Raw genomic sequence first — 57671 nt, 5'->3', positions numbered from 1 at the left:
AACGACTGGAAGGCCGAGCCGATGCTCGGTTGCGCGTCCAGCGACGAAGCTGCCGCACCGGTGCTGAACCCGTCCGACCACCGTGACGTGGTCGGCCACGTGCAGGAAGCCACCGTCGAGGACGCCGACAACGCCATCCAGTGCGCACTCAACGCCGCACCGATCTGGCAGGCCACCCCGCCGGCCGAGCGTGCCGCGATCCTGGAACGTGCCGCCGACCTGATGGAAGGCGAGATCCAGCCGCTGATGGGCCTGCTGGCCCGCGAAGCCGGCAAGACCTACGCCAACGCCATCGCCGAGGTGCGCGAAGCGGTCGACTTCCTGCGCTACTACGCGGTGCAGGCACGCAACGACTTCAGCAACGACGCCCACCGCCCGCTGGGCCCGGTGGTGTGCATCAGCCCGTGGAACTTCCCGCTGGCGATCTTCAGTGGCCAGGTGGCTGCAGCGCTCGCTGCCGGCAACCCGGTACTGGCCAAGCCTGCCGAGCAGACCCCGCTGGTGGCCGCCCAGGCCGTGCGCCTGCTGCTCGAGGCCGGCATCCCGCAAGGCGTGGTGCAACTGCTGCCGGGCCGTGGCGAGACCGTCGGTGCGCGCCTGGTAGGCGATGACCGGGTCAAGGGCGTGATGTTCACCGGTTCCACCGAAGTGGCGCGCCTGCTGCAACGCAACATTGCCGGCCGCCTGGACAGCCAGGGCCGTCCGATCCCGCTGATCGCCGAAACCGGTGGCCAGAACGCGATGATCGTCGACTCCTCGGCGCTGACCGAGCAGGTGGTCATCGACGTGGTCTCCTCGGCCTTCGACAGCGCCGGCCAGCGTTGCTCGGCCCTGCGCGTGCTGTGCCTGCAGGAAGACTCGGCCGACCGCGTGATCGAGATGCTCAAGGGCGCCATGGCCGAAAGCCGCCTGGGCAACCCGGAGCGCCTGAGCGTGGACATCGGCCCGGTGATCGACGCCGAGGCCAAGGCTGGCATCGAAAAACACATCCAGGGCATGCGCGACAAGGGTCGCAACGTGTATCAGGTGGCCATTGCCGACGGTGAAGAGATCAAGCGCGGCACCTTCGTGATGCCGACCCTGATCGAGCTGGAAAGCTTCGATGAACTGCAGCGTGAGATCTTCGGCCCCGTCCTGCACGTGGTGCGCTACAACCGCAAGCACCTCGACCAGCTGATCGAGCAGATCAATGCATCCGGCTACGGCCTGACCCTGGGCGTGCACACCCGCATCGACGAGACCATCGCCAAGGTGATCGACAACGTCCATGCCGGCAACGTCTACGTCAACCGCAACATCGTCGGCGCCGTGGTCGGCGTGCAGCCGTTCGGTGGTGAAGGCCTGTCGGGTACCGGCCCCAAGGCCGGTGGCCCGCTGTACCTGTACCGTTTGCTGTCCACGCGCCCGGCCGATGCCATCGAGCAGTCGTTCCAGCGCAGCGACGCCGGTACTGCCCCGGACGTGCGTCTGCGCGAGCAGTTGCTCAAGCCGCTGCAATCGCTCAAGGCGTGGGCCGGCAGCAACCAGCAGGCCGAACTGGCGCAGCTGTGCGAGCAGTTCGCGCAACAGTCGCAGAGCGGCGTCACCCGCCTGCTCAACGGCCCGACCGGCGAGCGCAACAGCTACACCATCCTGCCGCGCGAGCACGTGCTGTGCCTGGCCGAGTCGGAGGCTGATCTGCTGACTCAACTGGCAGCGGTACTGGCGGTGGGCAGCTCGGCAGTGTTCGTCGACGGCGAGCCGGGCAAGGCCTTGCGTGGGCGCTTGCCGAAGGATGTGCAGGCGCGCATCAAGCTGGTGAGCGACTGGGCCAAGGACGAGGTGGTGTTCGACGCGGTGCTGCATCACGGCCATTCGGACCAGCTGCGCGCAGTATGCGAGCAGGTGGCCAAGCGTGCCGGTGCGATCGTGGGTGTGCAAGGCTTGTCGTCGGGTGAAACCGCGATTGCGCTGGAGCGCCTGGTGATCGAGCGTGCGTTGAGCGTGAACACCGCCGCGGCGGGCGGCAATGCCAGCCTGATGACCATCGGCTAACCACCGAGGCGTTGCCAATCGCGGGTCAGGCCCGCCCCCACAGGATCGATGCAGATTCTTGTGTGGGCCGGCCTGGCCCGCGATTTTTTTTGCGGACACACACCTGACAACGGTTCTGACCCCTCATCACCCCCACCTATTAACCTGTCCACCTCCCGCCCGCATGCCTAGACTCGGCCCCATCCCCACCAAGGTATGGCCGCCATGTCCGACACCCTGCTCAGCGCCCGCAACCTGGCCTTCGAACTCTACGAAGTGCTCGACGCCGAGGCCCTCACCCAACGCCCACGCTTCGCCGAGCACAGCCGCGAAACCTTCGACGCCGCGCTGCACACCGCTCGCACCCTGGCCGAAAAATACTTCGCCCCGCACAACCGCAAGGGCGACGAGCACGAGCCACGCTTCGAGAACGGCCAGGCCATCCTGATCCCCGAGGTCAAACCTGCCGTCGACGCCTTCCTCGACGCCGGATTTCTCAACGCCAACCGCGACTTCGAGGCCGGCGGCATGCAGTTGCCCACCCTGCTCTCGCAAGCCTGCTTCGCCCACTTTCAGGCCGCCAACGCCGGCACCACTGCCTACCCGTTCCTGACCATGGGCGCCGCCAACCTGATCGAGAACTTCGGCACCGACGAGCAAAAGCGCCTGTTCCTGCAACCGATGATCGAGGGCCGCTTCTTCGGCACCATGGCCCTCACCGAACCCCACGCCGGCAGCTCGCTGGCCGATATCCGCACCCGCGCCGAACCCGCCGCCGACGGCAGCTTCCGCCTAAAGGGCAACAAGATCTTCATCTCCGGGGGCGATCACACGCTGTCCGAGAACATCGTGCACCTGGTGCTGGCCAAACTCCCCGACGCACCACCCGGGGTAAAGGGCATTTCGCTGTTCATCGTGCCCAAGTTCCTGGTCAACCCGGACGCCAGCCTGGGCCAGCGCAACGATGTGGTACTGGCCGGCCTGTTCCACAAGATGGGCTGGCGCGGCACCACCTCCACCGCACTCAACTTCGGCGACAACGGCCAGTGCGTCGGCTACCTGATCGGCCAGCCGCACCAGGGCCTGGCCTGCATGTTCCAGATGATGAACGAGGCGCGCATCGGCGTGGGCATGGGCGCGGTGATGCTCGGCTACGCCGGCTACCTGTACTCGCTGGACTACGCCCGCCAGCGCCCGCAAGGCCGCCTGCCCGACAACAAGAACCCCTCCACCGCCGCCGTGCCGATCATCCAGCACAGCGATGTGAAACGCATGCTGCTGACCCAGAAGGCCTACGTCGAAGGTGCCTTCGACCTGGGCCTGTACGCCGCCCGGCTGTTCGACGACAGCCATACCGCCGCCACCGAAGACGAGCGCCAGCAGGCCCAGCAACTGCTCGACCTGCTGACCCCGATCGTCAAGTCGTGGCCGTCCGAATTCTGCCTCAAGGCCAATGAGCTGGCGATCCAGATCCTCGGTGGACACGGCTACACCCGCGATTACCCGGTAGAGCAGTACTACCGCGACAACCGCCTGAACCCGATCCACGAAGGCACCCACGGCATCCAGTCACTCGACCTGCTCGGGCGCAAGCTGGCCCAGCACGGTGGCGCCGGCCTCAAGCAACTGGTACGCCTGATCGCCGGCACCTGCGCCCAGGCCCATGCCTACACCCGCCTGGACCCGTTGCGCGAGCCGCTGGAACAACTGCTCAGCCGCCTGCAGCACGTGACCCTGGGCCTGCTTGGCGAGTTGTCCACAGGCCAGGTCAACAGCGCCCTGGCCAACTCGGCGCTGTACCTCAAGGCCTTCGGTCACTGCGTGATCGGCTGGCGCTGGCTGGAGCAGGCGATTCGCGCCGAACAGGGCCTGGCCCGCGGCAACCCGGCCGATACCGGGTTCTATCGGGGCAAGTTGCAGGCCGCACGGTTTTTCCTCACCTGGGAAGTACCGGCCTGCCATAATGACCTCGCATTGCTCGAGGCCCGCGACGATACCTGCCCGGGCATGCACGAGGAGTGGTTCTGAGGGGGAACCACCGTCACCCGGAGGTTCGCGCATGTTCGATTTCACCGCGCCGCTGCGCCAGCGTTTCGCTGGCCTGAACAGCGGCGCCAAGTTTTTCTCCCTGCGCTATGTGCAGGAAGCCCACCAGCACCTGTCGGTGCGCAAGAACATCGCCGAACCACCCAGCCTGACCCGCGACCAGGGCGCGATGCTCACCGTGCGCGTCAACGGCGTGGAGGCCTACGCGGCCACCGCCGACCTGTCCCAGGCCGGCCTGCAACGCGCCCTCGACCAGGCCGAGGCGCTGGCCCGCCAGATCGCCCGCCACGCCCTGCTCGACCTGCGCGAGCAACCGGTGTCCAGCGCCCGCGCCGACTACTGCTCGCCCAACCTCAACAGCACCTTCCCGGCCCTGGCCGACTGCTATGAACTGCTGGCCCGCGAATCGGCCAGCGTGCCGGGCGATTCGCGCCTGGTGAACTGGCAGGCCAGCCTGGGCCTGAGCACGGTCGAGCAGATCTACCTCAACAGTGCCGGCGCCGAACTGCGCCAGGCGCAACGCTTCGTGTTCCCCGGCATGAGTGTCACCGCCTTCGACGGCAGCGACAGCCAGAGCCGCAGCCTGGGCCGCGAGAACTTCGGCCAGCAGGGCGGCGTGGATGTGATCGAGCGCTGCGGCCTGCTCGGTGCCGGGGCCCAGGTGGCCGACCAGGCCCTGCAACTGCTGCTGGCGCCCAATACCCCGAGCGGGGTACGCGACCTGCTGCTGATGCCCGACCAGATGATGCTGCAGATCCACGAGTCCATCGGCCACCCGCTGGAGATGGACCGCATCCTGGGCGACGAGCGCAACTACGCCGGCACCAGTTTCATCAAGGCCCAGGACTTCGGCCACCTGCAGTACGGCTCGGCACTGCTCAACGTGACCTTCGACCCGGCCATCCCCGAAGAGCTGGCCAGCTACGCGCACGATGACGACGGCACCCCGGCCCACAAGCAGTTCCTGATTCGCGAGGGTGTACTGGTGCGCCCGCTGGGAGGTGCGCTGTCACAGTTCCGCTCGGGCCTGGACGGCGTGGCCAACAGCCGCGCCTGCGGCTGGAACCGCGCACCGATCGACCGTATGGCCAACCTCAACATCGAGCCGGGCGACAAGTCCCTGGCGCAACTGATCGGCGGCATCGAGCACGGCATCCTGATGCGCACCAACCGCTCGTGGTCCATCGACGATGCGCGCAACAAGTTCCAGTTCGGCTGCGAATGGGGCCAGTTGATCGAGCACGGCGAACTCAAGGGCGTGGTCAAGAACCCCAACTACCGCGGTATTTCCGCCGGTTTCTGGCGCAACCTCAGCGCCGTGGGCGACGCCAGTACCTTCCAGGTGCTCGGCACGCCCAACTGCGGCAAGGGCGAACCCAACCAGGTGGTGCGCGTGGGCCATGCCTCGCCGGCCTGCGTGTTCAGCCAGATCGACGTATTCGGAGGAGACGCCTGATGGCTGCCAGCCCTTTGCACAACTTCCAGGACCTGGTCGCATGGCTGCGCGACAACGTGCGCGCCCCCGAACAGTTCACCCTGAGCTACAGCGCCGAGCAGTCGCAATTCATACGATTCAACCATGCCAGGGTGCGCCAGGCCGGCGACGTGCAACAGGCCGGTGCGAGCCTGAAGCTGATTGCCGACGGTCGCCAGGCCGACCTGCACCTGACCCTCAGCGGCGAGCCGGCGCTGGACCGCGAGCGCCTGCACCAGGCGCTGGCCGAGCTGCGCCAGATCCTGCCGCTGATCCCTGCCGACCCGTACCTGTTGCTCAACGATAGTGCCTGGCACAGCCATCAGGTACAGGACGGCCCGCTGCCGGATACCGCACGGGTGCTCGAGCAGATCGAACACGGCGCCGGCGCGCTGGACCTGGTGGGCATCTATGCCGCCGGGCCGATCAGTCGCGGCTTTGCCAGTTCGTTCGGCGCCTCTGGCTGGCATCAGGCCAACAGCTTCAATTTCGACTTCAGCCTGTTCCACGCCAACGGCCAGGCGGTGAAGGCCAACTACGCCGGGCAGGTGTGGGACAATGCCGCGTTCGCCCGGCGCCTGGCCCAGGCCCGCGAGCAGCTGGAGTACCTGGGTCGTCCACTCAAGACCCTCGCCCCCGGCCAGTACCGCGCCTACCTGGCACCGGCAGCGATGGACGAGATCATGGGCATGCTGTGCTGGGGCGGTTTTTCGGCGCAGGCCATCGCCAGCAAGGACAGCCCGCTGCAACGCCTGTATGCCGGCGATGCGGCATTGAGCCCGCTGGTGAACATCACCGAACAGGTCAGCGGCTCGCTGAGCCCGGCGTTCTCCGGCGAAGGCTACCCACGCAGCGACGTGCAGCTGGTGGACGCAGGGCAGGCGCGCGAACAGCTGACCAATGCGCGCAGCGCCGCCGAGTTCGAGCAGGTCGCCAATGGCGCCGAGGCCCACGAGTGGCCGAGCGCCTTGAGCCTGGCCGCCGGCGAGCTGGCGCTGGATGAGGTGCTCGCCAGGCTGGGTACGGGGCTGTACATCAGCAACCTGTGGTACCTGAACTACTCCGACCTGCCGGCGGCGCGCATGACCGGGCTGACGCGCTTTGCGACATTCTGGGTCGAGGACGGTCAGATCCAGGCGCCGGTCAGCACCATGCGCTTCGACGACAGCGTATACAGCCTGCTCGGCTCGCAGCTGGAGGCGCTCACGACCGAGCGCGAGCTGATCCTGTCGACCAGCACCTACGGACAGCGCCAGACCAGTTCGAGTCATTTGCCGGGGGCGCTGGTCAAACGCCTGACGCTGACATTGTGATGCCACCATCGCGGGTCAAGCCCGCTCCCACAGGGATCACCGCCGCCCCTGTGGGAGCTGCGGTTCGACGCTTCGACTTGCCCGCGAAGGGGCCCTCAAGGACATAGAGCATGCCCAACCGCACCCCGCTGGACCCCGTCACCGCCCGCTGGATTCCCTGGGTAGTGGCCATCGCCTTCTTCATGCAGTCGCTGGACGGCACCATCCTCAACACCGCGCTGCCGGCCATGGCCCGCGACCTGGCGGAAAACCCGCTGCGCATGCAGTCGGTGATCATCGCCTACATGCTCACCGTGGCCCTGCTGATCCCGGCCTCTGGCTGGATCGCCGACCGCTTCGGCACCAAGCGCATCTTCTTCAGCGCGATCCTGCTGTTCAGCATCGGCTCGCTGCTGTGTGCACTGTCCAACAGCCTCGGCATGCTGGTCGGCGCCCGCGTGATCCAGGGCCTGGGCGGCGCGCTGATGCTGCCGGTGGGGCGCCTGGTGGTGCTGCGCGCCTACCCGCGCACCGAACTGGTGCGCATCATGAGCTTCATCACCATCCCCGGCCTGCTCGGCCCGCTGCTGGGCCCGACCATGGGCGGCTGGCTGGTGGAGTACCTGAGCTGGCACTGGATCTTCCTGCTCAACCTGCCGGTCGGCGCGCTGGGCTGCTACGCGGTGTGGAAGTTCATCCCCGACCTGCGCGGCTCCGAGCGCACACGCTTCGACGGCGTGGGCTTTGTGCTGTTCGGCGCCGCGATGGTGCTGATCACCATCGCCATGGAGGGCCTGGGCGAGCTGCACCTGCCGCACCTGCGCGTGATGCTGCTGCTGTTCGCCGGCATGGCGTGCCTGGCCGCCTACTGGCTGCGCGCCGGCAGCATCGACAACCCGCTGTTCTCGCCCCGGCTGTTTCGCACCCGTACCTTCTCGGTGGGCATCCTCGGCAACCTGTTTGCCCGCCTGGGCAGCGGCGCACTGCCGTTTCTGGTGCCGCTGCTGCTGCAGGTGGCGCTGGGCTATTCGCCGTCCCAGGCCGGCATGAGCATGATCCCGCTGGCCGCCTCGGCGATGGTCGCCAAGTCCATCGCCCGGCCGCTGATCGAGCGCCTGGGCTACCGCACCATCCTCACCGGCAACACCCTGCTGCTGGGCGTGCTGCTGTGCAGCCTGGGGCTGGTCAACGAACACACCCCGTATGCCCTGCTGCTGGTGCAACTGGGGCTGCTGGGGGCGGTGAACTCGCTGCAGTTCACGGCGATGAACACCGTGACCCTGATCGACCTGGACGACGCCAGCGCCAGCAGCGGCAACAGCCTGCTGTCGGTGGTGGCGCAGCTCTCGCTGAGCCTGGGTGTGGCCTGCGCCGGCGCACTGCTGGGCGGCTTTACCGGCGCCGGCAGCGGCGATGGGGTGGAGACCACGCTGGGCGCGTTCCAGCTGACCTTCCTGACCATCGGCCTGATGTCGATGCTGGCGGCAGCGATCTTCATGCAGCTGTCCAGGGCGGACGGAAGGCGTGCCCGTCGTCCGGAACCGGAGATCGAGGCTTAGGGCTAATGGCCACGAGGCTGGTACACTGCGCGACATTTTGTTTTGCAGGCCCGCCTCGTGACCACCATTGCCACCGAATTTGCCACCTTGCCGCTGTCCGCCGCCATGCTGGCCAACCTGGACGCCCTCGGCTACGCCCAGATGACCCCGATCCAGGCCCAGAGCCTACCGGTGATCCTCAAGGGCATGGACCTGATCGCCCAGGCCAAGACCGGCAGCGGCAAGACTGCCGCGTTCGGCATCGGCCTGCTCAACCCGATCAACCCGCGCTACTTCGGCTGCCAGGCCCTGGTGCTGTGCCCCACCCGCGAGCTGGCCGACCAGGTGGCCAAGGAGCTGCGCCGTCTGGCCCGCTCCGAAGACAACATCAAGATCCTGACCCTGTGCGGCGGCGTGTCCCTGGGCCCGCAGATCGCCTCGCTGGAACACGGCGCGCACATCATCGTGGGCACCCCGGGCCGCGTGCAGCAGCACCTGCGCAAGGGCACCCTGGTGCTCGACGGGCTCAACACCCTGGTGCTCGACGAAGCCGACCGCATGCTCGACATGGGCTTCTACGACGCCATCGCCGACATCCTCGGGCAAACCCCGGAGCGTCGCCAGACCCTGCTGTTCTCGGCCACCTACCCGGCCGGCATCAAGCAGCTGTCGGCCGCATTCATGCGCAACCCGCAGCAGGTCAAGGCCGAGTCGCTGCATGCCGACACGCAGATCGAGCAGCGCTTCTACGAGATCTCGCCCGAGCAGCGCATGGACGCGGTGACTACCCTGCTGGCGCACTTTCGTCCGCAGTCGTGCGTGGCGTTCTGCTTCACCAAGCAGCAGTGCCAGGAAGTGGTCGATCACCTCAAGGCCAAGGGCATCGCCGCCGAGTCGCTGCATGGCGACCTGGAGCAGCGCGACCGTGACCAGGTGCTGACCCTGTTCGCCAACCGCAGCACCTCGGTGCTGGTGGCCACCGACGTGGCCGCGCGCGGGCTGGATATCGACGCGCTGGACATGGTCATCAACGTGGAGCTGGCGCGGGACTCGGAAATTCACGTGCACCGCGTGGGCCGCACCGGGCGTGCCGGCGAGAAGGGCCTGGCGGCGAGCCTGGTGGCCCCGTCCGAAGCGCACCGCGCCCAGGCCATCGAGCAGCTGCAGAAGGCGCCCCTGCGCTGGGAGCAGATCGACAGCCTCAAACCCCAGGCCGGCGGCCCGCTGGTGCCGACCATGAGCACGCTGTGCATCGGTGCCGGGCGCAAGGACAAGCTGCGGCCGGGCGACATCCTGGGTGCGCTGACCGGTGATGCCGGCATCCCGGGCACCCAGGTGGGCAAGATCGCGATCTTCGATTTCCAGGCCTTCGTGGCGGTGGAACGCGGCGTGGCCAAGCAGGCGCTGCAGCGGCTCAACAGCGGCAAGATCAAGGGGCGCTCGCTGCGGGTTCGCATCGTCTGAGGTCTTCGTCGCCCTTCAGGGCCCCTTCGCCGGCAAGGCCGGCTCCTACGGGGTTGTGTAGGAGCCGGCCTTGCCGGCGAATGCGTCACCACCATTCTTGAGGATTTTGCAGTGCGTTCCACCGAAGTGATCATCATCGGCGCTGGCGCCGCCGGCCTGATGTGCGCCATCCACGCCGCCAACCGCGGCCGCCAGGTGCTGCTGCTGGACCATGCCAACAAGCCCGGCAAGAAGATCCTGATGTCCGGTGGCGGGCGCTGCAACTTCACCAACCTGTACACCGAGCCGGCCAACTTCCTCTCGCACAACCCGCACTTCTGCAAGTCGGCCCTGGCCCGCTACACCCAGTGGGACTTCATCGAGATGGTCGGCAAGCACGCCGTGCCCTATCACGAGAAAAAACTCGGCCAGCTGTTCTGCGACAACAAGTCCAGCGACATCCTCGACATGCTGCTCAGCGAGCTTCAGAGCGCCGGCGCCGAGCTGCGCATGGACACGCGCATCGAGCAGATCGAAAAGCTCGAGCATGGCTACCTGCTCGAAACCAGCATGGGCACGCTGCAATGCCAGTCGCTGGTGATCGCCACCGGCGGCCTGTCGATCCCGACCCTGGGCGCCACCGGTTTCGGCTACCAGGTGGCCCGCCAGTTCGGCCACACCCTGCTGCCGACCCGCGCCGGGCTGGTGCCCTTCACCATCACCGAGCCGCAGCTCAAGGCCATGTGCACCGAGCTGTCGGGCACCTCGGTGGACTGCGTGGCCAGCTGCAACGGCACCAGCTTTCGCGAGAACCTGCTGTTCACCCACCGCGGCCTCAGCGGCCCGGCGATCCTGCAGGTGTCGTCGTTCTGGCACAGCGGCGACAGCGTCGAGATCAACCTGCTGCCCGAGCATGACGCCCTCGCCTGGCTGCAACAGCAACAGGCCGAACGCCCCAACAGCGAACTCAAGACCCTGCTTGGCGAGGTCTTCACCAAGAAGATGGCCAACCTGCTGGCCGAGCACTGGTTCGTGTCCCGGCCGATGAAGCAGTACACCCCGGCCGAACTGGCCGAGGTCGCCGACAAACTGGCGGCCTGGCAGGTGGTGCCGGCCGGCACCGAGGGCTACCGCACCGCCCCAGTCACCCTGGGCGGGGTCGACACCCGCGAAGTGTCGTCCAAGACCCTGGAGTCGCTGAAAAGCCCCGGCCTGTATTGCGTGGGCGAAGTGCTGGACGTCAGCGGGCACCTGGGCGGGTTCAATTTCCAGTGGGCCTGGGCATCGGCCTACGCGGCCGCGCAGTTCGTCTAACCTTCGCGTTAGAATCGCGCATCACGGAACAAATTTTGCTGGTACGTGACCACGGTGACAGTTCGCTGCCACCGTGACCGGCTCAATTTCGATCATCGCCAAGCAGGCCTGCCGCCCTATCATGTCATCGTCTTCCTTGCGTCACTCGCTGCGTCGTTTGTGGGCCCTGGACAAGTTCAGCTACAGCATCCGGGTATTGATCGCGCTGACCGGCAGCATGGCGCTGTGCTGGTACCAGGACGAGATGGGGCTGCTGATCCCGCTGTTCCTGGGCATCATCGCCAGCGCCCTGGCCGAGACCGACGACAGCTGGCAGGGCCGGCTCAACGCCCTGGCCGTGACCCTGGTGTGCTTCACCGTCGCTGCGCTGTCGGTGGAGCTGCTGTTCCCCTACCCGATCCTCTTCGGCTGCGCCCTGGCGCTGGCGGCGTTCGCGCTGACCATGCTCGGCGCGCTGGGCGAGCGCTACGGCGCCATCGCCTCGGCCACACTGATCCTGTCGGTGTACACCATGATCGGCGTGGACCAGCGCGGCGGCCAGGTCACCGACTTCTGGCACGAGCCCTTGCTGCTGGTGGCAGGCGCCGCCTGGTACGGATTGCTGTCGGTGCTGTGGCAGGCGCTGTTCTCCAACCAGCCGGTGCAGCAGAGCCTGGCGCGGCTGTTTCGCGAACTGGGCCGCTACCTCAAGCTCAAGGCCACCCTGTTCGAGCCCATCCGCCAGCTGGACGTGGAGGCCCGCCGCCTGGAACTGGCCCAGCAGAACGGCAAGGTGGTGGCCGCCCTCAACGCCGCCAAGGAAATCATCCTGCACCGCGTGGGCAATGGCCGCCCCGGCTCCAAGGTGAGCCGCTACCTGAAGCTGTACTTTCTGGCCCAGGACATCCACGAGCGCGCCAGTTCCTCGCACTACCCCTACAACGCGCTCACCGAGGCGTTCTTCCACAGCGACGTGCTGTTTCGCTGCCAGCGTTTGCTGCGCCAGCAGGGCAAGGCGTGCGTGCAATTGTCCGAGTCGATCCAGCTGCGCCAGCCGTTCGTCTACGACACCAGCTTCGCCGCCGCACTGGAAGACCTGCACGCCTCGCTCGAGCACCTGCGCATCCAGAGCAACCCGGCCTGGCGTGGCCTGCTGCGCTCGCTGCGGGCGCTGGCGGCGAACCTGGCAACCCTCGACCGCCTGCTCGGCGATGCCAGCAACCCCGACAACCTGGCCGACAACAGCGACTCGAGCCTGCTCGACCGTTCGCCACGCAGCCTCAAGGATGTGTGGAGCCGCCTGCGCCAGCACCTCACGCCGACCTCGCTGATCTTTCGCCACGCCCTGCGCCTGCCGCTGGCGCTGTCGATCGGCTACGGCATGGTGCACCTGATCCACCCCACCCAGGGCTACTGGATCATCCTCACCACGCTGTTCGTGTGCCAGCCCAGCTATGGCGCCACCCGGCGCAAGCTGGTGCAGCGGATCATCGGCACCGCCATCGGCCTGACCGTGGGCTGGGCGCTGTTCGACCTGTTCCCCAGCGCGATCATCCAGTCGCTGTTCGCGGTGGCCGCCGGGGTGGTGTTCTTCGTCAACCGCACCACCCGCTACACCCTGGCCACGGCGGCGATCACGCTGATGGTGCTGTTCTGCTTCAACCAGATCGGCGACGGCTACGGCCTGTTCCTGCCGCGCCTGTTCGACACCCTGGTGGGCAGCCTGATCGCGATCCTGGCGGTGTTCCTGTTCCTGCCCGACTGGCAGGGCCGTCGGTTGAACAAGGTGCTGGCCAACACCCTGAGCTGCAACAGCACCTACCTGCGCCAGATCATGCAGCAGTACGCCCAGGGCAAGAGCGACGACCTGGCCTACCGCCTGGCCCGGCGCAACGCGCACAACGCCGACGCGGCGCTGTCGACCACGCTGGCCAACATGCTCATGGAGCCGGGGCATTTTCGCAAAGAGGCCGACGTGGGCTTTCGCTTCCTGGTGCTCTCGCACACCCTGCTCAGCTACCTCTCCGGGCTGGGTGCACACCGTGACAGCGCACTGGCACCCGAGGCCCACGAGCAGTTGATCGACGGCGCGGGTGCCAGCCTGGCCGCCAGCCTCGACGAAATTGCCACTGGCCTTGCCAGCAAGACCCCGGTGGCGATCCACAGCGACGCCGAGGAAGCCCTGGCGGCGAGCCTTGAGCAGATGCCCGAGGAAATGGACGAGAACCAGCGCCTGGTGCAGACCCAGCTGGCACTGATCTGCCGCCAGCTGGGCCCGCTGCGCACCCTGGCCGCGCACCTGATCAAGGACACCCCGGCCTGACTACAGGCCGTAGTCCTTGAGCAACCGGGCATAGCTGCCATCGGCCTTCATGGCGGCGATGGCCTTGTCGAAGCCGGCCACGATCTGGGCATGCTGCGGATGCCTGAGGCTGACCAGGATGTGCAGGCTGTTCTCGCTCACCGGCTTGCCGAAGAACTGCACGCGGTTGCGCACGTTCGCGCTTTCACGCTGCAGGTAGTAGCGCGCCACGTATTCGTCCTCAAGGGTCAGGCGCACCCGCCCGGCAGCCAGCATGCCCACCGCCACCGAAAAGTCGCGCACCGGCACCTTCTGCAGACGCCCGTCATTGTCGAATTCGGCCGCATAGGCATAGTCGCGCACCACCGCGATGGCGTGCGGGTAGAGATCGCTCAGGGTATCGAAACGCAGCACGTCGCCCTTGCGCTTGAGCAGCCGCACGCGGTTGCTCAGGTAGCCTTGGGAGAAGGCCCCGATGCGGGTACGCGCATCGCTCTGCCAGGCGTTGATCAGCACATCGTAGCGGCCCTCGCCGATGCCCAGCAGCGCGCGCGCCCACGGCGCCTGCTCGAACTCGCTGGCAAACCCGGCACGCTCCAGGGCGGTGGTGACAAGGGCGGTGGCCAGCCCGCCCCTGGGTAGGCGGGCGTCGGTGAAGGGGGGCCAGGCATCGGCCACCAGCCGCAGTTTTTCGGCCTGGGCCGACTGGGCACAGAGCAGCAATCCAAGCAAACCCAAGGCTCGAAGCAGTGGCCGCATGCTCAAATCCCTTAGCGGATCGGGTCCGCGTTCTTGTTGAATGGCATGAGATTTCTGTTGGCGCAAAGCTAGGCTGCACGGCCAGATTACACAAAGATTCCGGTATCGGGCAGTGCCAGGTGATAGCTAATTGCCTCTATTTTTGCCGATTCCGCGCCGACTTGATCCATGGCAATTCGCGACCTTCGCCCTGAGGTGCTCGGCGTGGTTATGATCGGGGCATTACACAGGAGAGAAACGCGATGAGCATCGACTGGATCTGCAAGCATCACACCGACCTTGGCAAGCAACAGCTGTACGCGCTGCTGACGCTGCGCATCGAGGTGTTCGTGGTGGAGCAGAAATGCCCGTACCTGGAAATCGATGGCCAGGACCTGGAGGGCGACACCTGCCACCTGATGGCCTGGCGCGATGGCGAGCTGGTGGCGTACCTGCGCCTGCTGGACCCCGAGTCACAGGGCGGCGACGTGGTGATCGGGCGGGTGGTGATTGCGCCGTCGGCGCGGGGCGAGGGGCTGGGGCATGCACTGATGGTGCAGGGGCTGGCGCAGGCCGAGAAGCACTGGCCAGGGGTGCCGGTGTACCTGTCCGCACAGGCGCACCTGCAGGCCTACTATGCGCGGCACGGGTTCGAGGTGGCCGGGGAGGCGTATCTGGAGGATGGCATCCCGCACATCGGCATGCGCCGGGGCTAGACGCTTCGCCGGCAAGGCCGGCTCCTACAGGGGTAGGTGCAGGGGCCGGGCTTGCCGGCGGAGGGGCTTCAGGGGTAGCCCAGCACCTGGCGGATACTGCGCAGATGCTGGGTGATCCACTGCTTGTCGATCGCGCCCCAGTCACGTATCCGGTAATGCCCGGCATGGTTGCGCGCACCTTCCTGCTGCTCGAACTCGCACACGATGTCCAGGTCGGCCAGCGCCGCGATGGTGTCCTGCGCCGTGCGCCGCGGCATGCCGGTGGCCTCCATCAGCGCCGGCACGCTGCTGGCGGTACGGCTGTCGATCAGCCACGCCACGTACAGGCGACGATAGAAACTGGTCTTGGTCTTGCTCACTTCCATTGGCAATTCCCTTTCGCTCACTGGGCGCCGGACAGGTCGCGCCAGGTCAGGTAGATGCGCAGGTCGAACTCCAGTTGATGGTAGCCCGGCTGCATGTATTCGCAGAGTTGGTAGAACGCCTTGTTGTGGTCGCTCTCCTTGAGGTGCGCCAGTTCGTGCACCACGATCATCTTCAGAAACTGCGGCGCCGCGTCCTTGAACAGCGAGGCGATGCGGATTTCCTTCTTGGCCTTGAGCTTGCCGCCCTGCACGCGCGATACCGCGGTGTGCAGGCCCAGCGCACGGTGGGTGAGATCGAGGCGATTGTCGAACAGCACCTTGTCCAGGTTCGGCGCATTGCGCAGGTGTTCCTGCTTCAGGGCCTGGGCATAGGCATACAGCGCCTTGTCGCTCTGTACCGCATGGCGCTCGGGGTAGCGCTGGCGCAGGTAGTCACCCAGACGGTTCTGGGCAATCATCTGGCGCACCTGGTCTTGCAGGGCAGGCGGATAGGCTTGCAGGTACTTGAGTACGGTCATGGGCACGGGGCATTGCAGGCAAAGGCGTCAGTGTACTCAATTCCCCGGCCGCCTCGTTGCGCCAGTCGAAAAAAGCCGGGAAATCACCGGCGCGCTGCGCCGTCAGGGGCCGTGCCACCAGAAAGCCCTGGGCATAGGCGCAACCGTTTGCCTGCAGCCACTGCGCCTGCTCCCGCGTCTCGACGCCCTCGGCCACCACACACACGCCATAGTCGCGGCACAGGCCGATGACACTGCGGACCAGCGCCGCGTCCGCCGCCGAACCGGGCAGGCGCGCCACCAGGTGCCGGTCGAGCTTGAGCGTGTCGATGGGCAGGTCGCGCAGCAGGCGCAGCGAGCACTCTCCGGCGCCGAAATCGTCCAGCGCCACTCGCACGCCCAGCTCGCGCAGCCTGCGCAACTGACGCAGCGCGATGTCGAGGTTGGCGGCCAGCGAGGTTTCCGCCACCTCCACCTCAAGCTGGGCCGGGCGCAGGCCATGGCTGGCGATCACCCGCCCCAGTTCCTCGACCAGGTTGGGCATGGCGAACTGCACGCGGCTGAGGCTGATGCTCAGCACCAGGTCCGGCTCGAACCGCGCCTCCCAGGCGCGCCGCTGCGCCGCACCCTGGGTGTAGATCCAGCTGGCCAGCCGCGAGACCAGCCTGGCCTCCTCCAGCAACGGCAGGAACAACCCCGGCGGCACATCGCCGACACTGGGGTGCTGCCAGCGCAACAACGCCTCGAACCCGCGCAGGCGACCATCGGCAAACGCCACCTGCGGCTGATACACCAGGCTGAAGTCGTGCCGCTCGATCGCATCACGCACACTGTCTTCGAGCATCAGGCGCGAGCGAGCACGACCGTTGAGCTCCTGGTCGTAGTAGCGGTACTGCTGGCGGCCGGCCTGCTTGGCGGCATACATGGCCGCGTCCGCCGCACGCAGCAGGCCGTCCAGGTGCGGCCCGCAATCGGAGTAGGTGGCGATGCCGATGCTCACGCCAAGCGTCACCTCCAGGCCGTCGATCTGCTGGCAGATGGACATGCGCTCGATCAGCTTTTCGGCAAAGCGCGCCGCCTGCTCCGGGTATTCCAGGGTATCGAGCAAGGCCGTGAACTCGTCGCCGCCCATGCGCCCGAGGATCGCGTAGGCGCCCAGGCATTCCTTGAGCTGTTCGCCCACCCAGTGCAGCACGCGGTCGCCGGCTGCATGGCCGAGCGAGTCGTTGATCCGTTTGAAACCGTCAAGGTCCATGTACATCAGGGCCTGGGCCTTGTCGGAATGCTCGCTGCGCAGCAGCGCAGCTTCGGCGGCCTGGCAGAACCCGCGGCGGTTGAGCAGCCCGGTCAGCGGGTCGGTAACAGCCTGGAACTCCAGTTGCTGGTGCAGGTTGCGCACCACCGACATGTCCAGCACCGTCACCACCATCGCCCGCTGTTCGCCGGGCAGCGCCGCGCACGACAACGCCACCGGCAGCGGCAACCCGGAGGCGGTAAGCAGCACGGCGTCGTGCAGGCGGTAGATGTCGCGCTCCTGGTAGGCCTGGTAGAACGCCGAGTCGCGCCACCGGGTCGGCACGGGCGACTGCACGAAGCCCAGCAGGTCTGCGCCCTGCAATTGCTCCACCGGGGCCTGGAGCAGGCGCGAGATGGCCGGGTTGGCAAAGCGGATGCGACCGTCCTCGGCCACCACCAGGATGCCTTCGGCGGCGTTGTCCAGCACCGAGGCGTTGAATGCGCGCTCGGCCTCCAGGTCGCGGCTCAGGCGCTGCAAGGCACGCCGGTTGCGCTGCTGGTCGAGCAGGGCCTGGACCTTGGGCTTGAGAATGTGCGGGTCGAATGGCTTGAACAGGTAGTCCACCGCGCCACTGGCATAGCCCTTGAGCACGGCCGCCTGGGACTGTTCGTTGGCGGTCAGGAAGATGATCGGGGTCAGGCAGGTGCGCTGGCTGCCGCGCATCAGGCGCGCGACTTCGAAGCCGTCCATACCGGGCATCTGCACATCCAGCAGCACCAGGTCCACCTCATGCTCGAGCAGCGTGCTCAGGGCTTCGGTACCGGAGCTTGCGGTCAGCACACGCCAGTCCTCACGTGCAAGCAAGGCTTGCAGGCTGATCAGGTTTTCCGGGTAGTCATCGACGATCAGTAAAACCGAACCGCTGTCGTGAGTGTGAGGGTGCGCGCAATCCATGCTGCTTCTCTTGTGTAACGACGCCAGATTCCGGATGGAACTTGAGGCTTTACTCTAGACCTGGCTGAAACAAATCTGAAGTCAGCACATTGGCATCATCGGTATAAACAAAGTGTTGCCCGACTAACGGTCTGTCGCGTTGGGCCAGATCCGGTGTCCGTGGCGGCCCCGCAGCCGAAAACCCCTGGTTCCGGCCGGTGAAGCAGGCAGCACGGGCATAAAAAAACCCGCATCGCTGCGGGTTTTTCGTACAACCAACCAGGCTTAGTTGACCTTGGCGGCCAGCTCGCCCTTGGCATAGCGCTGGAACATCGCTTCGAGGGAGATCGGCTTGATCTTCGAGGCGTTGCCGGCGGTGCCGAAGGCTTCGTAGCGGGCGATGCACACGTCGCGCATGGCCTTGACGGTTTCACCGAAGAACTTGCGCGGGTCGAACTCGCTCGGGTTGGTGGCCATCAGGCGGCGCATGGCACCGGTGGACGCCAGGCGCAGGTCGGTGTCGATGTTGACCTTGCGCACGCCGTACTTGATGCCTTCGACGATTTCTTCAACCGGTACGCCGTAGGTTTCCTTGATGTCGCCACCGTACTGGTTGATGATCGCCAGCCACTCCTGCGGCACCGAAGACGAACCGTGCATCACCAGGTGAGTGTTGGGGATGCGCTTGTGGATCTCCTTGATGCGGTCGATCGCCAGCACGTCGCCGGTAGGCGGCTTGGTGAACTTGTAGGCGCCGTGGCTGGTGCCGATGGCAATGGCCAGGGCATCGACCTGGGTACGCTTGACGAAATCGGCAGCTTCTTCAGGGTCGGTCAGCATCTGGCTGTGATCCAGCACGCCTTCGGCGCCGATGCCGTCTTCTTCACCGGCCATGCCGGTTTCCAGCGAACCCAGGCAGCCCAGCTCGCCCTCTACCGAAACGCCGCAGGCGTGGGCCATGGCCACGGTCTGCTGGGTGACACGCACGTTGTAGTCGTAGTCGGTCGGGGTCTTGCCGTCTTCGCCCAGGGAGCCGTCCATCATCACCGAGCTGAAGCCCAGCTGGATCGAACGCTGGCACACGTCAGGGCTGGTGCCGTGGTCCTGGTGCATGCACACCGGGATGTGCGGGAATTCTTCGATCGCCGCCAGGATCAGGTGGCGCAGGAACGGCGCACCGGCGTATTTGCGGGCACCGGCCGAGGCCTGGACAATCACCGGGGAGTCGGTCTTGTCGGCGGCTTCCATGATGGCGCGCATTTGCTCGAGGTTGTTGACGTTGAAAGCCGGAACGCCGTAGCCGAACTCGGCGGCGTGGTCCAGCATCTGGCGCATGCTAATGAGTGCCATTGTGTATCTCTCTCCCGACAAGCGTCGTTTTTCGTGCAAGCCTGCCGCAGCGGCGGTTGCTATTCAAGTAGTGTGGGCCGACAGCGGTCGGCCCGGCCAGTCACGGTGCCTTGCAGCCCCGCCCTATCAAATCGTTGGTCGCTACCCAGTACACCAGGCCTTCATCGCCCTTGGTGTGCAGGGCCAGCACGCCATCGCTGTACAGCGCACCCGATGCACCGGGCTCCGGCTTGAGCCGGTAGACCTGATCGCCGCCACCAAGGCGTACATCCACCTCTTCCTGGCTGGCATCGGCAAACCGCCACAGCACCTCGGCCTGACTGTCACAGACCCAGCGGGTCCAGTTGTCGGTCGGGGCCGGGGTTGGCTTGAGGCTTGCGCAACCTGCCATCAGAACCAGGGCCATCAGGGCTACAACGCTTTTCATCGAATATCCTCTAGAAGACCACGAACCGGCCAACAGGTTGCCTCGAACCGATCAAGGGCAACCCGGGGCCTGGCGCTGGTGTTCCTCGTCATACTTCTCCAGCCCGTCCGGGCCGAGCCTCTTGTTGATCACCGGCACGGTCTCTGCCTGCCACTGCGACTGGTAGCAACCGCCCTTCGGCTTGCCGGGGGCATCCGCCGCAGGCTCCGGGCTGCCAGCGCAGGCGCTGAGCAGACCGGCCAGGATAAACACAGGCAACCGCTTGACCATCAGGCCACACTCCCTTTGCCAGGCTGAGCGAGTCAGGCCTTGGCCCGTTGTTCCAGCACGTCCACCGCCGGCAGCACCTTGCCCTCGACGAACTCGAGGAATGCACCGCCACCGGTAGAAATGTAGGAGATCTGGCTGGCCACGCCATACTTGTCGATGGCCGCCAGGGTGTCGCCACCGCCGGCAATCGAGAACGCGGCGCTGTCGGCGATGGCCTTGGCCAGGGTCCTGGTGCCGTTGCCGAACTGGTCGAACTCGAACACGCCCACCGGGCCGTTCCACAGGATGGTCTTGGACGACTTCAGCAGCTCGGCGAACTGTTCGGCGGTCTGCGGGCCGATGTCCAGGATCATGTCGTCCTCGGCCACCTCGCCCACCAGCTTGACGGTAGCCGTGGCGCTTTCGGCAAATTCCTTGGCCACCACCACGTCCACCGGCAGCGGCACGTTGACCTTGGCCGCGATGGCCTTGGCGGTGTCGATCAGGTCGGCTTCGTACAGCGACTTGCCCACCGGGTGGCCGGCAGCGGCCAGGAAGGTGTTGGCGATGCCGCCACCGACGATCAGCAGGTCGCACACCTGGCTCAGGCTGTTGAGCACGTCCAGCTTGGTCGATACCTTGGAACCGGCGACGATGGCGGCCATCGGCTTGGCCGGGGCCTTCAGGGCCTTGCCCAGTGCATCCAGCTCGGCGGCCAGCAGCGGGCCGGCAGCGGCGACCTTGGCGAACTTGGCCACGCCGTGGGTCGAGCCCTCGGCACGGTGGGCGGTACCGAAGGCGTCCATCACGAACACGTCGCACAGGGCGGCGTATTGCTGGGCCAGTTCGTCGGCGTTCTTTTTCTCGCCCTTGTTGAAGCGCACGTTCTCGAACAGCACGATGTCGCCCGCCTTCACGTCCACGCCGCCCAGGTAGTCGGCCACCAGCGGCACCTCACGGCCCAGCGCCTTGCTCAGGTAGTCGGCCACCGGCTTGAGGCTGTTCTCGGCCGAGAACTCGCCTTCGGTCGGGCGCCCCAGGTGCGAGCAGACCATCACGGCCGCGCCCTTCTCCAGGGCCAGCTTGATGGTCGGCAGCGAGGCCAGGATGCGCGCGTCGCTGCTGACCACACCGTCCTTCACAGGCACGTTGAGGTCTTCGCGGATCAGTACGCGCTTACCTTGCAGATCGAGGTCGGTCATCTTCAAAACGGTCATGAATGCAGTCCTTCAGGGCTGTTTGCGAGTGGTGCTGGTTGAGTCCACGACGCGCAGAAAATGTTCGGCGACGTCGAGCATGCGGTTGGCGAACCCCCATTCGTTGTCGAACCAGGCCAGCAGGTTCACCAGGCGGGGGCCGCAAACGCGGGTCTGGCTGGCATCGACGATGGCCGAATGTGGGTCATGGTTGAAATCACAGCTGGCGTGGGGCAGTTCGGTGTAGGCCAGCAACCCCTTGAGCGGGCCACTCAGGGCCGCTTCACGCAGCACCTGGTTGACTTCGGCCGCGGTGGTATCGCGGGCGGTCTGCAGGGTGATGTCCAGGCACGACACGTTCACCGTCGGCACGCGTACCGCTTTGGCCTGGATTCGCCCGGCAAGTTCCGGCAGCAGGCGTTCGATACCCCGCGCGAGCCCGGTGGACACCGGAATCACCGACTGGAACGCCGAACGGGTGCGGCGCAGGTCTTCGTGGTGGTAGGCATCGATCACCGGCTGGTCGTTCATTGCCGAGTGGATGGTGGTGATCTGTACGTACTCGATGCCGAAGGCCTGGTCGAGCACACGCAGCAGCGGCACGCCGCAGTTGGTGGTGCAGGAGGCGTTGGACACCAGCCGTTCGCCGCCTTCAAGGCAATCCTGGTTGATGCCGTAGACAACGGTGGCGTCGACATCGGCCTCGCTGGCCATCGGCTGGGAAAACAGCACCCGTGGTGCGCCGGCGTCGAGGAAACGCTGGCCGTCGGCGCGGGTGTTGTAGGCCCCGGAGCATTCGAGCACCAGGTCGACGTCGAGCGCGGCCCAGTCGATGCCTTCGGGGGTGGCGCTGCGCAGTACTTTGACGCAGTCGCCATTGATATGCAGACAATCGCCGTCGACCCTGACCTCACCGGGAAAGCGCCCGTGGGTGGAGTCGAAGCGTGTCAGGTATTCGAGGCTGGCCTGATCGGCCAGGTCATTCAGTGCAACGATCTCGAAGCCCGCGCTGGCCCCCCGTTCAAAGAGTGCGCGCAGGACGCAACGACCGATGCGGCCGTAGCCGTTGAGTGCAACTTTGTAGGGACGCGGTTGGGGCATGGGATGCTCACGGAACAGAATGTTATCTGCAACCTGCAGGAACCGAGTCGCGGCAATCGCGGGTCAAGCCCGCTCCCACAAGGACACTCGTGATCCCTGTGGGAGCGGGCTTGACCCGCGATGGGTTCAACGCCGCTCCAACTGGTTTTATCAGTCTTCCAGCAGCTCTTCAGCCGTACCCAGGATGTTTTCCAGGGTGAAGCCGAACTCTTCGAACAGTGCCGAAGCCGGCGCCGACTCACCGTAGGTGGTCATGCCGATGACGCGGCCTTCCAGGCCCACGTACTTGTACCAGAAGTCGGCGTGGGCAGCTTCGATGGCAATCCGCGCGCCCACCTGCAGTGGCAGAACCGACTGCTTGTAGCTGGCGTCCTGGGCATCGAACACGCTGGTGCATGGCATCGATACCACGCGCACCTTGCGGCCCTGCTCGGTCAGCTTGTCGAACGCCTGCACCGCCAGGCCCACTTCGGAACCGGTGGCGATCAGGATCAGCTCAGGCTCGCCTGCGCAGTCCTTGAGCACGTAGCCACCACGGCTGATGTCGGCGATCTGGCCGGCGTCGCGGGTTTGGTGCTGCAGGTTCTGACGCGAGAAGATCAGCGCCGAAGGGCCGTCCTTGCGCTCCAGGGCGTGCTTCCAGCTCACGGCCGATTCGACCGCGTCGGCCGGACGCCAGGTGTCCAGGTTCGGCGTGGTACGCAGGCTGGTCAGCTGCTCGATCGGCTGGTGAGTCGGGCCGTCTTCGCCCAGGCCGATGGAGTCGTGGGTGTAGACGTGGATCACGCGCTGTTTCATCAGGGCCGACATGCGCACGGCATTGCGGGCGTATTCCATGAACATCAGGAAGGTCGCGCCGTAAGGCACCAGGCCGCCGTGCAGGGCAACGCCGTTCATGATGGCGGTCATGCCGAACTCGCGCACGCCGTAGTACATGTAGTTGCCGCTGGCATCTTCGGCGCTGACGCCCTTGCAACCTTTCCACAGGGTCAGGTTGGAGCCGGCGAGGTCCGCCGAGCCACCGAGGAACTCCGGCAGCAGCGGGCCGAAGGCGTTCAGGGTGTTCTGGCTGGCCTTGCGGCTGGCGATGCTTTCACCCTTGGCGTCCACTTCGGCGATGTAGGCGGCAGCCTTCTCGGCGAAGTCGGCTGGCAGTTCGCCGCTCAGGCGACGCTTGAGTTCGCTGGCCAGCTCAGGGAAGGCTGCGGCGTAGGCAGCAAAGCGCTGGTCCCAGGCGGCTTCGGCGGCGGCGCCGGCCTGCTTGGCATCCCACTCGGCATAGATGTCGGCCGGGATTTCGAACGGGCCGTGGTTCCAGTTCAGGGCCTGGCGGGTCAGGGCGATTTCGGCATCGCCCAGTGGCGCGCCGTGGCAGTCTTCCTTGCCGCCCTTGTTCGGCGAACCGAAGCCGATGGTGGTCTTGCAGCAGATCAGGGTCGGCTGCGCGCTCTTGCGCGCGGTCTCGATGGCGGTCTTGATCTCTTCAGGGTCGTGACCGTCGACATTGCGGATCACCTGCCAGTGGTAGGCTTCGAAACGCTTCGGCGTGTCGTCGGTGAACCAGCCTTCGACTTCGCCGTCGATGGAGATGCCGTTGTCGTCGTAGAAGGCGATCAGCTTGCCCAGGCCCAGGGTACCGGCCAGTGCAGCAACTTCGTGGGAAATGCCTTCCATCATGCAGCCATCACCCAGGAACACATAGGTGTGGTGGTCGACGACGTCGTGGCCTGGACGGTTGAACTGGGCGCCCAGCACTTTTTCGGCCAGGGCAAAGCCCACGGCGTTGGCCAGACCCTGGCCCAGCGGGCCGGTGGTGGTCTCGACGCCTGGGGTGTAGCCGAATTCCGGGTGGCCCGGGGTGCGGCTGTGCAGTTGACGGAACGCCTTGAGGTCGTCGATCGACAGGTCGTAGCCGGTCAGGTGCAGCAGCGAGTAGATCAGCATCGAGCCGTGGCCGTTGGACAGCACGAAGCGGTCACGGTCGGCGAAGTGCGGGTTGCTCGGGTTGTGCTTCAAGAAGTCACGCCAAAGAACCTCGGCGATATCCGCCATGCCCATCGGGGCACCGGGATGGCCGCTGTTGGCTTTTTGCACGGCATCCATGCTGAGGGCACGAATGGCGTTGGCACGCTCACGACGGCTGGGCATCGCTTGTCTCCTGGGGGGCTTGAATATTAACGAACGGAAAAAGGCGGCCATTTTCGCCCAGGCACGTGCCCGGGGGCAATCACGGATGGTCGATGAGGGACGTTTTTAGTGCGATTGAGCGACTAATCCCGTGTTGCGCCGACAAAACGGCAGAAATTGTCGCCTGCCATGCCGGGCCGGGCCCGCCCATCGAGCAATATCAAAACTTTTTGATATAGAACTTGCGAGGCCGCTGCACGCTGACTAGACTGCCGCCCATGAACCTTCACGCCCCCTCCATCGACCCCGAGCAAAGCGACGCGCTGGCTGCCCTGTGCAAGGCCGGCGGCGACCCGCTGCGGCTGAACGTGCTGCGCGCGCTGGCCAGCGATTCGTTCGGGGTGCTGGAGCTGGCGCAGATCTTCGCCATCGGCCAGTCGGGCATGAGCCACCATCTCAAGGTACTGGCCCAGGCCGACCTGGTGGCCACCCGGCGCGAAGGCAACGCGATCTTCTATCGCCGCGCACTGCCCGACAGCCAGCGCCTGGGCGGCAAGCTGCACGGGGCGCTGCTGGAGGAGGTCGACGCGCTGGAACTGCCGGCCGAGGTGCAGGCGCGCATCGGCCAGGTGCAGGTGCGCCGGGCCGCCACCAGCCAGGACTTCTTCCTGCGTGTGGAAGAGAAGTTCCGCGCCCAGCAGGACCTGATCGCCGGCCTGGCGCAGTACCGCGAAAGCCTGCTGGCGCTGCTCGACAAGCTCAGCTTCGACCCGCTGGCCAGCGCCCTGGAGGTCGGCCCCGGCGATGGCGAGTTTCTGCCCGAACTGGCGCGGCGCTTCACCCACGTCACCGCCCTGGACAACAGCCCGACCATGCTCGAGCTGGCGCGCCAGGTGTGCCAGCGCGAGCGCCTGGCTAACGTAACCCTGCTGTTGGCCGATGCCCTGCATGCAACGGATGTACAGGCCGACTGCGTGGTGCTGAACATGGTGCTGCACCATTTCAGCGAGCCTGCCCAGGCCCTCGGGCACCTGGCCAAGCGTGTCAGACCAGGCGGAAGCCTGTTGGTAACAGAACTGTGCAGCCACGACCAGAGCTGGGCGCGCCAGGCGTGCGGCGATCTCTGGCTGGGCTTTGAACAGGATGATTTGGCCCGTTGGGCCAGCGCCGCGGGGCTGGTTCCCGAGGACAGCCTCTATGTGGGCTTACGTAATGGTTTCCAGATTCAGGTTCGCCACTTTCAGCGACCACCTGGCGACACTCACCATCGGTAAATTTTAGGAACCCGTCGAGATGAGCGAATACTCCCTTTTCACCTCCGAGTCCGTGTCTGAAGGGCATCCGGATAAAATCGCCGACCAGATTTCGGATGCGGTGCTCGACGCCATCATCGCCGAAGACAAGTTCGCCCGCGTGGCGTGCGAGACCCTGGTGAAAACCGGTGTGGCCATCATCGCCGGCGAAGTGACCACTTCGGCCTGGGTCGACCTCGAAGACATCGTGCGCAACGTGATCGTCGACATCGGCTACAACAGCTCCGACGTCGGTTTCGACGGCGCCACCTGCGCGGTGATGAACATCATCGGCAAGCAGTCGGTAGACATCGCCCAGGGCGTTGACCGCAGCAAGCCTGAAGACCAGGGCGCGGGCGACCAGGGCCTGATGTTCGGCTACGCCAGCAACGAAACCCCGGAGCTGATGCCAGCCCCGATCAGCTTCTCGCACCAGCTGGTGCAGCGTCAGGCCGAAGCGCGCAAGTCCGGCCTGTTGCCGTGGCTGCGCCCGGACGCCAAGTCCCAGGTCACCTGCCGCTACGAAGGCGGCAAGGTGGTGGGCATCGACGCCATCGTGCTGTCGACCCAGCACAACCCGGACGTGTCCTACGCCGACCTGCGCGAAGGCGTGATGGAGCTGATCGTCAAGCACGTGCTGCCGGCCGAGCTGCTGCACAAGGACACCCAGTTTCACATCAACCCCACCGGCAACTTCATAATCGGTGGCCCGGTGGGCGACTGCGGCCTGACCGGCCGCAAGATCATCGTCGACACCTACGGCGGCATGGCCCGTCACGGGGGGGGCGCTTTCTCCGGCAAGGACCCGTCCAAGGTTGACCGTTCGGCCGCCTACGCCGGTCGCTACGTGGCCAAGAACATCGTTGCCGCAGGCCTGGCCGAGCGCTGCGAAATCCAGGTGTCGTACGCCATCGGCGTGGCCCAGCCGACCTCGATCTCGCTGAACACCTTCGGCACCGGCAAGGTTGCCGACGAGAAGATCATCCAGATCGTGCGTGAGTGTTTCGACCTGCGTCCGTATGCGATCACCACCATGCTCGACCTGCTGCACCCGATGTACCAGGAAACCGCGGCCTACGGTCACTTCGGCCGCACCCCGCAGGTCAAGACCGTGGGCGACGACACCTTCACAACGTTCACCTGGGAACGCACCGACCGTGTCGACGCGCTGCGCGCGGCCGCCGGGCTGTAAGCAACACCCGGTACAAGCAACACCCGGTAAACAAGAGCCCCTGCCAGGCGACTGGCAGGGGCTTTTTCTTGCCTAGGCTTGAAGTTCCACCCGCCGAGCAAGGACGCTCGCCATGCCCTTCAAGCTGTTGTCCGGCCTGCTGTTCGCCAGCACGCTCGCCTGTACCCCAACCACCGCCCTCGCCCGGCCCTGCCCCGACTGGCCACCGGCAGTGGCGCAAAGCGAACTCAAGCAGCTGGGCGAGCGCCTGGCCGACTGGGACGATCATTACCATCGCCTGGGCGTCGCGTTGATCAGCGACGAGCTGTACGACCAGAGCCGGGCGCGCCTGCAACACTTGCAAGCCTGCTTCCCCGGCACCGGTGCGCCCCCCGCAGACCCGCTCGGAACCGCCACCGGCCCGTTGCGCCACCCCATCCCCCACACCGGCCTGAACAAGTTGCCCGACGAAGCCGCCGTGCGCGCCTGGATGCACGGCAAGCAGGACCTCTGGGTACAACCCAAGGTGGATGGCGTGGCCGCCACGCTGGTCTATGCAAAGGGCCGGCTGGTGCGCCTGATCAGCCGCGGCGACGGCGCCTACGGGCATGACTGGAGCCGCCACCTGCCGGCACTGGGCGCCCTCCCCCACACGTTGCCCGAACCTCTGGACCTGATACTGCAAGGCGAGCTGTTCTGGCGCCTGGACGGGCATGTGCAGGCCGCAGCGGGCAGCCGGAATGCCCGCGGCAACGTCGCCGGGCTGATGGCGCGCAAGCAGCTCACCCCCGCGCAGGGCGCGGTGGTCGAGCTGTTCGCCTGGGCCTGGCCGCAGGGGCCCCTGGACCAGCGCGAGCGCCTGGCACGCCTGAGCGCCCTGGGCTTTGCCTACAGCGAGGCGTTCAGCCAGCCGGTGCAGACCTTCGACCAGGCCGCCCACTGGCGCCAGCACTGGTACCGCACGCCACTGCCATTCGCCAGCGACGGCGTGGTGCTGCGCCAGGGCCGGCGTCCGCCCGGCGAGCGCTGGCAGGCCCGGGCGCCGTACTGGATAGCGGCATGGAAATACCCCTTCGCCCAGGTACTGGCCGAGGTGCGACGCGTGCAGTTCAACGTGGGGCGCACCGGTCGCATCACCCCGGTGCTGCAACTGGCACCGGTGCAGCTGGATGACCGCACGGTGCGCCAGGTCAGCGTGGGCTCGCTAAGACGCTGGCAGCAACTGGACATTCGCCCGGGCGATCAGGTGGCGATCAGCCTGGCAGGCCTGACCATTCCCCGTCTGGACGGCGTGGTGCACCGCGCCCTCGAACGGCGTGAGATGAAGGTACCGGCAGCCGATGCGTTTCATCCGTTGAGCTGCTGGGAGCTGAGCGCCGGGTGTCGTCAGCAGTTCCTGGCCAGGTTGCAATGGCTGGGCGGCAAGCAGGGCCTGGCACTCTCCGGTGCCGGGCCGGCCAGCTGGGAGCGCCTGGTCGACGCCGGCCAGTTGCGCACACTGGCCGATGTGCTGGAACTGCCCGCCGAACATCCGTTGTACCCCGCCCTCGAACAGGCCCGTCAGCGACCCTTTGCCACCTGGGCGCGAGCCCTGGGTATGCCGGCCCCGCGTGCGTTGGCAGCGGGGGACACCTGGGCCGCACTGGCTGCCCGCGATGCGGCGCAATGGCAGGCCGAGCCCGGCGTGGGTGCCCACCGTGCCGGCCAGTTGCTGGCCTTTTTCGCTCACCCGCAGGTGCAGGCCCTGGCGGCGCGGTTACGTGAACATACAATCGAGGGTTTCTAAATTTGTCGGATCAGGGCAGCATCATGGGTTTCTGCCAAGCCCGCGACCACGGAGCCACTATGAAACTGCTTTCCCCGCTTGCCCTGTTCGCCGCCTGCTCGCTGCTCGCCACTTCGCTGATGGCTGCCGAGGAACAACCCGGCCTGACCGGCTGCGCTGCCAAGAAGCAGGCGATCAGCGAACAGATCGAACAGGCCCGCGCCCACGGCAACAGCGCCCAGCAGGCCGGCCTCGAGAAGGCCCTGAGCGAAGTGACCGAGCACTGCACCGATGCCGGCCTGAAGAAACAGCGTGAACAGAAGGTGCTGGATGCCCGTCATGAAGTGACGCAGCGCACCAAGGACCTGGACAAGGCCATGAAGAAAGGCGACGCCGACAAGATCAACAAGCGCAAGGACAAACTGGCCGAGTCGAAGAAGGAACTGCAACAGGCACTGGATGAGCTGGAGAAGTAGTCCGCGTTGAACCCTTCGCCGGCAAGGCCGGCTCCTACGTACAGCGCGCCACCTGTAGGAGCCGGCCCTGCGGCGAAAAGGCCGGCCAGCTCACCCCATCAATGATTGCGAAACTCGGTATGACAGGCCTTGCACGCCGCCTCCACCTTGCCCATCGGGGCCGCGACCGCCGCAGGCTCCAATGGCTGGGTACGGGTCTGGGCGACCAGCTCGCCGGTCACCTGCTCCATCTGCCGGGCCAGCTCCTGGAAGCGCGCCTGCTTTTGCCACACATCGGGCGTGGCGCTGCTGTCCTCCTCGCGCACCTGCGGGAAATGCTGCCACGGCTGGTGCGACAACGCGTCGAGCTTCACCGCACCATCGGCAAATTTCTGCCCGTCGAACGCCAGCCGGCCACGCAGCATGCCGCCGAGGTCTTCGCTGGTCTTGAGCATCTGCTTGAAAATCGCCTTGCGCTGGCCCAACGGCGAGTTGGGGTCGACACCGCCACAGGCGCTCAGGGCCAGGCAGGCCACCAGGATCACAGTCATTCGCTTGAACATCATGCTTGGCTCGGCACACGGAAAAAGGCGGCCAGTATCCCCGCCTTGCCGGCAAACACCAATACCCCTACCAAAAACAAGGGTTGCCTGGCCGCCCTGAACGCCAGGCACACCGTAGAGGACTACCCCGCATGAAAACCGCCCTGAGCCGCCTTGGCCTGACCGCCGCGTTGCTGGCCCTGCTGGTCGGCTGCAACGGCAGCGCCCCGGATAAATCCGCACCGCACCCGCTCGCCACCTACAGCCCAGCCACCTGGAAAGACCTGCCCAAGGTCTCCGACAGCGACCTGCTGGCCGGCTTCAATGCCTGGCGCAGCGCGTGCGAGCGCCTCAAGAACGATCCGGTCTGGGCCACCCCCTGCGCTGCTGCGGTGCAGGTGCCCGACGACGCCACCCAGGTGCGTGGCTTTTTGCAGACGCAGCTCGAGGTGTACGGCCTGCGCTCGGCCGAAAACAACGCCAACGGCCTGATCACCGGCTACTACGAACCGGTGTACCCCGGCAGCATGACCCGTACCGCCACGGCCAACGTGCCGGTGTATGGCATCCCCGATGACCTGGTGGTGGTGGCGCTCGACAGCATCTACCCCGAACTCAAGGGCAAGCGCCTGCGCGGTCGCCTGGACGGGCGCGTGCTCAAGCCCTACGACACCGCCGGGGTGATCCAGCAGCAAGGCGTCAAGGCGCCGGTGCTGGCCTGGCTGACCGACCCGATGGACCTGCAGTTTCTGCAGATCCAGGGCTCCGGGCGCATCCAGCTCGAAAGTGGGCAGCAGCTGCGCGTGGGCTATGCCGACCAGAACGGCCACCCGTATCGCCCGGTGGGCCGCTGGCTGGTCGAGCAGGGCCAGCTCAAGAAGGAAGACGTGACCATGGGCAGCATCCACGCCTGGGCCCAGGCCAACCCGAGCCGCGTGCCCGAGCTGCTGGCCAGCAACCCCAGCTACGTGTTCTTCAGCACCCGCCCGGACAGCAACGAAGGCCCGCGCGGTTCGCTGAACGTGCCGCTGACCGCCGGCTACAGCGTGGCCATCGACCGCAAGGTGATCCCGCTGGGCAGCCTGCTGTGGCTGTCGACCACCCGCCCGGACGGCGCGCCGGTGGTACGCCCGGTGGCCGCGCAGGACACCGGCGGGGCCATCACCGGCGAAGTGCGCGCCGATCTGTTCTGGGGTACCGGCAGCGAGGCCGGCGCTCTGGCCGGGGACATGAAGCAGCAGGGTCAGATCTGGCTGCTGTGGCCCAAGGGCGCGGCACTGCCGGTGGTGCCGCAGGTGGAAGGCAAGTAGCTCAGGCCGAGACCACGAAGAAGCTGACGATCAGGCCGATGCCCGCGAACCACACCACCGAGCGCAGCGCGGCCCAGTCTGCCAGGTAGCAGATGATGTAGAGCAGGCGGCTGGTGATGTAGAGCACCGCCAGCACGTCCTGGGTGACCTGCTCGGCATTGCCGACGATGTCGGCGATCACCACCGCCGCGACGAACGCCGGAATCGACTCGAAACTGTTGAGCTGCGCCGCATGGGCGCGGCGCGGCAGGCCTTCGAGCTTGTCCAGAAAACCGCGCGGGTCATGGTTCTGTCGCAGGCTGAAGCGACCACTGCCGAACTTGGCGATGCTGGTGCACACGAACGGCAGCAGCAACGCGATCAATACACACCAGAAAGCGACGGTCATGGCAGGGGTCCTTGTTGTTGGGGTCAGAGTTTCATGATCAGCATGCCGATCAGTACCAGTGCACAAGCTAAGAGCCTCGGCCCGCCGAAAGGTTCTTTGAGGTAGCGCATGCCCATCAGCACCACCAGGATCACGCTCACCTCGCGCAGCGCCGCAGCCTCGGCCACCGAGCCCAGTTGCATGGCCCACAGTACCAGCGCGTAGCTGGACAGCACGCACAACCCCACGGCCAGGCCCAGCTTCCACTGGCTGCGCCAGAACTGCACAAACGGCGCGCGCCGGGCCACCGTCGCCAGCAACGGGAACGGCCAGGCGCTGATCAGCGTCAGCCACACCAGGTAGTCCAGCGGCTGCGACCACAGCCGGATCGCGCTGCCGTCGAGCCAGGTGTAGCAGCCGATGCACAGGCCGATCAGCGCCACCACCGGCAGCATCGACCAGGGCAGACGTTCGCCGCCACCGCCCTGCCACAGCAGGCAGGCCATGCCGCACGGGATCAGCAGAATGCCGAAGATCTGCTGGGTGCTCAGCGTCTCGCCGGCAAAGGTCAGGGTCAGGGTCAGCGCCAGCACCACCAGCGGCGACAACCCGCGCATCAGGGGGTAGACCAGGCCCAGGTCGCCGACCCGGTAGGCCTTGATCAGCAGGTAGCGGTACAACAGCTCGAACGCCGCCGAGGCCAGCATCCACGGCCAGATCTCGGGCGGCGGTACCTGCACGAACGCCACCATCGCCAGGGCGAACAGCAGCGCCACCACGTCCATGCTGGCAATCACCAGCAGACGCTCGCCGCTGAACTTGATCAGGGTGTTCCAGGTGGCATGCAGCAGGGCGGCGATCAGCACCAGCGAAGTGGCGAGCACGGTTGAGTTCCTGGGTAGTGCACGGCTGCGCAGTTTCAACCAGGCGCAACAAAACAGCCAGCCTGCGGTCAACGTTGATCGAAAAAGTGTGTCCTGAACCTCGCGCCGGCGCATCCAAGCCCTGCCCGAGCCATTCGGGCACTGACTTGGAAGCCATTACAGGACCTAGGATGCTTGAGCTAGTTGCCGCGTTTATTTGCCTCACCACCCTCCTCACCTATGTGAACTACCGCTTTATCGGCCTGCCGCCGACCATTGGCGTGATGGTCACTGCACTGCTGTTTTCCCTGATACTCCAGGGCCTGAGCGTCATCGGCTACCCGGGCCTGGAAGAACGGGTGCAGGGCCTGATGAGCCAGATCGACTTCAACGACCTGCTGATGCACTGGATGCTGGCGTTCCTGCTGTTCGCCGGGGCGCTGCACGTGAACCTGGCCGACCTGCGCGACTACCGCTGGCCGATCGGCCTCCTGGCCACCGTCGGCGTGCTGATCGCCACCGTGGTGATCGGCTACCTGGCGCACTGGATCTTCGCCCTGTTCGGCTGGCACGTGAACCTGCTGTACTGCCTGCTGTTCGGCGCACTGATCTCGCCCACCGACCCGATCGCGGTGCTCGGCGCCCTGCGTACCGCCAATGCGTCCAAGCCGCTGAAGACCACCATCGTCGGCGAGTCGCTGTTCAACGACGGCACCGCGGTCGTGGTGTTCACCGTGCTGCTGGGCATCGCACAACTGGGCGAGACCCCGAGCGTGAGCGACACCGCGATCCTGTTCGCCCGCGAGGCCATCGGCGGCGCGCTGTTCGGCGCGGTGATCGGCTACGTCACCTACCGCATGATCAAGAGCATCGAGCAGTACCAGGTGGAAGTCATGCTGACCCTGGCGCTGGTGATCGGCGGCTCGGCCGCAGCCTACGAACTGCACGTCTCGGCGCCCATCGCGATGGTGGTAGCGGGCCTGATCATCGGCAACCTGGGTCGCAACCTGGCTATGAACGACATGACCCGGCGCTACATGGACGGCTTCTGGGAACTGATCGACGACATGCTCAACGCGCTGCTGTTCGCGCTGATCGGCCTGGAGCTGTTGCTGCTGCCGTTCTCGTGGATGCACCTGGCTGCGGCCGGGGTGCTGGCAGTGGCGATCCTGCTGTCGCGCCTGCTGACCGTGGCACCGGCGATCGTCATGCTGCGCCGCTGGAGAACGGTGCCGCGCGGCACCATCCGCGTGCTCACCTGGGGCGGCCTGCGCGGCGGTGTGTCCGTGGCCCTGGCGCTGTCGCTGCCATCGGGTCCCGAACGTGACCTGCTGCTGAGCATCACCTACATCGTGGTGCTGTCGTCGATCCTGCTGCAGGGCCTGAGCATCGGTCGCGTGGTGCGCGGGGTTACCGAGCAGCCTTGACCGGCGAGGGGCTGCCCAGCAGCCCCAGCAGATGCCGCATCGCCACTGGCCGGCGCGGCGTCGAGCCGTGCAGCACCACCAGTGCCCGCGCGTGGCGCGGGTCATCGCCCAGCGTCCAGGCACAGATGCCCTCATGGGGCATGCCGGCCCATTGCGGCACCAACGATACCCCCATGCCCTGGGCCACCAGCATCACGATGGTTTCCAGCGCATCCAGCTCGCACAGCAACTGCGGCGTGATCAGTTGCTCATCCAGGTAGCGCTGGGCGATCTGCCCGCCCCACGACTGTGCGTCATAGCGAATGAACGGGTGCTCGCGCAGCAACGTATCGGGGGTCAGCGCGGCCTGTGCAGCCGGCGCGATCAGAATCAGCGGCTCGACCTTTAGCACCTGCAGCGCCAGTGCCTTGGGCAGCGTGAAGGGCGGGCGCACCAGAATCGCGGCATCCAGTTCGCCGCCGAGCACCTTCTCGTACAGGCTGCGCGAATCACCCGGGGTGATCTGCAGTTTGAGCCCCGGCGCCGATCGCGCCAGACGCTCGATAAGCCCCGGCAATACCCCGGTCAACGCCGTCGACACCGCGCCCACCCTGACGTCCCCCGTCAATCCGTCCTGGCTCAGGTCGTGCTGCAGTTCACGCGCCTGCTCGATGATCGCCTGGATTCTGGGCAACAGCAGCAGGCACTGGTCCGAGGGGCGGATGGCATGCGCAGTACGCAGCAGCAAGGTGCAGCCCAGTGTGCGTTCCAGCGCCTGCACGCGCTGGCTGATCGCCGCTGCCGTGCGGTTCTCGCGACGCGCGGCCGCGGCAATCGAGCCGGTTTCCACCACTGCCACCAGGCTTTTCAGAAAGCGCACATCCATAAGTTTTTCTTTCGCTCAGAGCAAGGCAAAGCCGTTTTACCCCGTCACACGGCCTACTTACCCTCAACGCTCAACCACACGGGGGATACGCCATGAACAGACCCTTTCACGCTGCATACCACGTTTGCGACCTGGAACAGGCGCGTATTTTTTATCGAGATGTTCTGGGCTGCACCGAAGGGCGCAGCACCGCGACCTGGGTCGACTTCGACTTCTTCGGCAACCAGCTCTCGTTGCACCTGGGCACGCCGTTCGCCACCACCCGTACCGGGCAGGTTGGCGAGCACAAGGTACTGATGCCGCATATCGGCGTGGTACTGCCACTGGACGAGTGGATGACCCTGGCCGTGCGCCTCACCCGGCGTGGCCTGGCATTCGAGATCCCGCCGGTGGTGCGCTTTGTGGGCGAGCCGGGCGAACAACGCACGATGTTCTTCCTCGACCCCAGCGGCAATCCGATCGAGGTCAAGGGCTTCAAGGATTTCGCCGGCCTGTTCGCGCAGTAACGCACCCTTCGCACTCCCCACAACCACAACAACAAGGGGCACCCCATGGGCATTCGCACACCTTCCAGCCTGGTCACGCGCATCATGATCGGCCTGGTCGCCGGCGTGATCGTCGGCATCCTTCTCAACCAGTTCCCCGAGCACAAGGCCTGGTTCATCGACAACCTGCTGCAGCCGGCCGGCGACCTGTTCATCAAGCTGATGAAGATGATCGTGGTACCGCTGGTGTTCGCCTGCATGACCGTCGGCATCGCCGGCGCCGGCAGCACGCGCGCCCTGGGCCGGGTCGGGATGAAGACGTTCGTGTACTTCTTCACCATCACCAGCATCGCGATCCTGTTCGGGCTGGTGGTCGGCAACGTGTTCCAGCCCGGCGCCGGCGCGGACTTCAGCAGCACGCTGCAGGCACCGGTCACCACGCTGGCATCCAGCACCGAAACGCAGAACCTGGGGCGCACCCTGGTGGCCATCGTGCCGGACAACATCGTGCTGGCCATGGCAGAGGGCAAGCTGCTGTCAGTGCTGTTCTTCGCCATCCTGTTCGGCTGCGCCCTGTCGATGCTGCCCCAGCAGCAGAAGGCACCGTTGATCAGCGTGATGCAGGGCGTATCGGACACCATGTTCAAGGTCACCCACCTGGTGATGCACTACTCACCCATCGGCATCTTCGGGCTGATCGGCGTCACCGTTGCCAGCTTCGGCCTGAGCGCACTGCTGCCACTGGCCAAGCTGATCGGCATTACCTACGTGGCGGTGCTGCTGTTTGCGCTGTGCGTGCTGGGGGCGGTGGCCAGGCTGGCGGGGGTGCGGTTCTTCCACCTGTTGCGCGAGATACGCAGCGAGTTGCTGCTGGCCTACAGCAGCGCCGCCTCGGCCACGGTGATGCCGCAACTGATCGAGAAGATGGAGCGCTACGGCGCGCCACGCCCGATCACCAGCATGGTCATTCCGTTGGGGTATTCATTCAACCTCGATGGTGCGTCGCTGTTCGCAGCGCTTGGCACGCTGTTCATCGCCCAGGCCTATGGCATCGACCTGGGCCTGGCTGACCAGGCGATGCTGGTGCTGATCATGGTGCTGACCTCCAAGGGTGCGGCGGGGGTGCCGGGCTTCATGTTCATCATCCTCACCGCCACGCTGACCGCGGCAGGGCTGCCGGTCGAGGGCGTGGCGATCATCGCCGGGGTGTATCGGCTGATGGACATGCCGGTCACTGCACTCAACGTGCTGGGTAACGCGCTGGCGCCACTGGTGATCGCACGCTGGGAGGGCCAGCTCAAGGCACCTGGCCAAACCGCCCCCGCCAGCCCCGCTGCCCCTGACTTGAAGCTTGAAGCTTGAACTGTGCAGCTACCGCCGTCATTCCACCGAGGTATCGAACTGATCCTTGATGAACTTGATCTCGGTACGCCCATGGGGTGCCGGCAAGCCGTCCTCACCCAGGTTGACGAAGACCATCTTGTCGACGGTGAGGATGCTCTTGCGGGTGATCTTGTTGCGCACTTCGCATTTGAGGGTGATGGAGGTGCGGCCGAATTCGGTGGCGGTGATGCCCAGCTCGATGATGTCGCCCTGGCGCGAAGCGCTGACGAAGTTGATCTCCGAGATGTACTTGGTCACCACACGCTGGTTGCCCAGTTGCACGATCGCGTAGATCGCCGCCTCTTCGTCGATCCAGCGCAGCAGGCTGCCACCGAACAGGGTGCCGTTGGGGTTGAGGTCTTCGGGTTTTACCCATTTGCGGGTGTGAAAGTTCATGCGTACTCCTGACCGTCTTGCCAATCGATGCCGACAATGATGGCAGAGCCTGCCGGCGGCCTCCATTGAACATCGACTATCGTCTCGATTAATTGACAGAAAGCCTTGGGCCGATGCGCGGGCGCAGCTATAATCGCCAACGCTTCACAGACGGTCATCACCACTCGATGCCGTTCCCGCCACCTGTCCGAGGGGCGCTGCAGCAGGTTCTCCTGTCAGGCTCGGATGGGGCGTTGCCTGCACGGGGTTCCCCGCACGGGCACTAAACGCACAACGGCGCCCATTCGCACACTACGAATGGAGGCTCTTGATGAGCGCTGTAAACACGCCTGCAGATTTTACCGACTACAAAGTCGCCGACATGTCCCTGGCTGCATGGGGCCGCCGCGAAACCATCATCGCCGAGTCCGAAATGCCGGCCCTGATGGGTCTGCGCCGCAAGTACGCCGCTGAACAGCCGCTCAAGGGTGCAAAAATCCTCGGCTGCATCCACATGACCATCCAGACCGCCGTGCTGATCGAAACCCTGGTCGCGCTGGGCGCCGAAGTGCGCTGGTCGTCGTGCAACATTTTCTCCACCCAGGATCAGGCCGCTGCCTCCATTGCCGCCGCCGGCATCCCGGTATTCGCCTGGAAGGGCGAGACCGAGCAGGAATACGAGTGGTGCCTGGAGCAGACCATCCTCAAGGATGGCGCGCCATGGGATGCCAACATGATCCTCGACGACGGCGGCGACCTCACCGAGCTGCTGCACAAGAAGTACCCGCAGGTACTGGACCGCGTTCACGGCGTGACCGAAGAGACCACCACCGGTGTGCACCGTCTGCTCGACATGCTGGCCAAGGGCGAGCTGAAGATCCCGGCGATCAACGTCAACGACTCGGTCACCAAGAGCAAGAACGACAACAAATACGGCTGCCGTCACAGCCTCAACGACGCCATCAAGCGCGGCACCGACCACCTGCTGTCGGGCAAGCAGGCGCTGGTGATCGGCTACGGTGACGTGGGCAAGGGTTCGGCCCAGTCGCTGCGTCAGGAAGGCATGATCGTCAAGGTCTCGGAAGTCGACCCGATCTGCGCCATGCAAGCCTGCATGGACGGCTTCGAGCTGGTTTCGCCGTTCATCGACGGTATCAACAACGGCACCGAAGCCAGCGTCGACAAGGCCCTGCTGGGCAAGATCGACCTGATCGTGACCACCACCGGTAACGTCAACGTGTGCGATGCCAACATGCTCAAGGCCCTGAAAAAGCGCGCCGTGGTATGCAACATCGGTCACTTCGACAACGAAATCGACACCGCCTTCATGCGCAAGAACTGGGCATGGGAAGAGGTCAAGCCACAGGTTCACAAGATCCACCGTACCGGCCCTGGCGATTTCGACGCGCAGAACGACGACTACCTGATCCTGCTGGCCGAAGGCCGCCTGGTGAACCTGGGCAACGCCACTGGCCACCCGAGCCGCATCATGGACGGTTCGTTCGCCAACCAGGTACTGGCACAGATCTTCCTGTTCGGCCAGAAGTACGCCGACCTGTCGCCGGCCCAGAAAGCCGAGCGCCTGACCGTTGAAGTACTGCCGAAAAAACTCGACGAAGAAGTGGCCCTGGAAATGGTCCGCGGTTTCGGCGGCGTGGTAACCCAACTGACCAAACAGCAGGCCGACTACATCGGCGTGACTGTTGAAGGCCCGTTCAAACCAGACGCCTACCGCTACTGATGGGCCAAAGCCGGTGACGCTGCCACAGCGTCACCGGCTTTTTTCTGTGGCCAGCCTCACGGCTGGCCAGCACGATCGGTTTACCAGGATTTCGCCATGTCTCAGGAACGCCGTTACAGCTTCGAGTTCTTCCCGACCAAGACCGACGCTGGACATGAAAAACTGCTCGCCACGGCTCGCACCCTGGCCAGCTACAACCCGGACTTCTTCTCCTGCACCTATGGTGCCGGTGGCTCGACCCGCGACCGCACGCTCAACACCGTGCTGCAGCTGGAAAGCGAAGTGAAGGTACCGGCCGCGCCGCACCTGTCGTGCGTGGGCGACAGCAAGGACGACCTGCGCAGCCTGCTGGCCCAGTACAAGGCCGCCGGCATCAAGCGTATCGTGGCCCTGCGCGGCGACCTGCCGTCGGGCATGGGCATGGCCAGTGGCGAGCTGCGCTACGCCAACGAGCTGGTCGAATTCATTCGCCAGGAAAGCGGTGATCACTTTCACATCGAAGTGGCCGCCTACCCGGAAATGCACCCACAGGCCCGTCACTTCGAAGACGACCTGATCAATTTCGTGCGCAAGGCCAAGGCCGGCGCCGACAGCGCCATCACCCAGTACTTCTTCAACGCCGACTGCTACTTCCACTTCGTCGAGCGCGTGCAGAAGCTGGGCGTGGACATCCCGGTGGTACCCGGCATCATGCCGATCACCAACTACAGCAAGCTGGCGCGCTTCTCCGATGCGTGCGGCGCCGAGATCCCGCGCTGGGTCCGCAAGCAGCTGGAAGCCTATGGCGACGATGTGCAAAGCATCCAGGCCTTCGGCGAACAGGTCATCACCGAAATGTGCGAAAAACTGCTGCAAGGCGGCGCACCGGGGCTGCACTTCTATACCCTGAACCAGGCCGAACCCAGCCTGGCAGTGTGGAACAACCTCAAGCTGCCACGCTGATTACTGTCAAACACGGTAATAAATAGTTGCGAAAACGGTAAGGGCTTTAGCGTACGCTAAGGCCCTTTCCATTTTCCCTTACAGATACGGATCTTCGCGTTTCTATGCCCCTCGCTTCCCCTTCCGCACGTCCCCAACTGATCTATCTTGTCTTCGGTGCCCAGACTTACCATCAGGAAGCGCAGTTCAGCATCTCCAGCGCCTTGGCCAACCTGCACAAGACGCCGGGGGAACCCCTCGATATCCAGGTGTTCAGCGACGACCCGCACCCCTATCGCCACTTGCCGGTAACGGTGCATGCACTCGATGCCGACACCCGCAAGGCATGGAGCGAGCCGCACGGTTATCACTTTCGCACCAAGCACGTGCTGCTGCGCCAGGTGCTGCAGGACCACGAAAACGCCCTGCTGATCGACACCGACACGTTTTTCCATCAATCACCCATCGAGCTGTTCCGGCGCATGCAGCCCGGCACGCTGCTGTGCAATGCGGTCGGCGGCAAATACGGCGTAAATCAGCAATGCGCACTGTACCAAAACCTTGCAGGCCCACTGCAGGCACGCGGCCTGGCCGAAGACGGCATGCCATTGCTCAATTCGGGCGTCATCGGCCTGTATCGGCAGGACGCGGGCCTGCTCGACCAATCCATTGCCTTGATGGACGAGTTCTATCCGCTGGCCCCGCGCGCCTATACCCTCGAAGAGTTCTGCCTGGCGGTCGCCGCCCATGACACCTTGAACGTGCAGGAATGCCCCGACCTGATCCACCACTACTGGAGCCGCAAGCAACTGTTCCGAGCCAAGATCCAGGCCTGGCTGAACAAGCACGGTAGCGACCCGCTCTCGACACAGGCCATGGCCGATATCGCCCAGGTCAACACACAGCTGCCACGCCCGCCGCTGCTGCAACGCCTGCACTGCAAGCTGCTGGGGCTGTTGCTGCCGGCAAGGCAACGTCAGTTCATGCGTGAACTGGCCTACGGCTGTCATCCCTATGCCAACGAATTCGATCGCGCCTGCGCCCAGGCCTGGTGGGAAAAAGCCCTGGAGAACGTCGAGAGGCGCCAGGGCAAGCCCGCCTGCGCCAACCAGCTCGGGCAGTGGTTCAGGCATCCAGGCATGCGCCTGGCCCTGGGTCGTCAGCTGCCGATCGTGAAAGCTCACCTGGAGCAGCGCCGCGAGGGCTGAAGCCTGGGCGCGCTGGCCATTCTCGAGCAGCCATCGTACTCTCCAGCCATGCCCGATCTTTACCGACTGTTCGCCGCCCTGTTTCTCGCCTGCCTGAGTACCCTGGCTCATGGCGAGAGGCTGCGCATCGTCACCGACCCCTGGCCGCCCTATGTGTACCAGGAAAACGGAGAGGCCAAGGGCATCGACTACGAGGTCACCGCCGAGGTGTTCAAGCGCCTGGGCATCGAGGTGCAATGGCAGTTCCTGCCATGGAAGCGCTGCCTGGCGATGGTCGAACAGGGGCTGGCCGATGGCGTGCTCGACATCTTCAAGACCGAGCAGCGCGACGCCCAGCTGTTCTACCCCAGCGAACCGCTGTCGCACGTGGAGTTCGTGCTGTTCCAGGCCAACGCCCGGCCCCACGCCATCAGGCACCTGGAAGACCTCAAGGGGCTGACCGTGGGCACCGCGCCCGGCTATACCTACGGCCCGGCGTTTGCCGATTCACCCGACTTCAAGCGCGAGCCGGCACCTACCCTGGAAGCCAACCTGGGCAAGCTGCAACTGGGGCGCATCGACCTGCTGGTCACCGATCGCCGGGTTGGCCGGCATGTGATCAAGAGCCTGGGCCTGGAGCAACAGGTCAGCGAACTGGGGCTGGTGATCGACCGCCAGCCCCAGTTCCTGGCAGTACGCCGCAATGCCGGCATGGACCTGCTGGCGCAACGCTTCGCCGCCGAGCTGCGCCGCTTCAAGCAGGAGCCGGCCTATGCCGAGCTGAACGCACGCTACGCAGGCGCCGAGGTGAATATTCCGCAAACCGTTGAGCAGCAGGAACGCAGCACGCACTGATTGCTCTGTTATACTCCGCCAACCCCGCCAGGCTTACGCCCGGACGCTCGGCCTTGCAAAAGGCATCCCGATCGGCAGGACAGCGCGCCCAGAGCCCGCCCGCCGCCCCCCGGATGCGCATTGAAGGCCCAGCAGGACCGGACGCGATAGCATCACCTGATGCCCGTCGCGCCAGGCACGAACTTCCCATAGGGCTTAGCCCCCACTAGAACAGGATTACTCATGTCCTTTGCTTCCCTCGGTCTCTCCGAGGCTCTAGTCCGCGCTATCGAGGCAGCGGGCTATACCCAGCCTACGCCGGTGCAACAGCGGGCCATTCCCGCCGTGTTGCAAGGTCGCGACCTGATGGTTGCGGCGCAGACAGGTACTGGTAAAACCGGTGGCTTTGCACTGCCGATTCTCGAACGCCTGTTTCCAGGTGGCCACCCCGACAAGTCCCAGCGCCATGGCCCACGCCAGCCGCGGGTACTGGTGCTGACCCCCACCCGCGAACTCGCCGCCCAGGTCCACGACAGCTTCAAGATCTACGCCCGCGACCTCAAGTTCGTCAGCGCCTGCATCTTCGGCGGTGTCGGCATGAACCCGCAGGTGCAGGCCATGTCCCGCGGCGTCGACGTGCTGGTGGCCTGCCCCGGCCGTCTGCTGGACCTCGCCGGCCAGGGCAGCGTCGACCTGAGCCACGTTGAGATCCTGGTGCTCGACGAAGCCGACCGCATGCTCGACATGGGCTTCATCCATGACGTGAAGAAGGTCCTCGCACGCTTGCCTGCCAAGCGCCAGAACCTGCTGTTCTCGGCGACCTTCTCAAAAGACATCACCAACCTGGCCGACAAGCTGCTGCACAACCCCGAGCGCATCGAGGTCACGCCGCCCAACACCACGGTCGAGCGTATCGAGCAGCGTGTGTACCGCCTGCCCGCCAGCCACAAGCGTGCCCTGCTGGCCCACCTGATTACCCAGGGTGCCTGGGAGCAGGTGCTGGTCTTCACACGTACCAAGCACGGCGCCAACCGTCTGGCCGAGTACCTCGAGAAGCACGGCCTGACTGCCGCGGCGATTCACGGCAACAAGAGCCAGAACGCGCGCACCAAGGCCCTGGCCGACTTCAAGGCCGGCACCGTGCGCATCATGGTCGCCACCGACATCGCCGCCCGCGGCCTGGACATCGACCAGTTGCCCCACGTGGTCAACTTCGAGCTGCCCAACGTCGAGGAAGACTACGTGCACCGTATCGGCCGTACCGGCCGTGCTGGCCGTTCCGGCGAGGCCATCTCGCTGGTGGCGCCGGACGAAGAGAAGCTGCTCAAGAGCATCGAGCGCGTCACCCGCCAGAAAATCCAGGACGGCGACCTGATGGGCTTCGATGCCTCGACGGTCGAAGCCGAAAAACCCGAAGCCCGTGAACGTCCGCAGATGAACCCGCGCGGTGGCCGTGGCCAGCGTGCCGACGGCAGCAATGCCGGCGGGCGCAAGGACAAGGGCAAGGACAAAGGCCAGGAAAAGGATAAGCCCGCAGGCGACAGAGCCACTGAGAAGGCCGCCGGCGGGCGCCAAGAGCGCAAGCCCCGTGACAACAGCAAAACCCGCCAGGCACCCTCGGGTCAGGCAGCAGTAGTTCCGAAAATCCCGGCCGACCGTGACCCTGAAGCCTTCCTGGACGACGAAGTGGACAACTTCGGCAACCGTGCCGACTACGTCAGCCCGTACCAGAACAAGGGCGGCCAGGGCCGCAACCGTCGCCCGGGCGCACCGGCAGCCGCCGGTACCGGCACCGGCGCACCCCGCGGTGGCCAGCCACGCAGCAACACCGGTGGTGGTGCACGTAGCGGTGGCGCCGGCAGCAATGGCGAGAAGCGCGGTGGTGCACGCAGCGGTGGCGGTGGTCGCGATGGCCAGGCGCGCCGCGACGGCAGCAACAACCGCAACCGCCGCCCGGCCCGTGACGATCAGTCGTCGCAGGAACCGGCAGTGCGCAACCCGCGTGACGGCCAGTCGCAGCCCAAGATCGTGCACAAGGAATCCAAGATCGACCGGTTCCCGACCGCCGAACAGCTCGAGCAGCTGCCAAGCCGCCCACGTGGCGAGAAGCCTGCGCTGCTGACGCGCAACCGCTGATCCCGCCACTGCGCACACAAAAACGCCGCCCCTAGGGGCGGCGTTCTTGTTTACAGGCCAGGCAATTACTTCTGCTTGACGCCTTCCAGCGAGATGTCCAGCTGGGCGGTCTGTGCCACGTCGCCAGGCAGCTTGATGCCGAAGTCTTTCAGGTCCAGGGTGGTGGTGGCGTTGAAACCGGCGCGCTCGCCGCCCCATGGGTCCTTGCCTTCACCGTTGAAGGTGGCCTTGAAGGTCACTGGCTTGGTCACGCCGTGGAAGGTCAGGTCGCCGGTCACGTCGGCAGTCTTGTCGCCAGTGGGCTTGACGGCGGTGGAGACGAACTTGGCGTCGGCGAATTTCGAAACGTCCAGGAAGTCCTTGCTGGCGATGTGCTTGTCACGCTCGGCGTGGTTGGACCACAGGCTGGCGGTCTTCACGTCTACCGAGATCTTGCTGTCCTGCGGCTTGGCGGAATCCCAGCTGAAGGTACCGTCCCAGTCCTTGAAGGTGCCGTGGATGAAGCTGTAGCCCAGGTGGCTGACTTTCCAGTCGATGAAGGCGTGCTGGCCTTCCTTGTCGATCTTGTAGTCGGCAGCCATGGCCTGGCCAGCGGTGAACAGGGCGGTACCGAGCGCCAGAGCGGCAAAAGTCTTTTTCAACATTACTTCTATTCCTTTGGAGTTGAGGTTGAACATCAAGCTTTGCGGCCCAGCATGCGGGTGAGGGTCGCGTCACGGTCGATAAAGTGGTGCTTGAGGGCGGCCAGGCCATGCAGGCCGGCGAAGATCACCAACCCCCAGGCCAGGTAGAAATGGATTTCCCCGGCGACATCCGCCTGGTTGGGCAGGTCGCTGACCAGTGCCGGCACCTCGAACAGGCCGAACACCGGAATGCCCACGCCGTCGGCGGTGGAGATCAGGTAGCCGGTGATCATCACCCCGAACAGGCCCACGTACAGCAGGCCGTGGCCGGCCTTGGCGGCGAAGCGGGTAAGCGGGCCGTGGTTGGCCGGGGCCGGTGGTGGCGGGCTGATGAAGCGCCACAGCACGCGACCGAGCATGATCGCCAGCAGGGTCAGGCCGATACTCTTGTGCAGGTCGGGTGCCGTTTTGCGCCACGCACTGTAGTAGTCCAGGCCGACCATCCACAGCCCCAGGCCGAACAGGCCGAAGACCGCCAGGGCCACGCCCCAGTGCAGGACGATACTGACCACGCCATAGCGAGAAGGAGAATTGCGCAGTTGCATTGCCGTGTTTCCCTGTAAGAACTGTGCCCAAGACTAACCGGTTATCTATCGAATTAAAGCGGAAAATTTTGCTTTGAACGATCGAGAAACATGATCTTTAGTGTGAGACGAACAGGTTAAGGAAACATTAACTCGGCAGGAAGGAATTGAGGTGGCCCCTTCGCCGGCAAGGCCGGCTCCTACGGGCTTGTGCTGCACCTGTAGGAGCCGGCCTTGCCGGCGAAGGGTTCAACGCATCACTGCGCCTTGGCCTGGGTCGCTGTGGCCGGCTTCTTCGCCACCGGCTTGGCCGCAGGCTTTTTGACCGGCTGGGCCTTGGCCGCAGGCTTCTTGGCTGGCGCGGCTTTCGCCGGGGCCTTCTTGGCAGCAGGCGCAGGCTTTGCCGGCGCCTGCCTGGCTACTGGCGCAGCCGCAGCGGGCGTTGGCGCCGGCGCAGGTGCAGGTGCAGCGGCTGGGGCTGGGGCTGGGGCTAGCGCAGGAGCTGGCGCCGCATCAACCGGCTTGGCCGGCGCTTTGTCTACCGGCTTGTCACCGCCACCGAACAACCGCGAGAAGAAGCCAGGCTTGCTGTCCTTGGCCGCCACCGCTGCCGCTGCGGCCCCGGCCGCCACCGGCGCCAGCTTGGCCGGGTCGAACGACTTGCCATTGGACATGTCCACCACCTGGCCCGCCGCGCGCTGGCCGCTGCGCAGAGCGCCTTCCAGGGTGCCGGGGTACAGCGCATCGGTGTGTTCGCCGGCAAACGCCACGCGCTGCACCGGACGCTCCCACAGGCGCCAGAACTTGCTGATCTGCCCCGGCCCGTAGGCGAGGTACGCACCGCCCGTGCCGGCATCGGTGCTGTAGCGACGCACTTCATAGCCGGTGAACGCGCCACGCGCCTGCGGGTAGAACGCATGCAGGCGAATCAGCACCTGGTCGACCATCTGCTTGTCGCCGAACGCCTGCAGCAGGCGCGCGTTGTCACCGGACAGGTTGATCACCACGTTGGCGCCACCCTTGAGCGCCGGTTCGATCCACAGCATGCCCAGGCCGGTGTTGCTGTAGATTTCGCCCGACATGCGCGCACGGCTTTCCCAGACCGGGGTCTTGAACTTGAGCAGCAGCTGGTCGCGCCAGCCGTAGTTGGTGCCCTTGAGCGCCGCCAGGTGCTGGTTGTCCAGGCCCGGGGTCATCTGGATCTTGGCCAGGGCGCGCAACGGTACCGCCAGCACCACGTAGTCGGCGCTGTAGCCCACCGCGCCGACCTTGACCGTGACGCCGTCCTTGTCCTGGATGATCGCGCTGACCGGTGCGCTGGTCTTGATGGTCTTCAGTTGCTTGACGAAAGCCTGCGCCAGCACCGGGCTGCCGCCGGGCAGACGGGCGGCGCGCAGGTCGCGATCGCTCACATCGCGGTACACGCGGGTCTGCTGCGCGAAATACAGCAATGACAGGCGCGAAGGCTCGTCATAGCGGGTACGGATCTGCTGGTTGACCAACTGGCGCGCGGTCGGTGGCAGTTGCAGCTTGTCCAGCCAGCCGGAAACGTTGAGCTGGTCGAGGGCGAACAGGGTGCTGTTGGCCGCCGGGTTTTCAGGGTCGCTGATCGAGCGCGCCAGGTCGTCGAGGGTCTTCTCGTAGCGCTTGAGTGCCTCGGCGGTGGCCGGCTGCTTGGTGGCCAGGTCTGCGGCGCTGAAGTACTCGCCATCGATCAGGTAGCTCGGTACGCGCACGAACTCCGGCGCCGGCAGGGTGGCCAGCTTGAAGGTGTCGAGGTAGCGGTTGAGGGTCGGCTGGGCCTTGCTGTTGCCGATCCACTCGCTGGTGGCCAGGCCCGAACGCCCGCCCATGCCCGGCTTGGCTTCCAGCAGGGTCACCTGCCAGCCCTTGTTTTGCAGTTCGTAGGCGGCGGTGAGGCCTGCCAGGCCGCCACCGACCACGATGGCCGTCGGCTGCTTGGCAGCCGCGAGGGCGCCCGCGCTGAACAGCCCTATCATTACCAGCGCGCAGGCGCGCAGCCAACCAGCAGACATTCGGCGAACTCCGGATCAAAGGCGGAAAATGCGGGGTGAACCCCCCGGGAAAAACGTCGGTGAAGGATACGTCAGGCCGCCCGGGCCTGCCACTAATGCCCGCACCGTTTGCGCCTTATGGGTTGTCCTGCCCCGGCGCTTTGCATAGGCTTGCGCGGTTACCCGAACCCGCGTCGCCAGGAGAGAGCCCATGGGCCTGAATCAACAGTGGATGGAACGTGACCTCAAGGTCCTGTGGCATCCCTGCACCCAGATGAAAGACCACGAGCACCTGCCGCTGATCCCGATCAAGCGTGGCGAAGGCGTATGGCTCGAAGACTTCGAAGGCAAGCGCTACCTCGACGCGGTGAGTTCCTGGTGGGTCAACGTGTTCGGCCACGCCAACCCGAAGATCAACCAGCGCATCAAGGACCAGGTCGACCAGCTCGAACACGTGATCCTCGCAGGCTTCAGCCACCAGCCGGTGATCGAGCTGTCCGAGCGCCTGGTCAAGCTCACCCCCGAGGGCCTGAACCGCTGCTTCTACGCCGACAATGGCTCCTCGTGCATCGAAGTGGCGCTGAAGATGAGCTTCCATTACTGGCTCAACAAGGGCCAGCCGGACAAGAAGCGCTTCGTCACCCTGAGCAACAGCTACCACGGCGAGACCATCGCGGCGATGTCGGTGGGCGACGTTCCGCTGTTCACCGAGACCTACAAGGCACTGCTGCTCGACACCCTCAAGGTGCCCAGCCCCGACTGCTACCTGCGCCCCGAGGGCGTGAGCTGGGAAGACCATTCGCGCACGATGTTCGCCGCCATGGAACAGACCCTGGCCGAACACCACCAGAGCATCGCCGCCGTGATCGTCGAACCGCTGATCCAGGGCGCCGGCGGCATGCGCATGTACCACCCGGTGTACCTCAGGCTGCTGCGCGAGGCGTGCGACCGCTACGGCGTGCACCTGATCCACGACGAGATCGCCGTAGGCTTCGGGCGCACCGGCACGATGTTCGCCTGCGAGCAGGCCGGCATCCGCCCCGACTTCCTGTGCCTGTCCAAGGCCCTCACCGGCGGCTACCTGCCGCTGGCCGCGTGCCTGACCACCGACGAGGTGTACAGCGCGTTCTACGACGATTACCCGACCCTGCGCGCGTTCCTGCACTCGCACAGCTATACCGGCAACCCGCTGGCCTGTGCCGCGGCGCTGGCGACCCTGGACATCTTCGAGCAGGACAACGTGATCGAGGCCAACAAGGCCCTGGCCACACGCATGGCCACGGCCACCGCGCACCTGGTCGACCACCCGCATGTGGCCGAAGTGCGCCAGACCGGCATGGCCCTGGCCATCGAGATGGTGCAGGACAAGGTCAGCAAGACCGCCTACCCGTGGCAGGAGCGGCGCGGCCTGAAGGTGTTCGAGCATGCCCTGACCCGTGGTGCGCTGCTGCGCCCGCTGGGCAGCGTGGTGTACTTTCTGCCGCCGTACGTGATCACCCCCGAACAGATCGACTTCCTGGCCGAGGTGGCCAGCGAGGGCATCGATATCGCCACGCGCAGCAGCGTGAGCGTGGCGGTGCCGGCCGATTTCCATCCTGATTTCCGCGATCCGGGCTAAACAGCATCGCGGGTCCCAGCTCCAACAGGGATCACCTGTAACCCTGCAGGAGCAGGCTTTACCCGCGATGGCGCCCGAACTGCCTCCATCTTATTCAGAGCAGAACCATGAGACTGTCCCGCTTCTTCATCGACGCCCCCCTGAGCCTGGGCGAGCACGACCTGCCCGAGGCCCAGGCCCACTACATCGGCCGCGTGCTGCGCATGGCGCCGGGCGATGCGGTGCAACTGTTCGACGGCAGCGGCCAGGAATACCTGGGCGAACTGCTCGAGGTCGGCAAGAAGAGCGTGCGCGTCACGCTCGCCCAGGCCCCCCCCGGCCAGGCCGAATCCCCCCTGCACGTGCACCTGGGCCAGGGCCTGTCCCGTGGCGAGCGCATGGACTGGGCGATCCAGAAGGCCACCGAACTGGGTGCCAGCGTGATCACCCCGATCGTCAGCGAACGCTGCGAGGTGCGTCTGAAGGACGAACGTGCCGACAAGCGCCTGGCCCACTGGCGCCAGGTGGCGATCAGTGCCTGCGAACAATGCGGGCGCTCGACAGTGCCGACGATCCATTCACCGGTGCTGTTGGCAGACTGGCTCAAGGCGCGAGACGAGGCGCTGAAACTGGTGCTGCACCCGGTGGCCGAACCCTTGACCAGCCATGCCAGGCCCGCGAGCCTGGCGTTTCTGATCGGGCCGGAGGGCGGCTTGTCGGAGGTAGAAGTGGAGCAGGCCAAGGCGGCAGGGTTCCATGCCGCGCGCCTGGGCCCGCGGGTGCTGCGTACCGAAACGGCGCCAGTGGTGGCGCTGGCAGTGGCGCAGCAGCTGTGGGGCGACTTCTAGACCGCGTCGCGGCGTTCGCCGGCAAGGCCGGCTCCTACGCAGGAGCCGGCCTTGCCGGCGAAGGGGCCCTAAAGCACGTAGAAAAATATCGCGATAAAGTGCAGCAGGCTGCCGGCAATCACGAACAGGTGCCAGATGCCATGCCAATGGCGGAAGCGGCTGTCATAGGCAAAGAAGATGATGCCGATGGTGTACAGCGCGCCCCCCGCCGCCAGCCAGGCGAACCCCGCCGTACCCAGGCTGGCCAGCAGCGGTTTGACCGCCACCAGCACGATCCAGCCCATCAGTGCGTAGATCACGATGGACAGCACGCGCGCCTCGGAGCGCGGCTTGATCTCCTGCAGCATGCCGATAACCGCCAGCCCCCACACCACCCCGAACAGGCTCCAGCCCCACGGACCGCGCAGGCTCACCAGGCAGAACGGGGTATAGCTGCCGGCAATCAGCAGGTAGATCGACAGGTGATCGAGCTTGCGCATGATCACCTTCGCCCGCCCGCGCACGCTGTGATAAAGGGTCGAAGTGCTGTACAGCAGCATCAGCGTGAAGCCGTAGATGGCCAGGCTGACGATCTTCCAGGGGTCGCCCTGCATCCCGGCCACCACCAGCAGCCAGATCGCGCCGATGCAGGCCAGAACCGCGCCCACCAGGTGGGTCCAGGCATTGAAACGTTCACCGTGGTACATGCATTGATGCCCTCCGTAGAATGATTCGCTCCTCTACCCTACACAAGCCCGGCATCAAGTGCATTACGTGGTTGGTACTAGGCCCCGGCCGTCTGCAACAGCTGTTCCAGCCCGGGCAGGTCCGGTACCCGCGCCACCTGCTCGCCCACCTGCACCGCCGCCAGCTCCAGCGGCGCCAGCGGCACATCGACGTAGTTGAGCTGGCTGTCGAGCTTGCACGTGCGCGGTATGCCCTGCACCAGCAGGGCGAAGAAACGCCGCGGCGTATCGCCCAGGGCATTGAGCACCACGATGCGCGCGCGCTCGCCAACCTGGGTCTGGCCACCGCAGGCCGCCTCGAAGCTCAGCAGCGGCAGGCGCTGGCTGCGCCAGTCGATCCAGCCCAGCAACCAGGCCGGCTGATGCGGCAAGGGCGTGCACGGCTGGTAGCCGATCAGCTCGGCCACCGCCACGTTGGGCAGCACCAGGCTGCGGTCGCTCAACGGCAGCAACAGCCCGGTGAGGGTGTTGCGCCGATTGTTGCGAGGGGTCTGTTCAAGCATGCGGGGTACTCCAGCGGGCGATGCTCTGCAGCAGCACCGACTCCTGGTAGGGCTTGCCCAGGTAGTCGTTGACGCCAATGGCCATGGCGCGGTCGCGGTGCTTCTGGCCGGTACGCGAGGTGATCATGATGATCGGCAGGTCCTTCAGGTGCGGGTCCTGGCGCACCTGGGTGGCCACCTCGAAGCCGTCCATGCGTGGCATCTCGATGTCCAGCAGCAGGATGTCGGGACGGTGTTCGGCCAGCACACTCATGGCATCGACCCCATCCTTGGCCGTCAGCACGTTCATGCCATGGCGCTCCAGCAGGCGCCCGGTCACCTTGCGCACCGTGACCGAATCGTCCACCACCAGCACCAGCAACGGACGTGCGGCGGCATTGCCAGGGTGCTCCAGGCGCAGGCGTGCGGCGCCCTGGGCCACCTTGGACAACTGCAGGTGCAGCGCACGCAGTTGCGCCAGCAGGTCGAGAATCAGTACCACGCGGCCATCGCCCAGCAGGGTCGCCCCGGCCAGACCGTGCACTGCGGCAAACTGCGGGCCAAGGCTCTTGACCACGATTTCACGGCTGGCCGCCAGGCTGTCCACCTGCACGGCGAACTGCTGGTCGTGGGCCTGCACCAGCAGTACCGGCAGCGGCAGGCTCTGCCCCAGCAGGCGCGGCTGCACCTCGCCCTGCAGCAGTTCGCCGAGGTAGCGCAGCTCATAACGGTGGCCGGCGTAGCGGTAGCACGGCGGGTCCAGCTGGTAGCAGGCCTCGAGCTCGGCCGGCGGTACACGGACCACGCCCTCGATGGTGTTCAGCGGCACCGCGTACTGTTCTTCGCCGTAGTTCACCATCAGTGCGCGATTGACCGACACGGTGAACGGCAGGCGAATCAGAAAACGCGCACCCTTGCCCGGCACCGAGTTGATCACCATCGAGCCGCCCAGTTGCTTGACCTCTTCGTGCACCACGTCCATGCCCAGGCCACGCCCGGAAATCTGGGTGATCTTCTCGGCAGTGGAGAACCCGGGCCGCAGGATGAACTGCATCACCTCGTGGTCGCTCAGTTCGGTGGCCGGGTCCAGCAGGCCGCGCTTGATCGCCTTTTGCCGCACCGCCTCCAGCGGCACGCCGGCGCCATCGTCGGTCATTTCGATGACGATATCGGCGCCTTCGTGCAGCAGGTTGAGGGCGATGGTGCCCTGCTCCGGCTTGCCCGCCGCCAGGCGCGCCGCACGGTTTTCCATGCCGTGGTCGACGGCGTTGCGCAGCATGTGTTCCAGCGGCGCCACCATGCGTTCGAGCACACTGCGGTCCAGCTCGCCCTCGGCATTGCCCACCACCAGCTCGACCTGCTTGCCCAGCTCGCTGGCAACCTGGCGCACCACCCGCTGCAGGCGCGGCACCAGGCGCTCGAACGGCACCATGCGGGTGCGCGTCAGGCCTTCCTGCAACTCGCTGTTCACCCGCGCCTGCTGTTGCAGCAGGCTGTAGGCGTCATGGGCACGCACGGCCAGGGTTTCCTTCAGGTCCAGCAGATCGGAGGCCGACTCGAACAGGGCCCGCGACAGCTGCTGCAACTGTGAATGACGGTCCATTTCCAACGGGTCGAAGTCGTCATAGCCCAGCGCCTCGCCTTCGCTCTGCTGGCGGCTGAGGATGCGCCCCTGGGTCTCGGTATCGAGCCGGCGCAGCTGGTCGCGCATGCGCTCGAGCGTGGTTTCCATCTCGCCCAGGGCCACCTGTGCATCGTTCACCTGCTGTTCGATGCGCCCGCGAATGATCGAGTTCTCGCCCGCCAGGTTGCCCAGGTCGTCGAGCAGCTCGGCCGTTACCTTGACCATGTCGGCCGGGGCACGCTCCGGGCTCGGCGCCGCCACTTCCACCGGGGCCACCTCGGCGCCGGGCGTCGCGGCGGCGGTGTCGCTCAGGGCAGCACTGCTGAAATTGCGGATATAGTCGATCAGCGCCGTGGCGGCGGGCAGCGGCTGGTGCAGGCGCACCGCATCGAGCATGTGCGCCAGGCGGTCATGGCAGTTCTGCAGCAGGCTGAACAGCGCCGGGCTGGGTTGCAGCTGCCCGGCCGCCAGGTGTTCATAGAGGAATTCGAGTTCATGGGCCAGGTCGCCGATGGGCGCGATCTCGACCATGCGCGCACCGCCCTTGAGGGTGTGCAGGTCGCGCAGCAGGTTCTCCACCTCCACCCCGTTGCGCGGGTCGGCCTGCCAGCGCAGCAGCGCGGCACCGGCACTTTCGGCGATGTCGAAGCCTTCCTCGAGAAAGATCTCCAGCAGTTCCTTGTCGCCCTCGTGACGCTGGGGCTCCGCCAGCTTGCCTTGGGGCTCGGGTGCCGGTGCGGTGTGACGGAACTCGCGCAGGGCTGCCAGCTGTTCCACCACCAGCTCCGTTGCCTGTCCCTGCTGCACCTGCTCGAGCAGACGCCCGAGCAACGCATGGCTTTCACGCAGCAGGCCCGGCAACAGGTTGCCGGGCTGGTAACGGCGATCGACCAGGCCTTCGTAGAGCAACTCCAGCTCCTGGGCCAGCACCTCGACCGCCCCCACCTGCGCCAGCTGTGCGCCACCCTTGAGGGTCTGCAGGTCGCGCTGCAGCGACGACAGTGCCGAGCCGTTGTCGGGGTCGCCGGCCCAGCGCGCCAGGGCCTGGTCGGCCCCTTCGAGGATGTCGCGGGCTTCTTCCAGAAACAGCTCGACCACCTCGCTGTCGTGCGCCTGGCGTTGCAGCGCGCGGGTGGCATCGCCCAGTTCGGCGATCTGTCCGGGCTGCTCGCCCTGGCTGTGCACCAGGCCCATGGCATCCGGCGCCAGGCCTTGCTCGAGCAGCTCGCGCAATGCGTGCAGGCGTTGCGGTTGCGGGTCCACTTCCTGGCCGGCGGCAATCTGGTCGAGCATGTCGATCAGGGCTTCATGGGCCCGTTGCGCCTCGCCGAAGAAGCGCTCGCTGACCGCCAGGCTGCTCTCCTCCACCGCGCCGTACAGGTCCAGCAGCGCCTCGCACAGTTCGTCCACCTGCCACAGGTCGGCCAGGTGCGCGCTCTGCCCCAGGGTGGTCAGTTCATCCAGCAGCGCAGTCAGCTCCTGGCGCTCGCCGGGGTGCTCCTGCCAGCGTTGCAACAGGGTTTCGGCGTCCAGCAGGATGTCCATGCCCTGGGCCAGGAAGCTGGCGATCAGTTGCGGGTCGCGCTTGACCCGCAGGCCCTGGCTCGGCGCATCGCGCAGTGCCTGCAGGCGCGCAGCAACCACCTGGTCGATCTGTTCGATGAGGGTCCGGGCACCGCCGATGGGTGCCAGCGGGGTGCTGTCGAGCTGTGCCAGGCCCCGGCGCAGCAGCGGTTCGGCCATCTGCAGCAGGTACAGCTCGTCAAGGTCCAGGCCCAGCTGGTGGGCCTTGAATTCGCGGGCCAGCAGGTCCAGTGCGCTGGCCAGCTCGGCGATCGGCACCACCCCGGCCATCGCGGCGCTGCCCTTGAGGGTATGCAGCGCCCGTTGCAGGCTGTCGCTGACCGGCACCGGCAACTGCGCCTCGGCGGCCTGCAGAAACTCGTCGACACTGGCCAGGTGGGTCTGCGCCTCGTTGCGGAAGATCTCCAGCAGGCGCGGGTCGAAGGCCGGCTCCGGGGCTGTGACGCCCAGCGGGTCGTTCATCGCCAGCGCATGCAGGCGCGTGGCCAGGCGCTCGACCTCGGCATGGGGCAGAGCCTGGGCCTGGGCGAATTCATCCAGCAACGGCGTCAGCAGCGCAATGCTCTGCTCGAGCCCGGCCAGCACATCGCCGCTGGCTTCGACGCGGCCTTCGAGCATGCGGTTGAGCAGGTGCTCGGCGGCCCAGGCAAGCTCGGCCAGCACCTGGGCGCGCACCATGCGGCCGCTGCCCTTGAGGGTGTGGAAGGCGCGGCGCATTTCCACCAGCGCGTCACGTGCCGCCGGGTTGCCCCGCCATATCGCCCAGTGCTGTTGCAACTGCTGCAGCACCTCCTCGGCTTCCTCCAGGAACACCTCGCGCAGCTCGTCGTCCAGCGGTGCCTCGTGCATCTCGGGCGCAGGCGCGGGTGCCGACGGGGCCGGCGGCAGGCTCGGGAACCCCAGTGCGGTCAGGGCCAGCTGGGTGCGCTCGAGCCATTCGTCCAGGTCGGCCTGGGGGTCGATGGCGCGCCATTGCAGGTACAGTTCCAGGCTGCACAGGGCATCGGCCAGGTGATCGAGCGCGGCGTTGTCCGGCAGCCGCTCGGCGTACAGCAGGTGGGTCTCGACGTAATCATGGCAGCGCCGCACCAGCGCCGCCGCCCGGGGCAGCATGAGCATCGCCAGCGCCCCGCGGATCTGCGTGAACAGCCCCGGTAGCGGTTGCAGGCGCAGGCGATCCCAGCCGGCCTCCAGGCAATCGGCGATCAGGTCCTTGGCCTGCAGCAGCACGCCGTGGGCCTCGTCCAGCACCAGTCGGCGAATGTCGTCCAGGTCGGTGCCGGGTACGCTGGCCTGGCTGACCGACTCGATCGAGCCCACCATGCCGCCCAGGGTCGCCTCGACATACAGCAGCGCCCCGGCAACATCCATCAGCAGCGCATCCTCGGGCACCCGCTGGCCCTGGGCCAGGGCCTGAAGCACCGCCACCTGGTCGATGATCACCCGGCGCGGCTGGCCGAAGCCGAGCACCGCCAGGGTATCGGCGATCTGGCGCAACGGCGCCAGCAGCGGGGCCAGCGCCTCGACCTGCTGGCGGTCGCTGCGCACGAACAGGTCCAGTTGCTCCTTGATGCGCACCAGGTCTTCGCGCACTGCCAGCACCACCGAACGCATCGCATCGCGCCCCGGCACCGCCTCAAGCGGGTCCCGCAGCGCGCCGAGGCTCAGGCCTAGCCCCGCAGCGGGCTCGGCGACGGCCTGCTCGCCCGGCAGGCTGGCCTGGGCCAGCGCCGGCGCGCCACGCGCGGCACGCAACGGGTTGAGCAGTGGCAGCACCAGCAACGGCAGCTCGTGCCGGGGGCCGCGCAGGCGTTGCAGGTACTGCGGCAACTGCTCCAGCGCCCTGAACAACGCGCCCAGCGCGTCACCGCGAGAGGCCACGCGGCCTTCGCCCAGGGCCTGGGCCAGCTGCTGCATTTCACGGGTCAGCAAGGCCGCACCTTCCAGCTCGAGCATCTGCAGGCAGCCGCGCACCTGGCGCAGCGGCGCGTCGAAACGCTCCAGCACCTGGCTGTCGCCAGCGTCGCCGGCAAACTGCTCCAACGCCTGGCGGGCCTGGGCCAGGCAGTCGTCGATGGGGCCCTTGACCCAGGCCAGGGCCACCTTGTCGTGGCGCTCGGCGATACGCACTTTAGTAGCCATAAAGTCCCACGCGCCGGTCAGCGCGGCTCCGTGGTTGGCGGCAAGGTGAAGCCCGACACCGAACGGCGCATCTCGCTGGCCATGCGCGCCAGGTTGCCGATGCTCTCGGCGGTGGCGGTCGAGCCGGACGAGGTCTGCGAGGTGATCTGCTGGATCACCGCCATGGTGTGGGAGATCTGCCCGGCCGACGAGGTCTGCAACTGCGCGGCATCGGAAATGCTGTGGATCAGTTCGGCCAGGGTCTGCGATACACCCTCGATTTCGGCCAGCGCCACCCCGGCATCCTGCGCCAGACGCGCCCCGCGCACCACTTCGGCGGTGGTCTGCTCCATGGAGATGACCGCCTCGTTGGTGTCGGCCTGGATCGCGCGCACCAGCGCCTCGATCTGGCGCGTGGCCGAGGATGAGCGCTCGGCCAGGCGCTGCACCTCGTCGGCCACCACCGCAAAGCCGCGCCCGGCCTCGCCGGCCATCGACGCCTGGATCGCCGCGTTGAGGGCGAGGATGTTGGTCTGGTCGGCAATGTCGTCGATCAGGCTGACGATGTCGCCGATTTCCTGGGACGACTCGCCCAGGCGCTTGATGCGCTTGGCAGTGTCCTGGATCTGCTCGCGGATGTTGTCCATGCCGTTGATGGTGTTGTGCACCACCTCGTTGCCCTTGTTGGCAATGGCCACCGAGCGCTCGGCCACCTTGGCCGACTCGTAGGCGTGCCCCGACACCCTGTCGATGGACTCGGCCATGTCGCCCACCGCAATCGACGCATCGGTGATCTGCTGGGCCTGGTGCTCGGAGGCCTTGGCCAGCAGGTGTGCGGTGGTCTGGGTCTCCTGCACCGCGCTGGCGACTTCCTCGGCGCTGAGGTTGATGGTCGCCACCAGGTCGCGCAACTGGTCGATGGAATAGTTGATGGAGTCGGCGATGGCCCCGGTGAAGTCCTCGGTGACCGAAGCGGTGACGGTCAGGTTGCCGTCGGCCAGTTCCTGGATCTCGTTGAGCAGGCGCATGATCGCCTGCTGGTTGCGTTCGTTGGTTTCGGCGGTTTCGCTGAGCTGGCGATTGGTTTCGCGCACCATCACCAGCCCGATCAGGATGATCGAGGCCAGCGCCAGCAGGCCCAGCACGTAGCCGCCGACGGTATCCAGGGTGCGCCCGGAGGCCAGGTTCTCGAAGCCGTTGGCCAGGTGCGAGGCTTCGTCGAGCAATGTCTGCGACAGGCTGAAGATGCTGCCGGCCGCCTCGCGCACGCGAAACAGCTCGGGCGAGGTTTCAAGAATCTCGTCGACGGAGCCTGCGACAAACTGGAACAGCTCGGCGATCTCGGCCAGGCGCGCACGGGCATCCGGGTCCTGGACGCGGGTGACCTGGATCGACGGCGCGCCGCCGAGCATGCCGTCGAGCACCTGGCCGAAGCGGCTGGCATCGCGGCCGAAGGCATCGGCGGCCTGCACCGCGGTGTCGTCGCCGGCCAGCACGGTGTTGACCGAGCCCAGGATGCGCTCGGCCAGCAGCGACTGGCGCTGGGCCACCGCCACCTGGCTGGCGGGGGCGCCACTTTGCAGCAGGATCTCCACCACCTTTTCGTACTCGACCTGCAACTGCGGCACGGTCTCGGCCAGAGTCGCGGCCACCTGGTGCAGCGACAGCACGGTCTGCTCGCTGGCCAGGATCGCGTCGGTGCTCTTGCGCAGGCTCTCCCAGTCGCGTTGCACTGCATCCATCTCGCCGCGTACCGCCACCGGGGCCGACGGCAGGCCGGTGGCCGGGTCGCCTTTTTTCAGGTAACCCCAGCGCTGTTCGAAATCGTTGCGCGCATCGTTGAGCAGCTTGAACGCCACGGCCTTGCCGGCGGCGGCCTCGGTGGCGTTCTTGGCGATGCGCTGGGACAGCACGCGCAGCTCGCCGGCATGGCCGATGTATTGCTTGTCGTAGTTGGCCTGGGTATTGAGGTAGGCGAAGTTGGCGAACAGCAGAATGATCGACAGGATCAG

45 protein-coding genes, 1 pseudogene and 1 riboswitch (2 of these 47 running past the window's edge) are annotated in these 57671 nt (G+C 66.0%); of the genes and pseudogenes, 24 read left to right on the top strand and 22 right to left on the bottom strand.

All coding sequences use genetic code 11. The annotated features are described in order from the left end of the window. The 8 genes from putA to yccS all read left to right on the top strand — a co-directional run. A protein-coding gene (gene putA, locus MF6396_RS05600) for a trifunctional transcriptional regulator/proline dehydrogenase/L-glutamate gamma-semialdehyde dehydrogenase (RefSeq protein WP_078479857.1) crosses the window boundary here: on the top strand, positions 1-2034 show its 3' portion. It extends 1920 nt beyond the left edge of the window; only the last 2034 of its 3954 coding nucleotides appear in the window; the start codon falls outside the window, past its left edge; it ends in the stop codon at positions 2032-2034. A 204-nt stretch (positions 2035-2238) separates the two neighbouring features. Then, positions 2239-4041, top strand: a complete 1803-nt coding sequence (locus MF6396_RS05595; protein WP_058541619.1) for an acyl-CoA dehydrogenase — start codon at positions 2239-2241, stop codon at positions 4039-4041. A gap of 31 nt (positions 4042-4072) precedes the next feature. Then, positions 4073-5515, top strand: coding sequence for a TldD/PmbA family protein (locus MF6396_RS05590; RefSeq protein ID WP_078479856.1), 1443 nt, complete (start codon positions 4073-4075; stop codon positions 5513-5515). Further along, positions 5515-6846 (top strand): TldD/PmbA family protein, encoded by a 1332-nt coding sequence (locus MF6396_RS05585; protein WP_054915755.1) that lies wholly within the window; start codon positions 5515-5517, stop codon positions 6844-6846. Before MF6396_RS05590 ends, MF6396_RS05585 begins: the two co-directional genes overlap by 1 nt. Before the next feature lie 110 nt (positions 6847-6956). Then, positions 6957-8384 carry a multidrug transporter subunit MdtD gene (gene mdtD / locus MF6396_RS05580; RefSeq protein WP_043863589.1) on the top strand — a complete coding sequence of 476 codons (1428 nt, stop codon included), beginning with the start codon at positions 6957-6959 and terminating at the stop codon, positions 8382-8384. 105 nt (positions 8385-8489) lie between these two features. Beyond that, complete coding sequence (gene dbpA, locus MF6396_RS05575) at positions 8490-9827, top strand: ATP-dependent RNA helicase DbpA (RefSeq protein ID WP_229589801.1); 1338 nt, start codon at positions 8490-8492, stop codon at positions 9825-9827. Positions 9828-9938: 111 nt separating this feature from the next. Then, entirely contained in the window at positions 9939-11120 is a 1182-nt protein-coding gene (locus MF6396_RS05570) for an NAD(P)/FAD-dependent oxidoreductase (RefSeq protein WP_078479855.1), read from the top strand. A 121-nt stretch (positions 11121-11241) separates the two neighbouring features. Beyond that, positions 11242-13422 carry a YccS family putative transporter gene (gene yccS / locus MF6396_RS05565; RefSeq protein ID WP_043863622.1) on the top strand — a complete coding sequence of 727 codons (2181 nt, stop codon included), beginning with the start codon at positions 11242-11244 and terminating at the stop codon, positions 13420-13422. On the opposite strand, the gene MF6396_RS05560 is transcribed toward yccS, so the two are convergent. Then, positions 13423-14160, bottom strand: a complete 738-nt coding sequence (locus MF6396_RS05560) for a substrate-binding periplasmic protein (protein ID WP_043863591.1) — start codon at positions 14158-14160, stop codon at positions 13423-13425. A 242-nt stretch (positions 14161-14402) separates the two neighbouring features. Here MF6396_RS05560 and MF6396_RS05555 point away from each other — a divergent pair, with 242 nt between their 5' ends. Continuing rightward, a complete protein-coding gene (locus tag MF6396_RS05555) occupies positions 14403-14855 on the top strand; it encodes a GNAT family N-acetyltransferase (protein WP_043863592.1) in 453 nt (150 codons plus the stop codon). Positions 14856-14923: 68 nt separating this feature from the next. On the opposite strand, the gene MF6396_RS05550 is transcribed toward MF6396_RS05555, so the two are convergent. The 9 genes and pseudogenes from MF6396_RS05550 to tkt form a co-directional block, all read right to left on the bottom strand. Beyond that, the gene (locus tag MF6396_RS05550; RefSeq protein WP_043863593.1) at positions 14924-15220 is read right to left on the bottom strand and encodes a winged helix-turn-helix domain-containing protein; all 297 of its coding nucleotides are present in this window, start codon (positions 15218-15220) and stop codon (positions 14924-14926) included. Between the two features lie 17 nt (positions 15221-15237). Next, positions 15238-15738, bottom strand: coding sequence for a YgjP-like metallopeptidase domain-containing protein (locus MF6396_RS05545; RefSeq protein WP_043863594.1), 501 nt, complete (start codon positions 15736-15738; stop codon positions 15238-15240). A gap of 61 nt (positions 15739-15799) precedes the next feature. Then, positions 15800-17908 (bottom strand): annotated as a pseudogene (locus MF6396_RS05540) (putative bifunctional diguanylate cyclase/phosphodiesterase); the annotation flags it as partial. Between the two features lie 264 nt (positions 17909-18172). After that, positions 18173-19237 carry a class II fructose-bisphosphate aldolase gene (gene fba, locus MF6396_RS05535; protein ID WP_043863595.1) on the bottom strand — a complete coding sequence of 355 codons (1065 nt, stop codon included), beginning with the start codon at positions 19235-19237 and terminating at the stop codon, positions 18173-18175. Between the two features lie 100 nt (positions 19238-19337). After that, complete coding sequence (locus MF6396_RS05530; protein WP_043863596.1) at positions 19338-19664, bottom strand: MliC family protein; 327 nt, start codon at positions 19662-19664, stop codon at positions 19338-19340. A 51-nt stretch (positions 19665-19715) separates the two neighbouring features. Next, entirely contained in the window at positions 19716-19934 is a 219-nt protein-coding gene (locus MF6396_RS05525; RefSeq protein WP_043863597.1) for a hypothetical protein, read from the bottom strand. 32 nt (positions 19935-19966) lie between these two features. After that, positions 19967-21130, bottom strand: coding sequence for a phosphoglycerate kinase (locus MF6396_RS05520; protein WP_043863598.1), 1164 nt, complete (start codon positions 21128-21130; stop codon positions 19967-19969). A gap of 12 nt (positions 21131-21142) precedes the next feature. After that, complete coding sequence (gene epd, locus MF6396_RS05515) at positions 21143-22210, bottom strand: erythrose-4-phosphate dehydrogenase (protein ID WP_043863599.1); 1068 nt, start codon at positions 22208-22210, stop codon at positions 21143-21145. Between the two features lie 150 nt (positions 22211-22360). Beyond that, positions 22361-24358: a transketolase gene (tkt, locus tag MF6396_RS05510; protein WP_043863600.1), complete on the bottom strand. Its 1998-nt coding sequence runs from the start codon at positions 24356-24358 to the stop codon at positions 22361-22363. A 257-nt stretch (positions 24359-24615) separates the two neighbouring features. On the opposite strand from tkt, the gene MF6396_RS05505 reads away from it, so the two are divergent. The 4 genes from MF6396_RS05505 (at position 24616) to MF6396_RS05490 (ending at position 29041) form a co-directional block, all read left to right on the top strand. After that, entirely contained in the window at positions 24616-25611 is a 996-nt protein-coding gene (locus MF6396_RS05505) for an ArsR/SmtB family transcription factor (protein ID WP_043863601.1), read from the top strand. A 19-nt stretch (positions 25612-25630) separates the two neighbouring features. Beyond that, on the top strand, positions 25631-26821 hold the full coding sequence (gene metK, locus MF6396_RS05500) for a methionine adenosyltransferase (RefSeq protein WP_043863602.1): 1191 nt from the start codon (positions 25631-25633) through the stop codon (positions 26819-26821). A gap of 112 nt (positions 26822-26933) precedes the next feature. Further along, positions 26934-28586, top strand: coding sequence for an NAD-dependent DNA ligase LigB (gene ligB, locus MF6396_RS05495; protein WP_078479853.1), 1653 nt, complete (start codon positions 26934-26936; stop codon positions 28584-28586). 59 nt (positions 28587-28645) lie between these two features. After that, positions 28646-29041, top strand: a complete 396-nt coding sequence (locus MF6396_RS05490) for a DUF1090 domain-containing protein (protein ID WP_043863604.1) — start codon at positions 28646-28648, stop codon at positions 29039-29041. Positions 29042-29139: 98 nt separating this feature from the next. Here the strand turns inward: MF6396_RS05490 and MF6396_RS05485 are convergent, their stop codons facing one another. Continuing rightward, on the bottom strand, positions 29140-29583 hold the full coding sequence (locus MF6396_RS05485; protein WP_173925103.1) for a c-type cytochrome: 444 nt from the start codon (positions 29581-29583) through the stop codon (positions 29140-29142). Between the two features lie 131 nt (positions 29584-29714). Here MF6396_RS05485 and mltA point away from each other — a divergent pair, with 131 nt between their 5' ends. Next, positions 29715-30872 (top strand): murein transglycosylase A, encoded by a 1158-nt coding sequence (gene mltA, locus MF6396_RS05480; RefSeq protein WP_054915759.1) that lies wholly within the window; start codon positions 29715-29717, stop codon positions 30870-30872. 1 nt (position 30873) lies between these two features. Here the strand turns inward: mltA and MF6396_RS05475 are convergent, their stop codons facing one another. Together MF6396_RS05475 and MF6396_RS05470 are read right to left on the bottom strand one after the other, a co-directional pair. Beyond that, entirely contained in the window at positions 30874-31260 is a 387-nt protein-coding gene (locus MF6396_RS05475; protein WP_054915760.1) for an MAPEG family protein, read from the bottom strand. A gap of 23 nt (positions 31261-31283) precedes the next feature. Next, positions 31284-32123 carry a DMT family transporter gene (locus MF6396_RS05470; RefSeq protein WP_078479852.1) on the bottom strand — a complete coding sequence of 280 codons (840 nt, stop codon included), beginning with the start codon at positions 32121-32123 and terminating at the stop codon, positions 31284-31286. Positions 32124-32293: 170 nt separating this feature from the next. Here MF6396_RS05470 and MF6396_RS05465 point away from each other — a divergent pair, with 170 nt between their 5' ends. Beyond that, positions 32294-33529 carry a cation:proton antiporter gene (locus MF6396_RS05465; protein WP_043863609.1) on the top strand — a complete coding sequence of 412 codons (1236 nt, stop codon included), beginning with the start codon at positions 32294-32296 and terminating at the stop codon, positions 33527-33529. Here the strand turns inward: MF6396_RS05465 and MF6396_RS05460 are convergent. Then, complete coding sequence (locus MF6396_RS05460) at positions 33513-34394, bottom strand: LysR family transcriptional regulator (protein WP_078479851.1); 882 nt, start codon at positions 34392-34394, stop codon at positions 33513-33515. The genes MF6396_RS05465 and MF6396_RS05460 overlap by 17 nt on opposite strands. Positions 34395-34486: 92 nt before the next feature. Between MF6396_RS05460 and MF6396_RS05455 the strand changes: the two genes are divergently transcribed. Both MF6396_RS05455 and MF6396_RS05450 read left to right on the top strand, forming a co-directional pair. Then, on the top strand, positions 34487-34900 hold the full coding sequence (locus tag MF6396_RS05455) for a VOC family protein (RefSeq protein WP_043863611.1): 414 nt from the start codon (positions 34487-34489) through the stop codon (positions 34898-34900). 45 nt (positions 34901-34945) lie between these two features. Then, positions 34946-36241, top strand: a complete 1296-nt coding sequence (locus MF6396_RS05450) for a cation:dicarboxylate symporter family transporter (protein WP_235593722.1) — start codon at positions 34946-34948, stop codon at positions 36239-36241. Positions 36242-36259: 18 nt separating this feature from the next. Here the strand turns inward: MF6396_RS05450 and MF6396_RS05445 are convergent, their stop codons facing one another. Further along, positions 36260-36658: an acyl-CoA thioesterase gene (locus tag MF6396_RS05445; RefSeq protein ID WP_043863612.1), complete on the bottom strand. Its 399-nt coding sequence runs from the start codon at positions 36656-36658 to the stop codon at positions 36260-36262. A 183-nt stretch (positions 36659-36841) separates the two neighbouring features. Further along, positions 36842-36947, top strand: a riboswitch (S-adenosyl-L-homocysteine riboswitch). A 21-nt stretch (positions 36948-36968) separates the two neighbouring features. Between MF6396_RS05445 and ahcY the strand changes: the two genes are divergently transcribed. From ahcY to MF6396_RS05420, 5 genes are all read left to right on the top strand, one after another. After that, complete coding sequence (gene ahcY / locus MF6396_RS05440; RefSeq protein WP_054915763.1) at positions 36969-38378, top strand: adenosylhomocysteinase; 1410 nt, start codon at positions 36969-36971, stop codon at positions 38376-38378. Between the two features lie 96 nt (positions 38379-38474). Next, the gene (gene metF / locus MF6396_RS05435) at positions 38475-39320 is read left to right on the top strand and encodes a methylenetetrahydrofolate reductase [NAD(P)H] (RefSeq protein ID WP_043863614.1); all 846 of its coding nucleotides are present in this window, start codon (positions 38475-38477) and stop codon (positions 39318-39320) included. 104 nt (positions 39321-39424) lie between these two features. Continuing rightward, on the top strand, positions 39425-40507 hold the full coding sequence (locus MF6396_RS05430; protein WP_078479850.1) for a hypothetical protein: 1083 nt from the start codon (positions 39425-39427) through the stop codon (positions 40505-40507). A 48-nt stretch (positions 40508-40555) separates the two neighbouring features. Next, on the top strand, positions 40556-41341 hold the full coding sequence (locus MF6396_RS05425) for a substrate-binding periplasmic protein (RefSeq protein ID WP_043863615.1): 786 nt from the start codon (positions 40556-40558) through the stop codon (positions 41339-41341). Positions 41342-41563: 222 nt separating this feature from the next. Next, on the top strand, positions 41564-43456 hold the full coding sequence (locus tag MF6396_RS05420) for a DEAD/DEAH box helicase (RefSeq protein ID WP_043863616.1): 1893 nt from the start codon (positions 41564-41566) through the stop codon (positions 43454-43456). A 65-nt stretch (positions 43457-43521) separates the two neighbouring features. Here MF6396_RS05420 and MF6396_RS05415 read toward each other — a convergent pair whose 3' ends face one another. The 3 genes from MF6396_RS05415 to MF6396_RS05405 all read right to left on the bottom strand — a co-directional run bounded on the left by MF6396_RS05415 (position 43522) and on the right by MF6396_RS05405 (position 46699). Then, the gene (locus MF6396_RS05415) at positions 43522-44100 is read right to left on the bottom strand and encodes a YceI family protein (RefSeq protein ID WP_043863617.1); all 579 of its coding nucleotides are present in this window, start codon (positions 44098-44100) and stop codon (positions 43522-43524) included. Between the two features lie 32 nt (positions 44101-44132). Further along, positions 44133-44684: a cytochrome b gene (locus MF6396_RS05410; protein ID WP_043863618.1), complete on the bottom strand. Its 552-nt coding sequence runs from the start codon at positions 44682-44684 to the stop codon at positions 44133-44135. A gap of 236 nt (positions 44685-44920) precedes the next feature. Then, positions 44921-46699, bottom strand: a complete 1779-nt coding sequence (locus MF6396_RS05405) for a flavin monoamine oxidase family protein (protein WP_078479849.1) — start codon at positions 46697-46699, stop codon at positions 44921-44923. Between the two features lie 190 nt (positions 46700-46889). Between MF6396_RS05405 and MF6396_RS05400 the strand changes: the two genes are divergently transcribed. Beyond that, positions 46890-48296, top strand: coding sequence for an adenosylmethionine--8-amino-7-oxononanoate transaminase (locus tag MF6396_RS05400; RefSeq protein WP_078479848.1), 1407 nt, complete (start codon positions 46890-46892; stop codon positions 48294-48296). Between the two features lie 107 nt (positions 48297-48403). Then, positions 48404-49123, top strand: coding sequence for a 16S rRNA (uracil(1498)-N(3))-methyltransferase (locus MF6396_RS05395; RefSeq protein ID WP_078479847.1), 720 nt, complete (start codon positions 48404-48406; stop codon positions 49121-49123). A 68-nt stretch (positions 49124-49191) separates the two neighbouring features. On the opposite strand, the gene trhA is transcribed toward MF6396_RS05395, so the two are convergent. The 4 genes from trhA to MF6396_RS05375 form a co-directional block, all read right to left on the bottom strand. Further along, complete coding sequence (trhA, locus tag MF6396_RS05390; protein ID WP_043862136.1) at positions 49192-49809, bottom strand: PAQR family membrane homeostasis protein TrhA; 618 nt, start codon at positions 49807-49809, stop codon at positions 49192-49194. A gap of 77 nt (positions 49810-49886) precedes the next feature. Further along, positions 49887-50351, bottom strand: a complete 465-nt coding sequence (locus MF6396_RS05385; protein WP_043862137.1) for a chemotaxis protein CheW — start codon at positions 50349-50351, stop codon at positions 49887-49889. Beyond that, positions 50344-55680 carry an Hpt domain-containing protein gene (locus MF6396_RS05380; RefSeq protein WP_443217194.1) on the bottom strand — a complete coding sequence of 1779 codons (5337 nt, stop codon included), beginning with the start codon at positions 55678-55680 and terminating at the stop codon, positions 50344-50346. The genes MF6396_RS05385 and MF6396_RS05380 overlap by 8 nt, the downstream gene beginning before the upstream one ends. 17 nt (positions 55681-55697) lie before the next feature. After that, positions 55698-57671: the 3' portion of a methyl-accepting chemotaxis protein gene (locus MF6396_RS05375; RefSeq protein ID WP_043862138.1), read on the bottom strand. It continues 75 nt past the right edge of the window; only the last 1974 of its 2049 coding nucleotides appear in the window; its start codon lies beyond the right edge, outside the window; it ends in the stop codon at positions 55698-55700.

It is taken from the genome of Pseudomonas sp. MF6396, assembly GCF_002018915.1.
Taxonomy (GTDB): Bacteria; Pseudomonadota; Gammaproteobacteria; order Pseudomonadales; family Pseudomonadaceae; genus Aquipseudomonas; species Aquipseudomonas palmensis.
This window is presented reverse-complemented; position numbering and strand designations above follow the sequence as displayed.

What these genes read in the sequence shown, in the direction of transcription:
- MF6396_RS05595 (WP_058541619.1), top strand. Translation starts at nt 2,239, where the DNA reads ATGTCCGACACCCTGCTCAGCGCCCGCAACCTGGCCTTCGAACTCTAC.
- MF6396_RS05590 (WP_078479856.1), top strand. Translation starts at nt 4,073, where the DNA reads ATGTTCGATTTCACCGCGCCGCTGCGCCAGCGTTTCGCTGGCCTGAAC.
- MF6396_RS05585 (WP_054915755.1), top strand. Translation starts at nt 5,515, where the DNA reads ATGGCTGCCAGCCCTTTGCACAACTTCCAGGACCTGGTCGCATGGCTG.
- mdtD (WP_043863589.1), top strand. Translation starts at nt 6,957, where the DNA reads ATGCCCAACCGCACCCCGCTGGACCCCGTCACCGCCCGCTGGATTCCC.
- dbpA (WP_229589801.1), top strand. Translation starts at nt 8,490, where the DNA reads ATGCTGGCCAACCTGGACGCCCTCGGCTACGCCCAGATGACCCCGATC.
- yccS (WP_043863622.1), top strand. Translation starts at nt 11,242, where the DNA reads ATGTCATCGTCTTCCTTGCGTCACTCGCTGCGTCGTTTGTGGGCCCTG.
- MF6396_RS05560 (WP_043863591.1), bottom strand. Translation starts at nt 14,160, where the DNA reads ATGCGGCCACTGCTTCGAGCCTTGGGTTTGCTTGGATTGCTGCTCTGT.
- MF6396_RS05555 (WP_043863592.1), top strand. Translation starts at nt 14,403, where the DNA reads ATGAGCATCGACTGGATCTGCAAGCATCACACCGACCTTGGCAAGCAA.
- MF6396_RS05550 (WP_043863593.1), bottom strand. Translation starts at nt 15,220, where the DNA reads ATGGAAGTGAGCAAGACCAAGACCAGTTTCTATCGTCGCCTGTACGTG.
- MF6396_RS05545 (WP_043863594.1), bottom strand. Translation starts at nt 15,738, where the DNA reads ATGACCGTACTCAAGTACCTGCAAGCCTATCCGCCTGCCCTGCAAGAC.
- fba (WP_043863595.1), bottom strand. Translation starts at nt 19,237, where the DNA reads ATGGCACTCATTAGCATGCGCCAGATGCTGGACCACGCCGCCGAGTTC.
- MF6396_RS05530 (WP_043863596.1), bottom strand. Translation starts at nt 19,664, where the DNA reads ATGAAAAGCGTTGTAGCCCTGATGGCCCTGGTTCTGATGGCAGGTTGC.
- MF6396_RS05525 (WP_043863597.1), bottom strand. Translation starts at nt 19,934, where the DNA reads ATGGTCAAGCGGTTGCCTGTGTTTATCCTGGCCGGTCTGCTCAGCGCC.
- MF6396_RS05520 (WP_043863598.1), bottom strand. Translation starts at nt 21,130, where the DNA reads ATGACCGTTTTGAAGATGACCGACCTCGATCTGCAAGGTAAGCGCGTA.
- epd (WP_043863599.1), bottom strand. Translation starts at nt 22,210, where the DNA reads ATGCCCCAACCGCGTCCCTACAAAGTTGCACTCAACGGCTACGGCCGC.
- tkt (WP_043863600.1), bottom strand. Translation starts at nt 24,358, where the DNA reads ATGCCCAGCCGTCGTGAGCGTGCCAACGCCATTCGTGCCCTCAGCATG.
- MF6396_RS05505 (WP_043863601.1), top strand. Translation starts at nt 24,616, where the DNA reads ATGAACCTTCACGCCCCCTCCATCGACCCCGAGCAAAGCGACGCGCTG.
- metK (WP_043863602.1), top strand. Translation starts at nt 25,631, where the DNA reads ATGAGCGAATACTCCCTTTTCACCTCCGAGTCCGTGTCTGAAGGGCAT.
- ligB (WP_078479853.1), top strand. Translation starts at nt 26,934, where the DNA reads ATGCCCTTCAAGCTGTTGTCCGGCCTGCTGTTCGCCAGCACGCTCGCC.
- MF6396_RS05490 (WP_043863604.1), top strand. Translation starts at nt 28,646, where the DNA reads ATGAAACTGCTTTCCCCGCTTGCCCTGTTCGCCGCCTGCTCGCTGCTC.
- MF6396_RS05485 (WP_173925103.1), bottom strand. Translation starts at nt 29,583, where the DNA reads ATGTTCAAGCGAATGACTGTGATCCTGGTGGCCTGCCTGGCCCTGAGC.
- mltA (WP_054915759.1), top strand. Translation starts at nt 29,715, where the DNA reads ATGAAAACCGCCCTGAGCCGCCTTGGCCTGACCGCCGCGTTGCTGGCC.
- MF6396_RS05475 (WP_054915760.1), bottom strand. Translation starts at nt 31,260, where the DNA reads ATGACCGTCGCTTTCTGGTGTGTATTGATCGCGTTGCTGCTGCCGTTC.
- MF6396_RS05465 (WP_043863609.1), top strand. Translation starts at nt 32,294, where the DNA reads ATGCTTGAGCTAGTTGCCGCGTTTATTTGCCTCACCACCCTCCTCACC.
- MF6396_RS05460 (WP_078479851.1), bottom strand. Translation starts at nt 34,394, where the DNA reads ATGGATGTGCGCTTTCTGAAAAGCCTGGTGGCAGTGGTGGAAACCGGC.
- MF6396_RS05455 (WP_043863611.1), top strand. Translation starts at nt 34,487, where the DNA reads ATGAACAGACCCTTTCACGCTGCATACCACGTTTGCGACCTGGAACAG.
- MF6396_RS05450 (WP_235593722.1), top strand. Translation starts at nt 34,946, where the DNA reads ATGGGCATTCGCACACCTTCCAGCCTGGTCACGCGCATCATGATCGGC.
- MF6396_RS05445 (WP_043863612.1), bottom strand. Translation starts at nt 36,658, where the DNA reads ATGAACTTTCACACCCGCAAATGGGTAAAACCCGAAGACCTCAACCCC.
- ahcY (WP_054915763.1), top strand. Translation starts at nt 36,969, where the DNA reads ATGAGCGCTGTAAACACGCCTGCAGATTTTACCGACTACAAAGTCGCC.
- metF (WP_043863614.1), top strand. Translation starts at nt 38,475, where the DNA reads ATGTCTCAGGAACGCCGTTACAGCTTCGAGTTCTTCCCGACCAAGACC.
- MF6396_RS05430 (WP_078479850.1), top strand. Translation starts at nt 39,425, where the DNA reads ATGCCCCTCGCTTCCCCTTCCGCACGTCCCCAACTGATCTATCTTGTC.
- MF6396_RS05425 (WP_043863615.1), top strand. Translation starts at nt 40,556, where the DNA reads ATGCCCGATCTTTACCGACTGTTCGCCGCCCTGTTTCTCGCCTGCCTG.
- MF6396_RS05420 (WP_043863616.1), top strand. Translation starts at nt 41,564, where the DNA reads ATGTCCTTTGCTTCCCTCGGTCTCTCCGAGGCTCTAGTCCGCGCTATC.
- MF6396_RS05415 (WP_043863617.1), bottom strand. Translation starts at nt 44,100, where the DNA reads ATGTTGAAAAAGACTTTTGCCGCTCTGGCGCTCGGTACCGCCCTGTTC.
- MF6396_RS05410 (WP_043863618.1), bottom strand. Translation starts at nt 44,684, where the DNA reads ATGCAACTGCGCAATTCTCCTTCTCGCTATGGCGTGGTCAGTATCGTC.
- MF6396_RS05405 (WP_078479849.1), bottom strand. Translation starts at nt 46,699, where the DNA reads ATGTCTGCTGGTTGGCTGCGCGCCTGCGCGCTGGTAATGATAGGGCTG.
- MF6396_RS05400 (WP_078479848.1), top strand. Translation starts at nt 46,890, where the DNA reads ATGGGCCTGAATCAACAGTGGATGGAACGTGACCTCAAGGTCCTGTGG.
- MF6396_RS05395 (WP_078479847.1), top strand. Translation starts at nt 48,404, where the DNA reads ATGAGACTGTCCCGCTTCTTCATCGACGCCCCCCTGAGCCTGGGCGAG.
- trhA (WP_043862136.1), bottom strand. Translation starts at nt 49,809, where the DNA reads ATGTACCACGGTGAACGTTTCAATGCCTGGACCCACCTGGTGGGCGCG.
- MF6396_RS05385 (WP_043862137.1), bottom strand. Translation starts at nt 50,351, where the DNA reads ATGCTTGAACAGACCCCTCGCAACAATCGGCGCAACACCCTCACCGGG.
- MF6396_RS05380 (WP_443217194.1), bottom strand. Translation starts at nt 55,680, where the DNA reads ATGGCTACTAAAGTGCGTATCGCCGAGCGCCACGACAAGGTGGCCCTG.